At 54.3% G+C, this 57,671-nt stretch carries 52 protein-coding genes, 2 pseudogenes and 1 riboswitch (2 of these 55 cut by a window edge); of the genes and pseudogenes, 32 read left to right on the top strand and 22 right to left on the bottom strand.

The genetic code is table 11. The annotated features are described in order from the left end of the window. Positions 1–840, bottom strand: partial view of an L-arabinose isomerase gene (gene araA, locus ACLJRE_RS10600; RefSeq protein WP_023212446.1) — the 5' portion only. The gene continues 663 nt to the left of window position 1, outside the view; the window shows 840 of its 1,503 coding nt (coding positions 1–840); the start codon lies at positions 838–840; its stop codon lies off the left edge, out of view. Positions 841–850: 10 nt separating this feature from the next. After that, positions 851–2,560 carry a ribulokinase gene (araB, locus tag ACLJRE_RS10595; protein ID WP_023212445.1) on the bottom strand — a complete coding sequence of 570 codons (1,710 nt, stop codon included), beginning with the start codon at positions 2,558–2,560 and terminating at the stop codon, positions 851–853. A 340-nt stretch (positions 2,561–2,900) separates the two neighbouring features. Between araB and araC the strand changes: the two genes are divergently transcribed. After that, positions 2,901–3,746 carry an arabinose operon transcriptional regulator AraC gene (araC, locus tag ACLJRE_RS10590; RefSeq protein ID WP_000852387.1) on the top strand — a complete coding sequence of 282 codons (846 nt, stop codon included), beginning with the start codon at positions 2,901–2,903 and terminating at the stop codon, positions 3,744–3,746. 118 nt (positions 3,747–3,864) lie between these two features. Then, a complete protein-coding gene (locus tag ACLJRE_RS10585; RefSeq protein WP_001148370.1) occupies positions 3,865–4,632 on the top strand; it encodes a DedA family protein in 768 nt (255 codons plus the stop codon). Between the two features lie 38 nt (positions 4,633–4,670). Here the strand turns inward: ACLJRE_RS10585 and thiQ are convergent, their stop codons facing one another. The 4 genes from thiQ to sgrR form a co-directional block, all read right to left on the bottom strand. Next, positions 4,671–5,378, bottom strand: a complete 708-nt coding sequence (gene thiQ, locus ACLJRE_RS10580) for a thiamine ABC transporter ATP-binding protein ThiQ (protein WP_000915974.1) — start codon at positions 5,376–5,378, stop codon at positions 4,671–4,673. Further along, positions 5,362–6,972, bottom strand: coding sequence for a thiamine/thiamine pyrophosphate ABC transporter permease ThiP (thiP, locus tag ACLJRE_RS10575; protein ID WP_000235626.1), 1,611 nt, complete (start codon positions 6,970–6,972; stop codon positions 5,362–5,364). The genes thiQ and thiP overlap by 17 nt, the downstream gene beginning before the upstream one ends. Next, positions 6,948–7,931 (bottom strand): thiamine ABC transporter substrate binding subunit, encoded by a 984-nt coding sequence (gene thiB / locus ACLJRE_RS10570; RefSeq protein ID WP_000915330.1) that lies wholly within the window; start codon positions 7,929–7,931, stop codon positions 6,948–6,950. Before thiB ends, thiP begins: the two co-directional genes overlap by 25 nt. A 31-nt stretch (positions 7,932–7,962) precedes the next feature. Beyond that, positions 7,963–8,062: riboswitch (TPP riboswitch) on the bottom strand. A 47-nt stretch (positions 8,063–8,109) separates the two neighbouring features. Beyond that, positions 8,110–9,768: an HTH-type transcriptional regulator SgrR gene (sgrR, locus tag ACLJRE_RS10565; protein WP_001139030.1), complete on the bottom strand. Its 1,659-nt coding sequence runs from the start codon at positions 9,766–9,768 to the stop codon at positions 8,110–8,112. 92 nt (positions 9,769–9,860) lie between these two features. Here sgrR and sgrT point away from each other — a divergent pair, with 92 nt between their 5' ends. Beyond that, the gene (sgrT, locus tag ACLJRE_RS10560; RefSeq protein ID WP_000553886.1) at positions 9,861–9,983 is read left to right on the top strand and encodes a glucose uptake inhibitor SgrT; all 123 of its coding nucleotides are present in this window, start codon (positions 9,861–9,863) and stop codon (positions 9,981–9,983) included. A gap of 285 nt (positions 9,984–10,268) precedes the next feature. Here sgrT and leuD read toward each other — a convergent pair whose 3' ends face one another. The 5 genes from leuD to leuL all read right to left on the bottom strand — a co-directional run bounded on the left by leuD (position 10,269) and on the right by leuL (position 15,124). Next, a complete protein-coding gene (gene leuD, locus ACLJRE_RS10555) occupies positions 10,269–10,874 on the bottom strand; it encodes a 3-isopropylmalate dehydratase small subunit (RefSeq protein WP_000818267.1) in 606 nt (201 codons plus the stop codon). 10 nt (positions 10,875–10,884) lie between these two features. Beyond that, a complete protein-coding gene (leuC, locus tag ACLJRE_RS10550; protein ID WP_001140632.1) occupies positions 10,885–12,285 on the bottom strand; it encodes a 3-isopropylmalate dehydratase large subunit in 1,401 nt (466 codons plus the stop codon). 2 nt (positions 12,286–12,287) lie between these two features. Further along, positions 12,288–13,379 (bottom strand): 3-isopropylmalate dehydrogenase, encoded by a 1,092-nt coding sequence (gene leuB / locus ACLJRE_RS10545; protein ID WP_000042325.1) that lies wholly within the window; start codon positions 13,377–13,379, stop codon positions 12,288–12,290. Continuing rightward, positions 13,379–14,950, bottom strand: a complete 1,572-nt coding sequence (leuA, locus tag ACLJRE_RS10540) for a 2-isopropylmalate synthase (protein ID WP_000082819.1) — start codon at positions 14,948–14,950, stop codon at positions 13,379–13,381. The genes leuB and leuA overlap by 1 nt, the downstream gene beginning before the upstream one ends. Positions 14,951–15,037: 87 nt before the next feature. Further along, complete coding sequence (leuL, locus tag ACLJRE_RS10535; RefSeq protein WP_001575587.1) at positions 15,038–15,124, bottom strand: leu operon leader peptide; 87 nt, start codon at positions 15,122–15,124, stop codon at positions 15,038–15,040. Between the two features lie 656 nt (positions 15,125–15,780). On the opposite strand from leuL, the gene leuO reads away from it, so the two are divergent. The 23 genes from leuO to mutT all read left to right on the top strand — a co-directional run bounded on the left by leuO (position 15,781) and on the right by mutT (position 43,155). Continuing rightward, the gene (gene leuO, locus ACLJRE_RS10530) at positions 15,781–16,725 is read left to right on the top strand and encodes a transcriptional regulator LeuO (RefSeq protein ID WP_410957385.1); all 945 of its coding nucleotides are present in this window, start codon (positions 15,781–15,783) and stop codon (positions 16,723–16,725) included. A 321-nt stretch (positions 16,726–17,046) separates the two neighbouring features. Beyond that, on the top strand, positions 17,047–18,771 hold the full coding sequence (ilvI, locus tag ACLJRE_RS10525; RefSeq protein WP_000425622.1) for an acetolactate synthase 3 large subunit: 1,725 nt from the start codon (positions 17,047–17,049) through the stop codon (positions 18,769–18,771). Positions 18,772–18,773: 2 nt separating this feature from the next. Next, positions 18,774–19,265 (top strand): acetolactate synthase small subunit, encoded by a 492-nt coding sequence (gene ilvN, locus ACLJRE_RS10520; protein WP_001563086.1) that lies wholly within the window; start codon positions 18,774–18,776, stop codon positions 19,263–19,265. Positions 19,266–19,548: 283 nt separating this feature from the next. Further along, positions 19,549–20,553 carry a catabolite repressor/activator gene (gene cra / locus ACLJRE_RS10515; RefSeq protein ID WP_000762406.1) on the top strand — a complete coding sequence of 335 codons (1,005 nt, stop codon included), beginning with the start codon at positions 19,549–19,551 and terminating at the stop codon, positions 20,551–20,553. A 605-nt stretch (positions 20,554–21,158) separates the two neighbouring features. Continuing rightward, positions 21,159–21,617: a division/cell wall cluster transcriptional repressor MraZ gene (gene mraZ, locus ACLJRE_RS10510; RefSeq protein WP_000488294.1), complete on the top strand. Its 459-nt coding sequence runs from the start codon at positions 21,159–21,161 to the stop codon at positions 21,615–21,617. A gap of 1 nt (position 21,618) precedes the next feature. Then, entirely contained in the window at positions 21,619–22,560 is a 942-nt protein-coding gene (gene rsmH, locus ACLJRE_RS10505) for a 16S rRNA (cytosine(1402)-N(4))-methyltransferase RsmH (RefSeq protein ID WP_000970443.1), read from the top strand. Then, complete coding sequence (gene ftsL, locus ACLJRE_RS10500) at positions 22,557–22,922, top strand: cell division protein FtsL (RefSeq protein ID WP_000625651.1); 366 nt, start codon at positions 22,557–22,559, stop codon at positions 22,920–22,922. Before rsmH ends, ftsL begins: the two co-directional genes overlap by 4 nt. Before the next feature lie 15 nt (positions 22,923–22,937). Further along, positions 22,938–24,704, top strand: a complete 1,767-nt coding sequence (gene ftsI / locus ACLJRE_RS10495; RefSeq protein WP_000642236.1) for a peptidoglycan glycosyltransferase FtsI — start codon at positions 22,938–22,940, stop codon at positions 24,702–24,704. Continuing rightward, a complete protein-coding gene (gene murE / locus ACLJRE_RS10490) occupies positions 24,691–26,178 on the top strand; it encodes a UDP-N-acetylmuramoyl-L-alanyl-D-glutamate--2,6-diaminopimelate ligase (protein WP_000775071.1) in 1,488 nt (495 codons plus the stop codon). Before ftsI ends, murE begins: the two co-directional genes overlap by 14 nt. Beyond that, complete coding sequence (murF, locus tag ACLJRE_RS10485) at positions 26,175–27,533, top strand: UDP-N-acetylmuramoyl-tripeptide--D-alanyl-D-alanine ligase (RefSeq protein WP_000626639.1); 1,359 nt, start codon at positions 26,175–26,177, stop codon at positions 27,531–27,533. Before murE ends, murF begins: the two co-directional genes overlap by 4 nt. Continuing rightward, positions 27,527–28,609: a phospho-N-acetylmuramoyl-pentapeptide-transferase gene (mraY, locus tag ACLJRE_RS10480; RefSeq protein ID WP_000964138.1), complete on the top strand. Its 1,083-nt coding sequence runs from the start codon at positions 27,527–27,529 to the stop codon at positions 28,607–28,609. The genes murF and mraY overlap by 7 nt, the downstream gene beginning before the upstream one ends. 2 nt (positions 28,610–28,611) lie before the next feature. After that, the gene (murD, locus tag ACLJRE_RS10475; RefSeq protein WP_000796438.1) at positions 28,612–29,928 is read left to right on the top strand and encodes a UDP-N-acetylmuramoyl-L-alanine--D-glutamate ligase; all 1,317 of its coding nucleotides are present in this window, start codon (positions 28,612–28,614) and stop codon (positions 29,926–29,928) included. Then, positions 29,928–31,172, top strand: a complete 1,245-nt coding sequence (gene ftsW, locus ACLJRE_RS10470) for a cell division protein FtsW (protein ID WP_001239803.1) — start codon at positions 29,928–29,930, stop codon at positions 31,170–31,172. The genes murD and ftsW overlap by 1 nt, the downstream gene beginning before the upstream one ends. Beyond that, entirely contained in the window at positions 31,169–32,236 is a 1,068-nt protein-coding gene (gene murG, locus ACLJRE_RS10465) for an undecaprenyldiphospho-muramoylpentapeptide beta-N-acetylglucosaminyltransferase (RefSeq protein WP_000016613.1), read from the top strand. Before ftsW ends, murG begins: the two co-directional genes overlap by 4 nt. A gap of 118 nt (positions 32,237–32,354) precedes the next feature. Further along, the gene (murC, locus tag ACLJRE_RS10460) at positions 32,355–33,830 is read left to right on the top strand and encodes a UDP-N-acetylmuramate--L-alanine ligase (protein ID WP_001096070.1); all 1,476 of its coding nucleotides are present in this window, start codon (positions 32,355–32,357) and stop codon (positions 33,828–33,830) included. Then, entirely contained in the window at positions 33,823–34,743 is a 921-nt protein-coding gene (locus ACLJRE_RS10455) for a D-alanine--D-alanine ligase (RefSeq protein ID WP_000763904.1), read from the top strand. Before murC ends, ACLJRE_RS10455 begins: the two co-directional genes overlap by 8 nt. Before the next feature lies 1 nt (position 34,744). Then, the gene (ftsQ, locus tag ACLJRE_RS10450) at positions 34,745–35,575 is read left to right on the top strand and encodes a cell division protein FtsQ (RefSeq protein WP_000075728.1); all 831 of its coding nucleotides are present in this window, start codon (positions 34,745–34,747) and stop codon (positions 35,573–35,575) included. Continuing rightward, the gene (ftsA, locus tag ACLJRE_RS10445; protein WP_000588463.1) at positions 35,572–36,834 is read left to right on the top strand and encodes a cell division protein FtsA; all 1,263 of its coding nucleotides are present in this window, start codon (positions 35,572–35,574) and stop codon (positions 36,832–36,834) included. Before ftsQ ends, ftsA begins: the two co-directional genes overlap by 4 nt. Positions 36,835–36,895: 61 nt before the next feature. Next, positions 36,896–38,047: a cell division protein FtsZ gene (gene ftsZ, locus ACLJRE_RS10440; protein WP_000462785.1), complete on the top strand. Its 1,152-nt coding sequence runs from the start codon at positions 36,896–36,898 to the stop codon at positions 38,045–38,047. Positions 38,048–38,147: 100 nt separating this feature from the next. After that, positions 38,148–39,065 (top strand): UDP-3-O-acyl-N-acetylglucosamine deacetylase, encoded by a 918-nt coding sequence (lpxC, locus tag ACLJRE_RS10435; protein WP_000595487.1) that lies wholly within the window; start codon positions 38,148–38,150, stop codon positions 39,063–39,065. Between the two features lie 278 nt (positions 39,066–39,343). Next, a complete protein-coding gene (gene secM / locus ACLJRE_RS10430) occupies positions 39,344–39,841 on the top strand; it encodes a secA translation cis-regulator SecM (RefSeq protein WP_000014336.1) in 498 nt (165 codons plus the stop codon). A gap of 61 nt (positions 39,842–39,902) precedes the next feature. Further along, positions 39,903–42,608 (top strand): preprotein translocase subunit SecA, encoded by a 2,706-nt coding sequence (gene secA, locus ACLJRE_RS10425; protein ID WP_000905754.1) that lies wholly within the window; start codon positions 39,903–39,905, stop codon positions 42,606–42,608. A 151-nt stretch (positions 42,609–42,759) separates the two neighbouring features. Next, the gene (gene mutT / locus ACLJRE_RS10420; RefSeq protein ID WP_000826474.1) at positions 42,760–43,155 is read left to right on the top strand and encodes an 8-oxo-dGTP diphosphatase MutT; all 396 of its coding nucleotides are present in this window, start codon (positions 42,760–42,762) and stop codon (positions 43,153–43,155) included. 33 nt (positions 43,156–43,188) lie between these two features. Here mutT and ACLJRE_RS10415 read toward each other — a convergent pair. Continuing rightward, positions 43,189–43,329, bottom strand: a pseudogene (locus ACLJRE_RS10415) (aldo/keto reductase); the annotation flags it as partial. Positions 43,330–43,364: 35 nt separating this feature from the next. Here ACLJRE_RS10415 and ACLJRE_RS10410 point away from each other — a divergent pair. Beyond that, positions 43,365–43,472: pseudogene (locus tag ACLJRE_RS10410) on the top strand (LysR family transcriptional regulator); the annotation flags it as partial. On the opposite strand, the gene yacG reads toward ACLJRE_RS10410, so the two are convergent. From yacG to coaE, 3 genes are read right to left on the bottom strand one after another with little or no spacing between them, the layout of a single operon-like run. Continuing rightward, positions 43,469–43,660 (bottom strand): DNA gyrase inhibitor YacG, encoded by a 192-nt coding sequence (gene yacG / locus ACLJRE_RS10405; RefSeq protein WP_001286419.1) that lies wholly within the window; start codon positions 43,658–43,660, stop codon positions 43,469–43,471. The pseudogene ACLJRE_RS10410 and the gene yacG overlap by 4 nt on opposite strands. Positions 43,661–43,669: 9 nt before the next feature. After that, on the bottom strand, positions 43,670–44,413 hold the full coding sequence (gene zapD, locus ACLJRE_RS10400) for a cell division protein ZapD (protein ID WP_000556893.1): 744 nt from the start codon (positions 44,411–44,413) through the stop codon (positions 43,670–43,672). After that, positions 44,413–45,033 (bottom strand): dephospho-CoA kinase, encoded by a 621-nt coding sequence (coaE, locus tag ACLJRE_RS10395; protein WP_001270914.1) that lies wholly within the window; start codon positions 45,031–45,033, stop codon positions 44,413–44,415. Before coaE ends, zapD begins: the two co-directional genes overlap by 1 nt. 225 nt (positions 45,034–45,258) lie before the next feature. On the opposite strand from coaE, the gene ACLJRE_RS10390 reads away from it, so the two are divergent. After that, entirely contained in the window at positions 45,259–46,302 is a 1,044-nt protein-coding gene (locus ACLJRE_RS10390) for a GMP reductase (protein WP_001217361.1), read from the top strand. A 30-nt stretch (positions 46,303–46,332) separates the two neighbouring features. Here ACLJRE_RS10390 and hofC read toward each other — a convergent pair whose 3' ends face one another. The 4 genes from hofC to nadC form a co-directional block, all read right to left on the bottom strand. Next, complete coding sequence (gene hofC / locus ACLJRE_RS10385) at positions 46,333–47,535, bottom strand: protein transport protein HofC (RefSeq protein ID WP_023212444.1); 1,203 nt, start codon at positions 47,533–47,535, stop codon at positions 46,333–46,335. Next, positions 47,525–48,910, bottom strand: a complete 1,386-nt coding sequence (gene gspE, locus ACLJRE_RS10380; protein WP_023212443.1) for a type II secretion system protein GspE — start codon at positions 48,908–48,910, stop codon at positions 47,525–47,527. Before gspE ends, hofC begins: the two co-directional genes overlap by 11 nt. 9 nt (positions 48,911–48,919) lie before the next feature. Then, positions 48,920–49,357 carry a prepilin peptidase-dependent pilin gene (ppdD, locus tag ACLJRE_RS10375; protein ID WP_000414988.1) on the bottom strand — a complete coding sequence of 146 codons (438 nt, stop codon included), beginning with the start codon at positions 49,355–49,357 and terminating at the stop codon, positions 48,920–48,922. 221 nt (positions 49,358–49,578) lie between these two features. Further along, positions 49,579–50,472, bottom strand: a complete 894-nt coding sequence (gene nadC, locus ACLJRE_RS10370) for a carboxylating nicotinate-nucleotide diphosphorylase (protein ID WP_001135139.1) — start codon at positions 50,470–50,472, stop codon at positions 49,579–49,581. Between the two features lie 87 nt (positions 50,473–50,559). On the opposite strand from nadC, the gene ampD reads away from it, so the two are divergent. Both ampD and ampE read left to right on the top strand, forming a co-directional pair. Then, on the top strand, positions 50,560–51,123 hold the full coding sequence (ampD, locus tag ACLJRE_RS10365) for a 1,6-anhydro-N-acetylmuramyl-L-alanine amidase AmpD (RefSeq protein ID WP_000936326.1): 564 nt from the start codon (positions 50,560–50,562) through the stop codon (positions 51,121–51,123). Beyond that, the gene (gene ampE, locus ACLJRE_RS10360; RefSeq protein ID WP_000172039.1) at positions 51,120–51,974 is read left to right on the top strand and encodes a beta-lactamase regulator AmpE; all 855 of its coding nucleotides are present in this window, start codon (positions 51,120–51,122) and stop codon (positions 51,972–51,974) included. Before ampD ends, ampE begins: the two co-directional genes overlap by 4 nt. Positions 51,975–52,065: 91 nt before the next feature. On the opposite strand, the gene ACLJRE_RS10355 is transcribed toward ampE, so the two are convergent. From ACLJRE_RS10355 to aroP, 3 genes are all read right to left on the bottom strand, one after another. Then, on the bottom strand, positions 52,066–53,016 hold the full coding sequence (locus ACLJRE_RS10355) for a family 43 glycosylhydrolase (protein WP_023212442.1): 951 nt from the start codon (positions 53,014–53,016) through the stop codon (positions 52,066–52,068). Further along, positions 53,016–54,422: a glycoside-pentoside-hexuronide (GPH):cation symporter gene (locus tag ACLJRE_RS10350; protein WP_000357545.1), complete on the bottom strand. Its 1,407-nt coding sequence runs from the start codon at positions 54,420–54,422 to the stop codon at positions 53,016–53,018. The genes ACLJRE_RS10355 and ACLJRE_RS10350 overlap by 1 nt, the downstream gene beginning before the upstream one ends. Before the next feature lie 163 nt (positions 54,423–54,585). Next, positions 54,586–55,959 (bottom strand): aromatic amino acid transporter AroP, encoded by a 1,374-nt coding sequence (gene aroP / locus ACLJRE_RS10345; protein WP_001539002.1) that lies wholly within the window; start codon positions 55,957–55,959, stop codon positions 54,586–54,588. A 562-nt stretch (positions 55,960–56,521) separates the two neighbouring features. On the opposite strand from aroP, the gene pdhR reads away from it, so the two are divergent. Next, positions 56,522–57,286: a pyruvate dehydrogenase complex transcriptional repressor PdhR gene (gene pdhR, locus ACLJRE_RS10340; protein WP_000331771.1), complete on the top strand. Its 765-nt coding sequence runs from the start codon at positions 56,522–56,524 to the stop codon at positions 57,284–57,286. Positions 57,287–57,445: 159 nt separating this feature from the next. Beyond that, on the top strand, positions 57,446–57,671 hold the 5' portion of the coding sequence (gene aceE, locus ACLJRE_RS10335; RefSeq protein ID WP_000003841.1) for a pyruvate dehydrogenase (acetyl-transferring), homodimeric type. The gene runs 2,438 nt beyond the window's last position; 226 of the gene's 2,664 nt are visible here — the first part of the coding sequence; the start codon lies at positions 57,446–57,448; its stop codon lies off the right edge, out of view.

The following is a 57,671-nucleotide window of genomic DNA, read 5'->3' as shown; positions in this document are numbered from 1 at the left end:
TTCAAAGGTAGTAGTGAATGCGTGGAAGCCGCCCTGTTCCAGGAAACGCTTCATACCGAGTTCAATACGCGCCGCTTCCCGCACGTTCTGGCGTTTATCGCCGTGGATCCGGGTGGCGGGCGTCAGGGTATAGCTGCTTTCATACTCGTCAATCAGAGCGTTGATATCGCCGTCGCTGATGGAGTTCACCACCTGCACCAGATCGCCGACCGCCCAGGTATTGACCGAGAAGCCAAATTTGATTTGCGCGGCCACTTTATCACCGTCAGTCACTGCGACTTCACGCATATTGTCGCCGAAGCGGCAGACTTTTAGCTGGCGGGTATCCTGTTTAGAGACCGCCTGGCGCATCCAGGCGCCGATACGCGTATGGGCCTCTTTATCCTGCCAGTGGCCAGTGACGACCGCGTGCTGCTGGCGCATCCGCGCACCGATGAAGCCGAACTCGCGGCCGCCGTGCGCAGTCTGGTTCAGGTTCATAAAGTCCATATCGATGCTGTCCCACGGCAGGGCGGCGTTAAATTGGGTATGGAATTGCAGTAGTGGTTTGTTAAGGATACTCAGCCCGTTGATCCACATTTTGGCCGGGGAGAAGGTGTGCAGCCAGACCACCAGCCCCGCGCAGCGATCGTCATAATTGGCGTCACGACAAATGGCGGTAATCTCATCCGGCGAGGTGCCCAGCGGTTTTAATACCAGTTTACATGGCAGTTTGGCTTCGGTATTCAGCGCGTTGACCACATGCTCGGCATGTTGAGTGACCTGACGCAGGGTTTCTGCGCCATACAAATGCTGGCTGCCAATCACAAACCATACTTCATAATTATCAAAAATCGTCATTGTCGTGTCCTTAATGAGTCAGGATTGCCTGATTGGCCGGGGTCGTTGGCGCCGGCGCGGCAGTCGGAAGATAATGTTGTTCTGCACTTAGCGCCCACTGCTGGTAGCGGCGGTAAAGCTGTTCGAAGCGTTGAGCCTGTTCAGGGCGGGGGCGCAGAGTGCGTTCTACCGCGCTCGCCATGCTTTGCTGGGCGGCAGGAATATCGGCATGGACTTTCGCAGCGACGGCGGCAAAGATAGCGGCGCCTAATGCGCAGCACTGGTCGGAAGCGACGATCTGCAACTGACGATTCAGTACGTCGCAGCAGACCTGCATAATGACCTGATTTTTACGGGCGATGCCGCCAAGCGCCATCACGTTATTGACCGCGATACCCTGATCGGTAAAACACTCCTGAATGGCGCGCGCGCCGAAGGCGGTTGAAGCGACCAGACCGCCAAACAGCGCTGGCGCGTCGGTGGCGAGATTGAGATCGGTAATGACGCCTTTCAGACGCTGATTAGCGTTTGGCGTGCGGCGACCGTTAAACCAGTCGAGCACCACCGGCAGGTGATCCAGGGACGGATTTTTCGCCCAGGCGTCGGTGAGCGCTGGCAGTAGCTGCTTCTGGCTGGCGTTAATCTGGGTTTTCAGTTCCGGGTGCTGCGCGGCAAGTTGTTCCAGCGGCCAGCTCAACACGCGGCTAAACCAGGCGTAGATGTCGCCGAAAGCGGACTGGCCCGCTTCCAGACCGATAAAGTTCGGCACCACGCTGCCATCAACCTGACCGCAAATGCCTTTCACGGCGCGATCCCCGACGCTCTGTTTATCCGCAATCAGAATGTCGCAGGTAGACGTGCCGATGACTTTTACCAGCGTATTGGGCTGCGCGCCCGCGCCGACCGCGCCCATGTGACAGTCGAACGCGCCGCCGGAAATCACTACGCTTTCCGGCAAGCCGAGGCGCTGCGCCCATTCGGCGCACAGGGTGCCCACGGGCAGATCGGCGGTGAAGGTTTCGCTAAATAACGGGTAGCGCAGATGACGGTTAATGCACGGATCGAGTTCATCAAAGAAGCTCGCGGGTGGCAGGCCGCCCCAGCTTTCATGCCACAGCGTTTTGTGCCCGGCGCTGCAGCGGCCACGGCGGATATCCTGCGGGCGAGTGGTGCCGGAAAGCAGCGCCGGCACCCAGTCACACAGCTCAATCCACGAGACGGCGGCCTGCGCGACGGCGCTATCCTGACGGGTGACGTGCAGAATCTTCGCCCAGAACCATTCGCTGGAGTAAATGCCGCCAATATAGCGGGAGTAGTCGACCTTACCTGGCTTATGGCACAGACGAGTGATTTCGTCGGCTTCTTCCACCGCGGTGTGATCTTTCCACAGTACAAACATCGCATTCGGGTTCTCGGCGAACTCCGGACGCAGCGCCAGGACGTTACCGTCGGCGTCAATCGGCGCTGGCGTAGAACCGGTGCTGTCAACGCCAATGCCAACGACATTTGCGCGTTGCGCGGCGCTTAGTTGTGCCAGAACGGCTTTCAGCGCGGCCTCCATTGACTCCATGTAGTCGCGCGGATGATGACGGAACTGGTTGTTCGGGCCGTCGCAATAACGGCCTTCTTGCCAGCGCGGATACCACTCTACACTGGTGGCGATCTCGTCGCCGGTGGCGCAGTCCACTGCCAGAGCGCGCACTGAATCACTGCCAAAATCGAGGCCAATTGCAATTGCCATCGTCTTACTCCATCCAGAAAAACAGGTATGGAGAAACAGTAGAGAGTCGCGGCAAAAACCGTCAGGCAGGATTCGCTAATCTTATGGACAAAAATGCTAATGCTTTGCAAAGTGTGACGCTGTGCAAATATTCAATGTGGACATTCCAGCCATAGTTATAGACACTTCTGTTACTTAATTTTATCGCCTGAACTGTACGCTTTTGTTACAAAGCGCTTTTCACAAGCGGGGTTGATACGTGCTTTCATCACGCACAAGGTCTTGCGGAGACGTAAGCACTGTCGTCCTGGTCAATATGGACAATTTGTTTCTTCTCTGAACATCGGGGGGTAGAGAAATCATGGCTGAAACGCAAAATGATCCGCTATTGCCGGGATATTCATTTAATGCCCATCTGGTCGCCGGGCTGACGCCGATTGAAGCGAATGGATATCTGGATTTTTTTATCGATCGTCCGTTGGGCATGAAGGGATATATTCTTAACCTGACCATCCGCGGAGAGGGCGTCATTAATAATAATGGCGAGCAGTTTGTCTGTCGGCCTGGCGATATATTATTGTTTCCGCCGGGCGAGATTCATCACTATGGACGGCATCCGGACGCCAGCGAGTGGTATCACCAGTGGGTTTATTTCCGGCCTCGCGCCTACTGGCAGGAGTGGCTGACCTGGCCGACAATCTTTGCCCAGACAGGATTTTTCCGCCCGGACGAGGCGCGCCAGCCGCATTTCAGCGAACTGTTCGGGCAGATCATCAGCGCCGGGCAAGGGGAAGGTCGCTATTCTGAGCTACTGGCGATCAATCTGCTGGAGCAGTTGTTGCTCAGACGTATGGCGGTAATTAATGAGTCGTTGCATCCGCCGATGGATAGCCGTGTGCGCGATGCCTGCCAGTATATCAGCGACCATCTGGCGGACAGCCATTTTGATATCGCCAGCGTCGCCCAGCATGTCTGCCTGTCGCCCTCCCGGTTATCGCATCTGTTTCGCCAGCAGTTAGGCATTAGCGTATTGAGTTGGCGCGAAGATCAGCGTATCAGCCAGGCGAAACTCCTGCTTAGCACCACGCGAATGCCGATAGCGACCGTTGGGCGCAATGTTGGATTTGACGATCAGCTCTATTTTTCGCGGGTATTTAAAAAATGCACCGGGGCAAGTCCTAGCGAGTTCAGGGCCGGATGTGAATAAAAAGTGAATGATGTGTCCACAAAGATGTCATAAGCCGTAACTATTCGGATAATTGACGGCTTGACGAAGGGGGGCGGGGTAAGCAGAATCCCTGCTTCATCACGCTGACGGACACACTATGCAAGCACTGCTGGAACACTTTATCACCCAATCCACTCTGTATTCGCTTATCGCCGTGTTGCTGGTCGCCTTCCTGGAATCGCTGGCGCTGGTGGGGTTGATTTTACCCGGTACGGTACTGATGGCGGGGCTGGGCGCGCTTATCGGCAGCGGCGAGCTCAATTTTTGGCATGCCTGGCTGGTGGGTATTATCGGCTGTCTGATGGGCGACTGGATTTCGTTCTGGCTGGGGTGGCGCTTTAAAAAGCCGCTACACCGCTGGTCTTTTATGAAAAAGAACAAGTCGCTGCTGGATAAAACCGAACACGCGCTGCATCAGCACAGTATGTTCACGATCCTGGTCGGACGTTTTGTCGGCCCGACGAGGCCGCTGGTGCCGATGGTGGCAGGGATGCTGGATCTTCCCGTGGCGAAATTTATTGGGCCGAACTTGATTGGCTGTTTGCTGTGGCCGCCGTTTTATTTCCTGCCGGGTATTCTGGCGGGAGCGGCAATCGATATTCCTTCCGATATGCAGAGCGGAGATTTCAAATGGCTGCTGCTGGCGACGGCGTTGCTGCTGTGGGTCGGAGGCTGGCTATGCTGGCGGCTGTGGCGCAGCGGCAAAGCGGCAGTCGATCGTTTAACCGCGTATCTCCCCCGCAGCCGTTTGCTGTATCTGGCGCCGTTGACGCTCGGGATCGGCGTGGTCGCGCTGGTGGTGCTGATTCGCCACCCGCTGATGCCGGTATATATCGATATTCTGCGCAAAGTTGTGGGTTACTAACGATTCCTTTGCCGGATGGCGGCTTCGCCTTATCCGGCCTACAAAATATAGGATTTGATGCCCAATAGCGCTGAGGCGCTGGCTTGACCGCTTAGTAGCTCGTCTGTTTTGCCTTGCCACGCAATGCGTCCGTCGGCCACGACGATTGACCGGGGCGCAATTCGCGCCGCATCTTCCACGCTGTGCGAGACCATCAACAGCGTGAGCTGTCGCTCGCGGCAGATATCGCTGACCAACGTCAGCATCTCCTGACGCAGTGCGGGATCGAGCGCGGAGAACGGTTCATCCAGCAGCAGTACTGGCTGTTCACGTACCAGGCAGCGCGCCAGCGCTACCCGCTGACGCTGGCCGCCGGACAGCTCGCCCGGCAAACGCGCCATCAGACTCTCAATGCCCATCTGACGTGCGATAGCGTCCCGTTTTTCCCGCTGGCTGGCGTTGAGCGTTAACCCGGGGTTTAGCCCCAGACCGATATTTTGCTGTACATTCAGGTGGCTGAATAAATTATTCTCCTGAAACAGCATTGAGACCGGACGGCGTGAGGGCGGCGTAAGCGTATGATCTTCGCCGGCAATCAGTAGCGTACCGCTGGCAGGCGCAAGAAAACCGGCAATTAAATTCAACAACGTGCTTTTCCCCGCGCCGCTGGGGCCAAGAATCGCCACCTGCTCGCCGCGTTCTACCGCCAGCGTAAAACGCATCGGCAAATGATGGTAAAGCCAGGTGATATCAATCAGTTTTAGCATGTCGGCCCGGTAGTTTCTCTATGAGGGTAAATAACGTAAAGCAGAGCAGCAGCAGTATCAGCGCGGTCACCGCGCCGTCCTGGCTGCGGTAGGAGCCGATCTGCTGATACAGATAAAACGGCAGCGTGCGGAAATTGTCATTGCCGAAAAGCGCGACGACGCCAAAATCACCGATAGAAAGTACGCAGGCAAACGCCAGCGCCTGCGCCAGCGGACGTTTCAGCGCCCGCAGTTCCACGACCTTTAACCGCGACCAGCCTTCAATTCCTAATGACTGGCACAGCATTCCATAACGGGCGGTAATATCGCGCATTGGGTTTTCCAGGACTTTTAGCGCGTAGGGGATTGCCATCAGCGCATTGGTGAAAATCACGATGCCGTCGGCGGATTCCGGTAAGCCAACGCTGTTATTGAGCAGCAAAAAGAAGCCTGTCGCCAGCACGATCCCCGGCATCGCGAGGATCAACATCCCGCTGAGTTCCAGCGTTTGTCCGGCGAATAGTTGCTGGCGTTGGCGTAGCTCGCGGCTACTCCACAGCAGCATCATGGTCAGCACCACACACAGAACGCCCGCCGCCAGCGCAATGCGTAGCGATGTCCAGACAGCCTGCCACAGAATGGGTTGCGCCAGCACCTCCGGCAGGCTGCGGTTGACGCCATCGATCACCACGGCGACCAGCGGCGGAAGCAGCAGCAGCAGCGCCAGCACGATTAATAAGGCGTCCGTCAGACGGCTGTGGAGACGATCGTCAGGATCGCGCCAACCCTGCGTCAGCGTCATCCCCGGCGCAATCGCTTTGCTCAGCCGTTGGCTTAGCAGTACCAGCGCCAGGCAGCAGACCATCTGGATTAATGCCAGCATCGCCGCGCGGGCGGGATCGTAGTCATAACTAAGCGCCTGAAAGATAGCCAGTTCGATAGTGGTGGCCTGCGGACCGCCGCCGAGCGACAGAACCGTTGCGAAACTGGCGAAGCAGAGCATAAAAATCAGCGCCGCGACGGGCGGAATTTGGCGGCGCAGCCACGGCCATTCGACAAAACGGAAAAAATGCCAGCCGCGCATACCGAGCTGGGCGGCGAGCTGGCGCTGCTCGCCGGGAATGCTTTCCAACGATTGCAGCAACAAACGGCTCGCCATTGGCAGGTTAAAAAAGACGTGCGCCAGTAAAATACCCTGCAAGCCGTAGGGGGAGAATGTCCACTGAAGCCCCAGCATTTGCCACAGCGAGGCCAGCCAGCCCTGACGGCCATACACGCTAAGAATGCCGAACACGGCAACCAGTACCGGCAGAATCAGCGTCATGGCGCACAGACGCAGCAGCGCCAGACGCCCAGGAAAACGGCGTCGATAAAGCGCGCGGGCGAGAAAAACCGCCGGGACCACAGACAGCACTGCGGACAGAAACGCCTGCCAGAATGAGAAGCGCACCACATGCCACAGGTAGCTATCCCGCCAGATTGTCGACCACGCGCCCGCCGGCGCGTTCAGCCAAAGCGCCAGAAAGGCCGCCAGCGCGACGGTTATCATCAGCGCGGCGGCGCACAGCCCCGGAATCAGCCAGCCGGGAATTAACGGCTGACGGCGCGTTGCCATTCGCTAATCCATGCCTGGCGTTGTGCTGCCACTTGTTGCGGCGTGAATTCCAGCGTTGTGGCGGGTTTTGCCAATGATTCAAACCCTGCGGGTAAGGCGACGTCCGCTACCGGGTACATCCAGTTGCCGGTGGGTATGGCGTTCTGAAACGCCGGAGAAACCATAAATTTGAGGAATTTCTCCGCCAGTTCCGGCTGCTTACTGGCGACGGTACGCGCCGCGACTTCTACCTGTAAGTAATGGCCTTCGCTGAAGTTCGCGGCGGCGTAATTGTCCTTCTTCTCTTCAATAATGTGATACGCCGGAGAGGTGGTGTAACTGAGCACCAAATCGCTTTCACCTTTCAGAAATAAACCGTAGGCCTCGCTCCAGCCTTTCGTCACCGTCACCGTTTTGGCCGTCAGTTTTTGCCAGGCCTGCGGCGCGTTATCGCCATAGACTTTGCGCATCCACAGTAACAGCCCCAGCCCTGGCGTACTGGTACGCGGGTCCTGATAAATCACCCGCCATTTTTGATCGCTCTCGACCAGTTCTTTCAGGCTTTTCGGCGGATTTTTCAGTTTGCTTTTATCGTAGACAAAGGCGAAATAGCCGTAATCGAACGGCACAAATGTGTCGTTTTTCCAGCCGCCGGGCACCTTGACCGCCTCATTCGCCACGCCGCTTTTGGCAAAGAGCTTAGTTTGCGTGGCCGCTTCCAGCAGATTGTTGTCCAGCCCCAACACCACATCGGCTTTGCTGTTCTTCCCCTCCATCCGCAGGCGGTTGAGCAGCGAAACGCCATCCTCCAGCGCCACCAGTTTCAGCTCGCAGTTGCAATCGGCTTCAAACGCTTTTTTCACCGCCGGGCCTGGCCCCCAGTCGGCGGCGAACGAGTCGTAGGTATAGACGGTGAGAACGGGTTTGGCGAAAGCAGGCGCCGCGCACAGGAGTAAAAGCGGAAGATATTTTTTTAACACTTTGCACCTCAGTTAAAGAGTGGCAAAGGACTTGAGAGGTAGCCTCAAATCCCTTCGCCGGCATTATCCGGATCAGGTTCGACGGGTATTTTCTCAGCGCGCGCATGAGCGCGGCACCCCGTTGAGTTCGGCGTTAGTGTAGTGATTTTGTTGCCGGGCAGCAATTAAGAGCTGGCTTTTAAGGGTCCGGCGGCGCAAACCACGCCGATTTAAAATCAAACCAGCCGAGGGTATTCATGCGCAGCCCGCGCATACTGCGCTGTCCCTGGATAATCAGCCAGTGGTGGATCAGCGGCACAATCGCTTTGTTGGCCAGCAGTTGCTGGCACCAGTTCGCCAGGTTCATCTTGCCAGCGCGCCACTGCGCGGCGTCGTCCTGCCAGTCGCGCGGAATGCAGTTCTGCAAGAGCGGTACTTCGCACAGGTGCGCGAACAGCGAGAAATCCAGCGGCAGCGTAAAGTTAGCGCTATTGAGCCAGATATCGCTTTCGATCTCGCCGGCGTGCCATTGATCGTAGTCGATCTCCTGAATATGCAAATGCACCTGATGTTCAGCCAGAAGCGCGCTCATGATACGGGCGATAACCCGGTGCTCAATGTGTTCGCGATAGAAGGTCAGCGTGAGGGTTTCCAGACCGGCGGGTTTTTCGCCCGGGCCTGGACGGGCGTGATGCCAGCGCGGTAAAAGCCCATAGGCCGGGAACCAGAGCTGCTGTAGCGGTTCATCGGCATGATAGAGTAAATTGGTGGGGGAGAGGACGTGGCTTACCCATTCTCTGACCTGCGGATGCGCGCCGCGCGGCGTTCTGGCGTCGAATAGCAGGTAATAGCACCCCTCTTCCAGTCGGCTTTCTATCGCTTTTTCACCGCCTTGTATCGGCCCTTCCAGCATCAATCCGCAGGCCGGTTCTTCACTGATATCCGGCAGTACCCAGACGTTCACTTCGTCTATCAACGCCCGATAGCCGAAGTAGTCATCAAAGGCGAGTATCTTGAGCTGGTTCGGCGTATTACGCCGCACGGCATAAGGCCCGGTGCCGATTGGGTGGCTGGCGAAATTAGCCAGCGTTTCCCACTCCCGCGGCAAAATCATCGCCGGGACCTGGCCCAGCAGCCACGGCAACCAGCGATCCGGCTGGGAAAGATGAATATCCAGCGTCCACGCGGTAGGGGAATCTATTTTTGTGATGTGCGAGTAAAGCGGAAGCGTATTGATACGCGTCAGCGAGGCGATGACATCTTCCATCTCCAGCTCGCGGCCATGATGAAAATGAATGCCGGGGCGCAGGTAGAAGCGCCACAGTAAAGGGGAAATTTGCTGCCAGTGGTGCGCAATGTCCGCTTCCAGTTCCCCGTTTTCCTCATTTACCCGCGTGAGCGAACTGAAAATTTGCCGGGCAATATGAGTTTCCGAGCGACGTAATGCGGTTCCCGGCAGGAGATTGTGCATCGGACGATAGTAAAGAACCCGCAGAATATGCCGCCCCTGGCGGAAGCTGCGTCCCAGATGGGAAATCAGCATTTGCCTGACAGCGCTTTTATCGCCGACCAGTTGTACCAGTTGATCGATTCGATCTTGTTCCAGCAGGTCTTCCGCCCGCTGCTGTTGCAGCGCCAGTCCGGTATACAGGAACGTCAGACGCGAACGCTTTCCGCGTCCAACTTCGGCTTCCCATGTTAGCCAACCGCGCGCCTGCATCGTATTTAGCAGCGTACGCATATGGCGACGCGAACAGTTCAGCAGATCCGCCAGCTCATTAAGCGTGGTGTCTTGCGTTTTACCGTCACAACATTGCCAGAGACGGATAAATTGTTGTTGCAGGCGACCTGAGGGCATAAAAGGGGAACTCCGATGAAAAACTCAGCAATTTTATTATCCCTATATTAGGCCAATAATATCTTTCGATGAAGCAAGAGGAAGAGGTCACTATGCACCAGTTCTGGTTGAGATATTTTGCCGCGACGGAAAAAACGTCCTGGCTGGCTTGCCTGAGCGCGCCGCAGCGCTTAAAAATGCTCGCGGAACTGATGCAGTGGGAGGCGACCGATTGAAGCCAATTGCAGACATCATGTGTGACTGAGTATTGGTGTAGGCGATAGCCTAAAATCACCCGCCAGCAGATAATACCTGCTGGCTTTTTTTATTTCGGCTGTTTCTGTGGTCACGCAGGTGGTGACCGGGCGAGTAAAAATCGTATAAAAAATGCCGGAATATCCCCGGCATGAGCGACTGATGAGTAACCCGGAGCTTGATGGCGCTACGCTTATCAGGCCTACAGAATATAATGGCAACCGGGTGATATTGCATAACCTGTAGGCCCGGTAAGGCGTGAAGGGTTACCGCATAAATGCCGGTTGTTTATTTTCGTAGGCGGCAATCGCGTCTTCGTGCTGTAGCGTCAGCCCAATGCTGTCCAGACCGTTCAACATGCAGTGGCGGCGGAAGTCGTCGATTTTAAAGCTGTAGGTCTTATCGCCTGCTTTCACCACCTGTGCTTCCAGATCCACTTCAAATTTAATGCCCGGATTGGCTTTCACCAGGGCAAACAGCTCATCGACCTGTGCGTCGCTCAGGGTTACCGGCAGCAGTTGATTATTGAAACTGTTGCCGTAGAAGATGTCGGCGAAGCTTGGCGCGATCACCACTTTAAAGCCGTAATCGGTCAACGCCCACGGCGCGTGCTCGCGTGACGAGCCGCAGCCAAAGTTTTCCCGCGCCAGCAGTATCGACGCGCCTTGATATTCCGGAAAGTTCAACACGAATTCCGGATTTGGCTGTTGGCCCTTTTCGTCCAGGAAACGCCAGTCGTTAAACAGATGGGCGCCAAAACCGGTGCGCGTAACCTTTTGCAAAAACTGTTTAGGGATAATTGCATCGGTATCGACGTTGGCGGCATCCAGTGGGACAACCAGGCCGGTATGCTGGGTAAATTTCTCTGCCATGGTAGTTTCCTTATTTGATGCTGCGAATGTCGGCGAAGTGGCCGGTAACGGCGGCAGCGGCGGCCATCGCCGGGCTGACTAAATGCGTGCGACCCCCGCGGCCCTGACGGCCTTCAAAGTTACGGTTGCTGGTGGATGCGCAGCGCTCGCCCGGGTTCAGGCGGTCATTATTCATGGCCAGGCACATGGAACAGCCCGGTAAGCGCCATTCAAATCCTGCTTCGATAAAGATCTTGTCCAGACCTTCCGCTTCCGCCTGCGCTTTCACCGGACCTGAACCCGGCACCACCAGCGCCTGCACGCCAGGCGCGACTTTGCGCCCTTTGGCGACTTCCGCCGCCGCGCGCAAATCTTCAATACGCGAATTGGTACAAGAGCCGATAAAGACTTTATCAATAGCAACGTCCGTTAACGGTACGCCCGGCTGTAAGCCCATATAAGCCAGCGCTTTTTCGGCGCTGGCGCGCTCAACCGGATCGCTAAAAGAGGCGGGATCGGGGATGATGTCGGTGACGGAAATCACCTGGCCCGGATTCGTGCCCCAGGTCACCTGCGGCGCGATCTCTTCTGCTCGCAGGGTGACGACAGTATCAAAGGTCGCGCCGTCATCGGTTTTCAGCGTTTTCCAGTACTCGACGGCTTCGTCAAAATCGCGGCCCTTCGGCGCGTGCAAACGCCCTTTTACGTAGTTAAAAGTGGTTTCATCCGGGGCGACCAGACCGGCTTTGGCGCCCATCTCAATCGCCATATTGCACAGCGTCATGCGGCCTTCCATACTCAGCGCGCGGATAGCGTCGCCGCAAAATTCAACCACGTGCCCGGTGCCGCCGGCGCTGCCGGTTTTACCGATGATCGCCAGCACGATGTCTTTGGCGGTAATGCCCGGTGCGGCGTTGCCCGTGACTTCAATCTTCATGGTTTTAGCGCGCCCCTGTTTCAGAGTTTGCGTCGCCAGTACATGTTCTACCTCAGAAGTGCCGATGCCGAAGGCCAGCGCACCAAACGCGCCGTGGGTGGCGGTGTGGGAGTCGCCGCAGACGATGGTCATGCCCGGCAGGGTGACGCCCTGTTCCGGCCCCATCACATGGACGATGCCCTGATACGGGTGATTCAGGTCATACAGCTCGACGCCGAACTCGTTACAGTTCTTAATCAGCTCCTGCATCTGGATACGCGCCATTTCACCAGAAGCATTAATGTCTTTAGTCTGCGTCGAGACGTTGTGATCCATCGTGGCGAAGGTTTTCCCTGGCTGACGTACCGGACGATGGTGCGCGCGCAGACCGTCAAACGCCTGCGGAGAGGTGACTTCATGCACCAGGTGGCGGTCGATGTACAGCAGCGGCGTTTCGTTTGGCGCCTCAAAGACCACGTGGGCATCAAATAATTTTTCGTATAACGTTTTGGCCATGATTACACCCCTTCTGCGACATAGCGGGCGATAATATCGCCCATCTCATCGGTACTGACTGCGGCAGCGCCCCTGGCTAAATCGCCGGTGCGAACACCCTCTTCTAATGCGCGATTGATCGCCTGTTCAATGGCCGTTGCCGCATCGTTGGCATCCAGGCTGTAGCGCAGCAGCAGCGCCAGCGACAGGATCTGCGCAATTGGATTGGCGATATTTTTCCCGGCGATATCCGGCGCGGAGCCGCCAGCCGGTTCATACAGGCCAAACCCTTGCTCGTTCAGGCTGGCGGAGGGCAACATCCCCATTGAGCCGGTGATCATGGCGCATTCGTCGGACAGAATGTCGCCGAACAGGTTAGAGCACAGCAGTACGTCAAACTGCGACGGGTCTTTAATCAACTGCATGGTGGCGTTATCGATATACATGTGCGCGAGTTCCACATCGGGATACGTTTTCGCGACATCATTGACGATTTCACGCCACAGGATAGAGCTTTGCAGTACGTTGGCTTTATCAATAGAGGTGACTTTACGGCGGCGTTTACGCGCCGATTCAAAGGCGATACGGGCAATGCGCTCGATCTCAAAGCGGTGATAAACTTCGGTATCAAAGGCTTTTTCGTACTGACCGCTGCCTTCACGGCCTTTTGGCTGTCCGAAATAGATCCCGCCGGTCAGCTCGCGCACGCACAGGATATCGAAACCGTTAGCGGCGATATCGGCGCGCAACGGGCAAAATGCTTCCAGTCCCTGATACAGTTTCGCCGGACGCAGATTACTGAATAATTTGAAATGTTTGCGCAGCGGCAGCAGGGCGCCGCGCTCCGGCTGGCTTTCCGGGGGCAAATTTTCCCATTTCGGGCCGCCGACGGAGCCAAACAGAATGGCATCCGCCTGCTCGCACCCTTCAACGGTGGCTTTCGGCAGTGGATGACCATGATTGTCGATAGCAATACCGCCGACGTCATAGTGGCTGGTGGTGATACGCATATCAAAACGGCTGCGTACCGCATCCATAACTTTCAGGGCTTGCGCCATGACTTCCGGGCCGATACCGTCGCCCGGCAGTACGGCAATATGATAGTTCTTCGACATTACACGGTTTCCTTGTTGTTCTCTTTATTTTGAGCTTTGCGTTGCAATTCTTTTTCAACTTCGGCTGCGCGCCAGATATTGTTCAGTACGTGCACCATCGCTTTGGCGGAGGATTCGACGATATCCGTCGCCAGCCCGACGCCGTGGAAGCGGCGACCATGATGGTTCACGACGATATCGACCTGACCCAGCGCGTCTTTGCCCTGGCCTTTGGCGTTCAGGTCGTATTTAACCAACTCAACGTCGTAGCCAGTGATGCGGTTAATCGCCTGATAGATGGCGTCGACCGGGCCGTTGCCGTTCGCCGCCTCGGCCTTGATCTCTTCACCACAGGCCAGCTTCACGGAAGCAGTGGCGATATCGCTGGAGCCGGACTGCACGCTGAAGTAATCCAGACGGAAATGCTCTGGTTCTTCTTGCTGTTTATTAATAAACGCCAGCGCTTCCAGGTCATAGTCGAACACCTGGCCTTTTTTGTCCGCCAGCTTCAGGAACGCGTCGTACAGGTGGTCCATGTTGTAGTCTGTGTCCTTGTAACCCATCTCTTCCATGCGATGTTTCACGGCGGCACGGCCAGAGCGGGAGGTCAGGTTCAGCTGTATCTGGTTCAGACCGATGGACTCTGGCGTCATGATTTCATAGTTTTCGCGGTTCTTGAGGACGCCATCCTGGTGGATGCCGGAAGAGTGGGCGAAAGCGCCGCTGCCGACAATCGCTTTGTTGGCCGGGATCGGCATGTTACAGATCTGGCTGACGGTCTGGCTGGTGCGCCAGATTTCGTGGTGATTGATATTGGTGTGTACGTTCATGATGTCTTTGCGCACTTTAATCGCCATGATCACTTCTTCCAGTGCGCAGTTACCGGCACGTTCTCCGATACCGTTCATCGCGCCTTCAACCTGACGCGCGCCCGCATGTACTGCCGCCAGCGAGTTGCCTACTGCTATCCCTAAATCGTCGTGGGTATGAACGGAGATGATAGCTTTGTCGATATTGGGGACACGTTCATACAGGCCGGAAATGATTCCCGCGAACTCAAACGGCATGGTATAGCCCACGGTATCGGGAATATTAATGGTTCTCGCGCCGGCGTTTATAGCGGCTTCCACCACGCGCGCCAGATCGTCAACAGGCGTCCGGCCAGCATCTTCGCAGGAGAACTCCACGTCATCAGTGTAATTACGCGCCCGCTTAACCATGTATACCGCGCGTTCGATGACCTCATCCAGCGTGCTGCGCAGCTTGGTGGCGATGTGCATTGGCGAGGTGGCGATAAAAGTATGGATGCGAAACGCGTCGGCGACCTTCAGCGCCTGTGCCGCGACGTCGATGTCTTTTTCTACACAACGCGCCAGGGCGCAAACGCGGCTGTTTTTAATGGTGCGGGCGATGGTTTGGACAGATTCAAAATCACCCGGAGAAGAGACCGGGAAGCCTACTTCCATGACATCAACACCCATGCGCTCAAGGGCCAGGGCAATCTGCAGCTTCTCTTTCGCGCTCAGGCTGGCCTGTAACGCTTGTTCGCCGTCGCGTAAGGTCGTATCAAAAATAATGACTTGCTGGCTCATGATGTGGTCCTTGTCTCCAGGGGCGCCTTGCGTCAGGCATAAAAAAACCCGCGCAACGGCGCGGGTTTTGTTTGACTTCGAGCTGACTTAATGTTGAATGCCGCCCACCGGTCTACCGCGCACAATAAATGCGTTGAGTAGTAGTAGCCCAGTGAAACGAACGATATGTGACATTAATTCAGCTCCAGCGAATGCGATATGCTTTTAGTGGTACTGGATATGCCGTTTAATGTCAACTCTGATTTCTGTCGCCATTGCATTTTGTTGACCATATCCGGATACGTACTTTAGCTAATTGTGCTGGGCTGCGCGTCCAATAAAGGATAAAAGAACGAGTGGACATTCATACTTTTCATTGTTTGAAATATTTAGGCATTTTTGTTTGCAAATTGGTTAGGGGAATGGCCTGTTAAAGGTATGCTAAAGGTTTGGTTTATCTTTTTGATTTATTTTATATTTTAACAAATAACCTTGTTTACTTAATGGATAAGGATAAAGTTATTGATAAATTAATGTTAACTTTTTAGCTATTAATAATATAAACATTTAATTGAAACTTAAATGATCATTCACTTGGTGTATGATTGTGTATTCGCCATAGTTATGGTTATATTGCTTGCGTAATTTAAACATTATGAATCGCAATGGTGTGACTCAGGACACATTACGCTTGCGCTGGCATTCTATTTGTCTCTGTCAGCGTCTTTATGTTTTCCGAATTTTAACGCTTTCCCTTTTTCTTATTTTATATGCATGGTAAATCATATTTTCAGGAATTATTTCTGCCTTCAGCCAGAAAAAGGGAGTTAAGCGTGACAGTGGAGTTAAATATGCCAGAGGTCAAAACCGAAAAGCCGCATCTTTTAGATATGGGCAAACCACAGCTTCGCATGGTTGATTTGAACCTATTGACCGTGTTCGATGCGGTAATGCAAGAGCAGAATATTACGCGCGCCGCCCACACGCTGGGAATGTCGCAGCCTGCGGTCAGTAACGCCGTAGCGCGTCTGAAGGTTATGTTTAATGACGAACTTTTTGTTCGATATGGACGAGGAATTCAGCCGACTGCCCGTGCATTTCAGTTATTTGGTTCAGTCCGTCAGGCGTTGCAATTGGTGCAAAATGAATTGCCGGGATCGGGGTTTGAGCCGACCAGCAGCGAACGTGTATTCAATCTTTGCGTGTGCAGTCCGCTGGATAATATCCTGACGTCACAGATTTATAATCGTGTAGAAAAAATTGCGCCAAATATTCATGTCGTTTTTAAAGCGTCGTTGAATCAGAATACTGAGCATCAGTTACGCTATCAGGAAACCGAATTCGTTATTAGTTATGAAGAATTCCGTCGTCCTGAGTTTACCAGCGTACCGATATTTAAAGATGAAATGGTTTTAGTCGCCAGCCGAAAACACCCGCGTATTAGCGGCCCGCTACTGGAAGGCGATGTTTATAATGAACAACATGCGGTTGTTTCTCTCGATCGTTATGCGTCATTTAGTCAGCCGTGGTATGACACGGCGGATAAACAGTCGAGCGTGGCTTATCAGGGCATGGCGCTTATCAGCGTTCTGAACGTGGTTTCGCAGACGCATTTGGTCGCTATTGCCCCGCGCTGGCTGGCGGAAGAGTTTGCGGAATCGCTGGATCTGCAAATATTGCCGTTGCCTTTAAAACTGAATAGCCGGACATGCTACCTTTCCTGGCATGAAGCGGCTGGGCGTGATAAAGGGCACCAATGGATGGAAGATTTATTAGTTTCTGTTTGTAAGCGATAAAACCGGGCAGAATAAATCAGAAACAAATTCTGGTTTATTCTGCTTTTTATCGTATATCAAAAATTTTATGCTGAATTAACGGTGAGCGATTCTTTTCGTCGCTGTGAAAAATAGATGAATTGCTGTAAGTCTGCATTTATAAGCGATTATTTATTACCTGGTGTGATTCAGACGGAGTATTTCTCCATTTCTTCTCTTCTTGCCTCCTGATTATTCTAACCTTCCCCATCTTTACGTCATTCCACCCAATTGCCAGGCGTGATAGCGAGCGGTTAAGGTGTCCGTCAAACCGTGATGACAGGTATAAAGTGGAGGCAAGCCGTGGAGATGTTGTCTGGAGCCGAGATGGTCGTCCGATCGCTTATCGATCAAGGCGTAAAGCAGGTGTTCGGCTATCCTGGAGGCGCAGTGCTTGATATTTATGATGCGCTACATACCGTTGGAGGGATCGATCATGTGCTGGTGCGTCATGAGCAGGCTGCGGTGCATATGGCGGATGGCCTGGCGCGAGCCACTGGCGAGGTTGGCGTGGTGCTGGTGACTTCCGGACCGGGAGCGACCAATGCGATTACCGGGATTGCTACGGCCTATATGGATTCCATTCCGCTGGTGATTCTTTCCGGCCAGGTCGCCACCTCATTGATTGGCTATGATGCCTTTCAGGAGTGCGACATGGTGGGGATTTCCCGACCGGTGGTCAAACATAGCTTCCTGGTCAAACAGACGGAAGATATTCCCCAGGTGCTTAAAAAGGCCTTCTGGCTGGCGGCAAGCGGACGTCCTGGGCCGGTGGTCGTGGATTTGCCAAAAGATATTTTGAATCCGGCGAAAAAAATGCCGTATGCTTGGCCGGAGACGGTCAGTATGCGCTCTTACAATCCCACAACATCAGGACATAAAGGACAAATTAAGCGTGCCTTGCAAACGCTGGCGTCGGCAAAAAAGCCGGTGGTCTATGTTGGGGGAGGGGCGATAAGCGCGGCCTGCTATGCGCCGCTGCGCCACATCATTGAAACCTTTAACCTGCCGGTGGTCTCTTCATTAATGGGACTGGGCGCGTTTCCTGCTACTCATCGCCAGTCGTTAGGAATGCTGGGAATGCATGGCACTTATGAAGCCAATATGACCATGCATAACGCCGACGTGATTTTCGCTGTTGGCGTACGATTTGACGACCGCACGACGAATAATCTCGCTAAATATTGTCCGAACGCGACGGTATTACACATCGACATTGACCCGACGTCCATATCCAAAACGGTTAACGCTGATATCCCGGTGGTGGGCGATGCCCGCCTGGTACTGGAACAAATGCTAGAGCTACTGGCGCAGGATGCGCCGTCTCAGCCGCAGGATGATATTCGTGACTGGTGGCAGCAGATAGAGATCTGGCGCGCCCGTCAGTGCCTGAAATATGACGCGGAAAGCGAAAGCATTAAACCCCAGGCGGTGATTGAAACCCTCTGGCGTCTGACGAAGGGCGACGCTTACGTGACGTCCGATGTAGGACAACACCAGATGTTTGCCGCCCTCTACTACCCGTTCGATAAGCCACGTCGCTGGATTAATTCCGGCGGGCTCGGCACGATGGGTTTTGGCCTACCGGCTGCGCTGGGCGTTAAAATGGCCCTGCCGAAAGAAATGGTGGTCTGCGTGACCGGCGATGGCAGCATACAGATGAACATTCAGGAGCTATCGACAGCCTTACAGTATGAACTGCCGGTACTGGTTCTGAATCTGAACAACCGTTATCTGGGGATGGTGAAACAGTGGCAGGATATGATCTATTCCGGTCGCCATTCTCAGTCTTATATGCAGTCGTTACCGGATTTTGTGCGCCTGGCGGAAGCATATGGCCATGTTGGGCTGCAGATTAACCGTCCGGATGAGCTGGAAAGTAAACTCAGCGAAGCCCTTGAGCATGTGCGTAATAACCGACTGGTGTTCGTCGATGTCACCGTTGATGGCAGCGAGCATGTCTATCCGATGCAGATTCGCGGGGGCGGGATGGACGAAATGTGGTTAAGCAAAACGGAGAGGACCTGATGATGCGCCGGATTTTATCGGTATTACTGGAAAACGAATCTGGGGCGTTATCGCGGGTTATCGGCCTCTTTTCGCAACGCGGATATAATATTGAAAGCCTGACCGTCGCGCCGACGGACGATCCGACGTTGTCGCGCATGACTATCCAGACGGTAGGCGATGAAAAAGTGCTTGAGCAAATTGAAAAGCAACTGCACAAGCTGGTTGATGTGCTGCGCGTCAGCGAGCTGGGACAGGGAGCGCACGTTGAGCGGGAAATCATGCTGGTGAAAATCCAGGCCAGCGGCTACGGACGGGAAGAGGTGAAGCGTAATACGGAAATTTTCCGTGGTCAGATTATTGACGTTACGCCAACGCTGTATACCGTTCAACTGGCGGGTACCAGCGATAAACTGGATGCTTTTCTGGCCTCGCTGCGCGACGTGGCGAAAATTGTTGAAGTGGCGCGTTCAGGCGTCGTCGGGCTTTCGCGCGGCGATAAGATTATGCGCTGAGCAGATTTGCCGGATGACGACGCGCGTGCGTTTTATCCGGTCTACAGGCTGATATCTGGCCCAGGTCCGATAAGCGTAACGCCATCAGGCAGGTTTGCCGGATATCAGCCAACAGGAATTATCGCCCAACCCAATATCACCGGTTGGGCTTTTTTTTGCGAAATCCGTGGTAACCCGGAATAAAAGCGGTTGCCGGAGTGATCAAACTGCGCTTAGATGTTAACGATTTTAACCCATGCCGACATAAAGGTTATGGTTTGTACAATTTACACAAGGGGCAATTGTGAAACTGGATGAAATCGCTCGGCTGGCCGGTGTCTCGCGCACAACTGCAAGCTACGTTATAAACGGTAAAGCAAAGCAATACCGCGTGAGCGACAAAACCGTAGAAAAAGTCATGGCGGTAGTGCGTGAGCACAATTACCATCCTAACGCTGTGGCTGCCGGGCTGCGTGCTGGACGCACACGTTCCATTGGTCTGGTGATCCCGGACCTTGAAAACACGAGCTACACCCGTATCGCAAACTATCTTGAGCGCCAGGCACGCCAGCGTGGCTACCAACTGCTGATCGCCTGTTCTGAAGATCAGCCGGATAACGAAATGCGCTGCATTGAGCACCTTTTGCAACGCCAGGTGGATGCAATCATTGTTTCAACTTCGTTACCGCCGGAGCATCCCTTCTATCAGCGCTGGGCCAACGATCCGTTCCCCATCGTCGCGCTCGACCGCGCGCTGGATCGCGAACATTTCACCAGCGTGGTCGGCGCCGATCAGGATGATGCCGAGATGTTGGCGGAAGAGCTGCGTAAATTCCCGGCGGAAACGGTGCTTTATTTGGGCGCGCTGCCGGAGTTGTCCGTCAGTTTCCTGCGCGAGCAGGGGTTCCGCACCGCATGGAAAGACGATCCGCGGGAGGTGAATTTCTTATATGCCAACAGCTATGAGCGCGAAGCCGCCGCGCAGCTGTTTGAGAAATGGCTGGAAACGCATCCTATGCCGCAGGCGCTCTTTACGACATCGTTCGCGCTATTACAGGGCGTGATGGACGTTACGCTGCGGCGCGATGGAAAACTGCCCTCGGATTTGGCGATTGCGACCTTCGGCGATCATGAGCTGCTGGATTTTCTGCAATGCCCGGTACTGGCGGTGGCGCAGCGTCATCGTGATGTCGCGGAACGCGTGCTGGAGATTGTGCTGGCAAGTCTTGATGAACCGCGTAAACCGAAACCTGGCTTAACGCGTATTCGGCGAAACCTGTATCGTCGCGGCATTCTGAGCCGTAGCTAAAGGACCGGCGGTAAAAGACTCTCTCTTCTGCCGCCGTCAAACAAATGCGTATCAGTAAAAATATCCCTTAAATAATTAAGATTATTCCTTAAAATTATCCGAAAATTCTTTTTTATTACCTTTCTTTTGTCCGAAATCGTCCATATTCCACTAATTAAGACGTAACGAGTCTTTTCCTTTGTCTTGTTTTGTTACAAGCAGGCAAGAAATCGTCGAATTAACAGCCACTTTTTGTCTTTGGCGCGACAGTCGCTCGTAGGCGCTGGTATAGCAGGCGCTGCACACGTTAAACAGGCACTGTTAACACGGTGCAATATGTCCTAAAATGCCGCTCGCGTCGCAAACTGACACTTTATATTTTTCTCGGATTATATTGAGTCCGTTTTAAACGGCGGTGGGTCTTTGGTTTTTTTCTTACAAATATTCATAACGTTAATTTGGCTTGCGCGCTGGACGGAAATTAATCAACGCAGATATTCGCCGTAAACATTGGCTTTTTTACTTCGGTAAGCGTTGTGACTTGCTTGACAAGCTTTTCCTCCGCTCCGTAAACTCCTTCGAGTGGGAATTTGTGGGATAAAGTGGTAAGAAGGGGTGAGACTGGCATGTTCCGGGGGGCAACGTTAGTCAATCTCGACAGTAAAGGGCGCCTGACCGTGCCGACCCGTTATCGGGAGCAACTGATCGAGAGCGCTACCGGTCAAATGGTATGTACCATTGACATCCATCACCCATGCCTGCTGCTTTACCCCCTGCCTGAATGGGAAATTATTGAGCAAAAGTTATCTCGTCTGTCGAGCATGAACCCGGTAGAACGTCGCGTACAGCGTTTACTGTTGGGCCATGCCAGCGAATGTCAGATGGATGGTGCAGGTCGATTACTGATCGCGCCAGTTCTGCGGCAACATGCCGGACTGACGAAAGAAGTGATGCTGGTTGGACAGTTCAACAAATTTGAGCTGTGGGATGAAACGACCTGGTATCAACAGGTCAAGGAAGATATCGACGCTGAACAGTCAGCTACCGAAACGTTATCGGAGCGGCTGCAGGACTTGTCTCTATAAGATGATGGAAAATTTTAAACACACTACGGTACTGTTGGATGAAGCCGTTAATGGGCTGAATATTCGTCCGGATGGTATCTATATTGATGGCACATTTGGTCGCGGCGGCCACTCGCGCCTGATCCTCTCGCAACTGGGCGAAGAGGGGCGCTTGCTGGCGATCGATCGCGATCCGCAGGCGATCGCCGTTGCGCAGACCATTAATGATCCTCGCTTCTCCATCATTCATGGACCTTTTTCCGCGTTGGCTGATTATGTAGCCGAGCGCGAGCTTACCGGCAAGATTGACGGGATCCTTCTCGATCTTGGCGTCTCTTCTCCGCAGCTTGACGATGCGGAGCGCGGTTTTTCATTTATGCGCGACGGTCCGCTGGATATGCGAATGGACCCGACGCGCGGCCAGTCTGCCGCCGAGTGGTTACAAACGGCGGAGGAAGCGGATATCGCCTGGGTGCTGAAAACATTCGGCGAGGAGCGTTTTGCCAAACGTATTGCTCGCGCCATTGTTGAGCGCAATCGCGAACAGCCGATGACCCGCACCAAAGAGCTGGCGGAAGTGGTTGCGGCGGCGACCCCGGTAAAAGACAAATTCAAACATCCCGCGACCCGTACCTTCCAGGCGGTGCGCATCTGGGTAAACAGTGAACTGGAGGAGATAGAGCAGGCGCTAAAAAGCTCGCTCAGCGTACTGGCCCCAGGCGGGCGGCTTTCAATCATCAGTTTCCACTCGCTGGAAGACCGTATTGTGAAACGCTTTATGCGTGAGCAAAGCCGCGGTCCGCAGATACCGGCGGGATTACCGATGACGGAAGCGCAGCTCAAAAAACTGGGCGGTCGTGAGTTACGAGCGTTAGGCAAGTTGATGCCGGGTGAAAAAGAGGTAGCTGAAAATCCTCGGGCCCGTAGTTCAGTTCTGCGTATCGCAGAGAGGACGAACGCATGATCAGCAGAGTGACAGAAGCCCTAAGCAAAGTGAAGGGATCGATAGGAAGCAACGAGCGCCATGCCTTGCCTGGCGTGATCGGTGACGATCTTTTGCGGTTCGGGAAGCTGCCACTCTGCTTGTTCATTTGCATCATTTTAACGGCGGTGACGGTGGTCACGACGGCGCACCATACTCGTTTACTCACCGCGCAGCGTGAACAACTGGTTCTGGAGCGCGATGCATTGGACATTGAATGGCGCAACCTGATCCTTGAAGAAAATGCGCTCGGCGATCACAGCCGGGTGGAGCGGATCGCAACGGAAAAGCTGCAAATGCAGCATGTTGATCCGTCCCAAGAAAATATCGTAGTGCAAAAATAAGGATAAACGCGACGCATGAAAGCAGCGGCAAAAACGCAAAAATCGAAGCGCCAGGAAGAACAGACCAACTTCATCAGTTGGCGTTTTGCGTTGCTGTGCGGCTGTATTTTATTGGCGCTGGTTTTTTTACTTGGACGCGCGGCGTGGCTACAGATTATCGCCCCGGATATGCTGGTGCGTCAGGGCGATATGCGTTCGCTGCGTGTTCAGGAAGTCTCCACCTCACGCGGTATGATTACCGACCGTTCCGGGCGTCCACTGGCGGTCAGCGTACCGGTTAAGGCGATCTGGGCCGACCCGAAAGAAGTTCATGACGCCGGCGGCATCAGCGTCGGCGATCGCTGGAAAGCGCTTTCTACTGCGCTCAATATTCCGCTCGATCAGCTCTCTGCCCGTATCAACGCCAACCCGAAAGGGCGTTTTATTTATCTGGCGCGCCAGGTAAATCCTGACATGGCGGACTACATCAAAAAACTCAAACTACCGGGCATTCATTTGCGTGAAGAGTCCCGCCGCTACTACCCGTCAGGAGAAGTAACCGCTCACCTCATCGGTTTTACCAACGTCGACAGTCAGGGGATTGAAGGCGTTGAAAAGAGCTTTGATAAGTGGCTTACCGGTCAGCCTGGCGAGCGAATCGTGCGTAAAGACCGCTATGGTCGCGTGATTGAGGATATCTCCTCCACTGACAGTCAGGCAGCGCACAACCTGGCGTTAAGCATTGATGAACGCTTACAGGCGCTGGTTTACCGCGAACTGAACAACGCGGTGGCGTTTAACAAGGCGGAATCCGGTAGCGCGGTGCTGGTCGATGTCAATACCGGTGAAGTACTGGCGATGGCGAATAGCCCTTCCTATAACCCCAACAACCTTGCCGGTACGCCGAAAGACGCGATGCGTAACCGTACCATCACCGACGTGTTTGAACCGGGTTCTACGGTTAAGCCGATGGTGGTGATGACTGCGCTTCAGCGCGGTATCGTCAACGAAAATACGGTGTTGAATACCGTTCCATACCGAATTAACGGCCACGAAATTAAAGACGTGGCGCGCTACAGCGAATTAACCCTGACCGGGGTTCTGCAGAAGTCGAGTAACGTCGGCGTATCCAAACTGGCGTTAGCGATGCCGTCCTCAGCGTTAGTAGATACTTACTCACGTTTTGGGCTAGGAAAGGCGACCAATTTGGGGTTGGTCGGAGAACGCAGTGGCTTATATCCTCAAAAACAACGGTGGTCCGACATAGAGAGGGCCACCTTCTCTTTCGGCTACGGGCTAATGGTAACGCCGTTACAGTTAGCGCGAGTCTATGCAACGATCGGCAGCTATGGCATTTATCGCCCGCTGTCGATTACCAAAGTTGATCCGCCTGTACCCGGCGAACGCATCTTCCCTGAATCCACCGTACGCACCGTGGTGCATATGATGGAAAGTGTGGCGCTGCCGGGCGGCGGCGGCGTGAAGGCGGCAATTAAAGGCTACCGTATCGCTATCAAAACCGGTACGGCGAAAAAAGTGGGGCCGGACGGTCGCTACATCAACAAATACATTGCTTACACCGCAGGCGTCGCGCCTGCGAGTCAGCCGCGCTTCGCGCTGGTGGTTGTCATCAACGATCCGCAGGCGGGTAAATACTACGGCGGCGCCGTTTCCGCGCCGGTATTTGGTGCCATCATGGGCGGCGTTCTGCGCACCATGAACATCGAACCGGACGCGCTGACAACGGGCGAAAAAAATGAATTCGTAATTAATCAAGGCGAGGGAACAGGTGGCAGATCGTAATTTGCGCGACCTTCTTGCTCCGTGGGTGGCTGGACTACCCGCGCGAGAACTGCGAGAGATGACGCTCGACAGCCGTGTGGCTGCGGCGGGCGATCTCTTTGTGGCAGTGGTGGGTCATCAGGCGGACGGGCGTCGATATATCCCGCAGGCGATAGCGCAAGGCGTAGCTGCCATTATTGCAGAGGCGAAAGACGAGGCGAGCGACGGTGAGATTCGCGAAATGCACGGCGTACCGGTCGTCTATCTCAGCCAGCTCAATGAGCGTTTATCTGCGCTGGCGGGCCGCTTTTACCATGAGCCATCTGAAAACATGCGTCTGGTGGCGGTGACCGGGACCAATGGCAAGACCACCACCACCCAACTACTGGCGCAGTGGAGCCAGTTGCTCGGCGAAACCAGCGCAGTGATGGGGACGGTAGGTAACGGACTGTTGGGTAAAGTGATCCCGACGGAGAACACAACCGGTTCCGCTGTGGATGTTCAGCATGTGCTGGCCAGCCTGGTTGCGCAGGGCGCGACCTTCGGCGCGATGGAAGTCTCTTCTCACGGCCTGGTGCAGCATCGCGTGGCGGCGCTGAAATTTGCCGCCTCCGTGTTTACTAATTTGAGCCGCGACCATCTCGACTATCATGGCGATATGGCGCATTACGAGGCGGCAAAATGGATGCTTTATTCCACCCACCATCACGGTCAGGCAATCGTCAACGCCGATGATGAAGTTGGACGCCGCTGGCTGGCGTCGCTACCCGATGCGGTCGCGGTATCAATGGAAGGGCATATCAACCCTAACTGTCACGGTCGTTGGCTGAAAGCGGAGGCGGTGGAGTACCACGACCGCGGAGCGACGATTCGTTTTGCTTCAAGCTGGGGTGACGGCGAAATCGAAAGCCGCCTGATGGGCGCGTTTAACGTCAGCAACTTACTGCTGGCATTGGCGACGCTGCTGGCGCTGGGCTATCCGTTAACGGATTTGCTGAAAACCGCCGCGCGTTTGCAGCCGGTTTGCGGGCGTATGGAAGTGTTCACTGCGCCAGGCAAACCGACGGTGGTGGTGGATTACGCGCACACGCCGGATGCGCTGGAAAAAGCGTTGCAGGCGGCGCGCCTGCACTGCGCCGGAAAATTGTGGTGCGTCTTTGGCTGTGGCGGGGATCGTGACAAAGGTAAGCGCCCACTCATGGGGGCCATTGCCGAAGAATTCGCGGATATCGTCGTGGTGACTGACGATAACCCGCGTACCGAGGAGCCGCGCGCCATTATCAACGATATTCTGGCCGGAATGCTGGACGCCGGGCAGGTCAGGGTAATGGAAGGCCGCGCTGAGGCGGTAACCAATGCCATTATGCAGGCAAAAGACAATGACGTCGTGCTGATTGCAGGTAAAGGGCACGAGGATTACCAGATTGTCGGCACGCAGCGTCTTGATTATTCAGACCGCGTGACCGCAGCGCGTTTGCTGGGGGTGATCGCATGATTAGCGTAACGCTCAGCAAAATTGCCGATGTCCTTGGCGCCGAACACCGCGGGGCGGATCTCACGCTCGATACGGTCATTACCGACACACGGAAAGTGACGCCGGGATGCCTGTTCGTGGCGCTGAAAGGGGAACGCTTTGATGCGCATGATTTTGCTGATAAAGCAAAAGCGAACGGCGCTGGCGCCCTGCTGGTCAGTCGTCCTCTGGATATCGATCTTCCGCAGGTGATTGTAAAAGACACGCGTCAGGCATTTGGCCAACTGGCCGCCTGGGTACGTATGCAGGTACCGGCGCGGGTGGTTGCGTTAACCGGTTCGTCCGGCAAAACCTCGGTCAAAGAGATGACCGCCGCGATTCTTAGCCAGTGCGGAAATACTTTGTATACCGCAGGCAATTTTAACAACGACATCGGCGTGCCGATAACGCTGCTGCGCTTAAACCATGATTATGACTATGCGGTGATCGAGTTAGGCGCTAATCACCAGGGAGAAATCGCCTGGACCGTTAGCCTGACGCGCCCGGAAGCGGCGCTGGTCAATAACCTGGCGGCGGCGCATCTGGAAGGTTTCGGCTCGCTGGCCGGCGTGGCGAAAGCGAAAGGCGAAATCTATACCGGTTTGCCTGAGAACGGTATCGCGATTATGAATGCCGATAATAATGACTGGCTGAACTGGCAAAGCATTATTGGCGATCGTCAGGTGTGGCGCTTTTCGCCGAATGCGGCAAACAGCGACTTTACCGCTGCGAATATCCACGTGACGTCACACGGTACCGAATTTACCCTGCAAACGCCGATGGGCAGCATTGATGTGCTGCTGCCGTTGCCGGGGCGGCACAATATTGCCAACGCGCTGGCGGCCGCTGCTTTATCAATGGCGGTGGGGGCGACGCTGACGGCGGTTAAAGCAGGGCTGGCGGCGTTAAAAGCTGTACCCGGGCGTCTGTTCCCGATTCAGCTAAGTGAAAACCAACTGGTACTGGATGACGCTTATAACGCCAACGTCGGTTCGATGACCGCCGCAGTGCAGGTCCTTTCTGAAATGCCCGGCTACCGCGTGTTGGTGGTAGGCGATATGGCCGAGCTGGGCGCAGAAAGCGAAGCGTGCCACATCCAGGTTGGCGAGGCCGCAAAAGCGGCGGGTATTGATCGCGTGTTAAGCACCGGAAAACTCAGTCAGGCTATCAGCCACGCCAGCGGCGTCGGCGAACATTTTGCCGATAAAGCCGCGCTCATTGCGCGTTTACACGCTCTGCTTCAGGAGCAACCAATGATGACTATTTTAGTGAAAGGATCACGCAGCGCCGCGATGGAAGATGTGGTTCATGCGTTACAGGAGAAAGGTTCATGTTAGTTTGGCTGGCCGAGCATTTGGTCAAATATTATTCCGGCTTTAACGTCTTTTCTTATCTGACGTTTCGCGCCATCGTCAGCCTGTTGACCGCGCTGTTCATCTCTTTATGGATGGGCCCGCGTATGATCGCTCGTCTGCAAAAACTCTCTTTTGGCCAGGTGGTACGTAACGATGGCCCGGAATCGCACTTCAGTAAACGCGGTACGCCGACGATGGGCGGCATCATGATCCTGACGGCGATTGTGATTTCCGTTCTGTTATGGGCTTACCCGTCTAACCCGTACGTCTGGTGCGTGCTGGTGGTATTGATTGGCTACGGCATTATCGGTTTTGTCGATGACTACCGCAAAGTGGTGCGGAAAGATACCAAAGGGCTGATTGCGCGCTGGAAATATTTCTGGATGTCGGTTATCGCGCTCGGCGTGGCCTTTGCGCTTTATCTCGTCGGGAAAGACACGCCCGCGACCCAACTGGTGGTGCCGTTCTTTAAAGATGTTATGCCGCAATTGGGGCTGTTTTACATTTTGCTGTCCTACTTTGTCATCGTCGGTACGGGTAACGCCGTAAACCTGACCGACGGGCTTGATGGTCTGGCGATTATGCCGACTGTTTTCGTTGCCGCCGGCTTTGCGCTGGTGGCCTGGGCGACCGGGAACATGAACTTCGCCAATTACCTGCATATTCCGTATTTACGCCATGCGGGGGAGCTGGTGATTGTCTGTACGGCGATTGTCGGCGCGGGATTAGGATTCTTGTGGTTTAACACTTATCCGGCGCAGGTTTTTATGGGCGATGTCGGATCGCTGGCGTTGGGCGGCGCGTTGGGCATTATCGCCGTGCTGCTGCGTCAGGAATTTCTGCTGGTGATCATGGGCGGCGTCTTTGTGGTGGAAACTCTGTCGGTCATCCTGCAGGTGGGTTCCTTTAAACTACGCGGACAGCGTATTTTCCGTATGGCGCCTATCCATCACCACTATGAACTGAAAGGCTGGCCGGAACCGCGCGTGATTGTGCGCTTCTGGATTATTTCGCTGATGCTGGTGCTGATTGGCCTGGCAACGCTGAAGGTACGTTAATCATGGCTGATTACCAGGACAAAAACGTCGTCATTATCGGTCTGGGCTTAACCGGACTCTCTTGCGTGGACTTTTTTCTCGCCCGCGGCGTGACGCCGCGGGTGATGGATACTCGCGTGACGCCGCCGGGTCTGGATAAGCTGCCGCAAGATGTTGAGCGTCACGTTGGCGGCCTGAACGACGAGTGGCTCTTAGCGGCGGATTTAATCGTCGCCAGCCCTGGTATTGCTCTGGCGCATCCCTCTCTTAGCGCTGCCGCCAGCGCTGGAGTGGAAATTGTCGGCGATATCGAACTGTTTTGCCGCGAAGCGCAGGCGCCGATTGTGGCTATCACCGGCTCAAACGGCAAAAGCACCGTGACCACCTTAGTGGGCGAGATGGCGAAGGCGGCGGGCGTCAATGTCGGTGTTGGCGGCAATATCGGTCTTCCGGCGCTGATGCTGCTGGATGCCGATCGCGAATTGTACGTGCTGGAATTATCCAGTTTCCAACTGGAAACCACGTCAAGTTTGCAAGCGGCGGCGGCAACGGTGCTCAACGTCACTGAAGATCATATGGACCGGTATCCGTTTGGTTTGCAACAGTACCGGGCGGCGAAACTGCGCGTCTACGAGAAGGCGAAAGTGTGCGTAGTGAATGCCGATGACGCGTTGACGATGCCGGTTCGCGGGGCCGATGAACGATGCGTCAGCTTTGGCGTCAATATGGGTGATTATCACCTTAATCGTCAGCAGGGCGAAACCTGGCTGCGAGTCAAAGGCGAGAAGGTGCTGAACGTGAAAGAGATGAAGCTTTCCGGTCAGCATAACTATACCAATGCGTTAGCGGCGCTGGCGCTGGCGGATGCCGTAGGTCTGCCGCGCGCCAGCAGTTTGAAGGCGTTGACGACATTTACCGGTCTGGCGCATCGCTTCCAGCTGGCGTTGGAGCATAACGGCGTACGTTGGATCAACGACTCGAAAGCGACCAACGTCGGCAGTACCGAAGCGGCGCTAAACGGTTTGCATGTGGACGGTACGCTGCATCTGCTGCTGGGCGGCGACGGTAAGTCGGCAGACTTTTCTCCGCTGGCGCGCTATCTGACCGGCGATCGTATCCGCCTGTATTGCTTTGGGCGCGATGGCGCGCAGCTTGCCGCGCTGCGTCCGGAAATCGCCCAACAGACTGAGACGATGGAAGAGGCGATGCGTTTGCTGGCGCCGCGCGTTCAGCCGGGTGATATGGTGCTGCTGTCGCCCGCCTGCGCCAGCCTCGATCAGTTTAAAAATTTTGAGCAACGGGGCGATGTCTTTACCCGTCTGGCGAAGGAGTTAGGTTGATGCGTTTATCTCTCCCCCGTCTGAGAATGCCGCGCGTACCAGGCTTTGGCCTCCTGGCCTGGCTGTTTGCGGCGCTTAAAGGCTGGGTGATGGCTTCGCGCGATAAAGACGCCGACAGTCTGATCATGTATGACCGTACGCTGCTATGGCTGACCTTCGGGCTGGCGGCGATTGGTTTTGTCATGGTGACGTCGGCCTCCATGCCAGTCGGGCAGCGCCTGGCGAACGATCCGTTTTTGTTTGCCAAACGTGATGCGCTCTATATCTTCCTGGCATTTTGTCTGGCGATGGTCACGCTACGTTTGCCCATGACCTTCTGGCAAAAATACAGCACGACGATGCTGATAGCGTCGATCATTATGCTGCTTATCGTGCTGGTCGTCGGGAGCTCGGTTAACGGGGCGTCGCGCTGGATTGCGCTGGGGCCGCTGCGTATTCAGCCTGCGGAGTTTACCAAGCTGTCGCTGTTCTGCTACCTCGCGAACTATCTGGTGCGTAAGGTTGATGAGGTGCGAAATAACCTGCGCGGCTTTTTAAAACCAATGGGCGTGATTCTGGTGCTGGCGGTGTTACTGCTGGCGCAACCTGACCTCGGGACGGTGGTCGTACTGTTTGTCACCACGCTGGCGATGCTGTTTCTCGCCGGGGCGAAATTATGGCAGTTCATCGCCATTATCGGGATGGGCATCTCGGCGGTGATTCTGTTAATCCTCGCCGAACCGTATCGTATTCGCCGCGTTACCTCGTTCTGGAATCCCTGGGAAGATCCGTTCGGCAGCGGTTATCAGCTGACGCAGTCGCTGATGGCTTTTGGTCGCGGTGAGATATGGGGGCAAGGGCTGGGGAATTCGGTGCAGAAACTGGAGTATTTGCCGGAGGCGCACACCGATTTCATCTTCGCCATTATTGGGGAAGAACTGGGTTATATCGGTGTGGTATTGGCGCTTTTAATGGTATTCTTCGTCGCTTTTCGCGCGATGTCGATTGGCCGTAAGGCATTGGAGATTGACCACCGTTTTTCCGGATTTTTAGCGTGTTCTATCGGTATCTGGTTTAGTTTCCAGGCGCTGGTAAACGTTGGCGCGGCCGCGGGGATGCTGCCGACCAAAGGTCTTACGTTGCCGCTGATCAGTTATGGCGGGTCGAGTCTGTTGATTATGTCGACGGCCATTATGTTTTTATTACGTATTGATTATGAAACGCGTCTGGAAAAAGCGCAGGCGTTTACACGAGGTTCTCGATGAGTGGTCAACCGAAGCGGTTAATGGTGATGGCGGGCGGTACCGGCGGGCACGTGTTCCCGGGACTGGCCGTTGCGCATCATTTAATGGCCCAGGGCTGGCAGGTTCGCTGGCTGGGTACCGCCGATCGTATGGAAGCGGATTTAGTGCCGAAGCATGGCATCGACATTGACTTTATTCGGATCTCCGGTCTGCGCGGTAAAGGCGTAAAAGCGCTTCTGGCGGCGCCGCTGCGGATTTTTAACGCCTGGCGGCAGGCGAGGGCGATCATGAAGCGGTTTAAGCCGGATGTCGTACTGGGAATGGGCGGTTATGTTTCCGGCCCCGGCGGTCTTGCTGCCTGGTCATTGGGTATTCCGGTCGTTTTGCATGAGCAAAACGGTATCGCCGGACTAACCAATCAGTGGCTGGCCAAAATCGCGACCACGGTGATGCAGGCGTTTCCCGGTGCGTTCCCGAACGCGGAAGTGGTGGGTAACCCGGTGCGTACCGACGTACTGGCGTTGCCGTTGCCGCAGGTGCGTCTGGCCGGTCGTGACGGTCCGATTCGCGTGTTGGTGGTCGGCGGTTCTCAGGGGGCGCGAGTCCTGAACCAGACGATGCCGCAGGTTGCCGCCAGACTGGGCGATACGGTTACAATCTGGCATCAAAGCGGAAAAGGCGCGCAGCTCACGGTAGAGCAGGCATATGCCGGGGCGGGACAACCGCAACATAAGGTAACGGAATTTATCGATGACATGGCCGCCGCCTATGCGTGGGCGGATGTGGTGGTATGTCGTTCCGGCGCTTTAACGGTGAGCGAGATCGCCGCCGCCGGATTACCGGCGATATTCGTGCCGTTTCAGCATAAAGACAGGCAGCAGTACTGGAATGCGCTGCCGTTAGAAAACGCCGGCGCAGCTAAGATTTTTGAGCAGCCGCAGTTTACTGTAGAGGCTGTCGCCGACACCCTGGCGGGGTGGTCGCGCGAGGCGTTGTTAACCATGGCGGAGCGTGCCCGCGCGGTATCCATTCCGGATGCTACCGAACGCGTCGCCAGTGAAGTCAGCCGGGTTGCCCGGACATAATTTGTGGCGGTGCCTTTTGCATCGCAGGGTTTTTCTACCCTCAATAATTTGGGTTGCAGGCAAGCCAACGCATCTGCAATTTGAAGTATGGCGGGTATTGGAGTTAATGGCGTAAAGAATGAATACACAACAACTGGCAAAACTGCGTTCCATCGTGCCCGAAATGCGTCGCGTTCGGCACATTCACTTTGTCGGCATCGGTGGTGCTGGTATGGGCGGTATTGCCGAAGTTCTGGCCAATGAAGGGTATCAGATCAGTGGTTCCGATTTAGCGCCGAATCCGGTGACCCAGCAGTTGACGAGCCTGGGGGCGACGATTTTCTTTAATCATCGTCCGGAAAATGTGCGTGATGCCAGCGTGGTCGTCGTTTCCAGCGCAATTTCCGCGGATAACCCGGAAATTGTCGCGGCGCATGAAGCGCGTATTCCGGTTATTCGCCGTGCGGAAATGCTGGCGGAACTGATGCGTTTTCGCCACGGCATCGCCATTGCCGGGACGCACGGAAAAACCACAACGACCGCGATGGTGTCCAGTATTTATGCCGAAGCGGGGCTGGACCCGACTTTCGTGAATGGCGGACTGGTGAAAGCCGCAGGCGTTCATGCGCGTCTGGGCCATAGTCGTTACCTGATTGCCGAGGCAGATGAGAGCGACGCATCCTTCCTGCATTTGCAGCCGATGGTCGCGATCGTCACCAACATCGAAGCCGACCATATGGATACCTATCATGGCGACTTTGAAAATTTAAAGCAGACGTTTATTAACTTCCTGCATAACCTGCCGTTCTACGGTCGCGCGGTAATGTGCGTCGACGATCCGGTCATCCGCGAGCTGCTGCCGCGGGTGGGGCGTCAGACCACGACGTATGGCTTTAGCGAGGATGCTGACGTCCGCGTAGAAGATTATCAGCAGATAGGGCCGCAGGGGCACTTTACGCTGTTGCGCCAGGGAATGCCGGATCTGCATGTCACATTGAATGCGCCGGGTCGCCACAATGCCCTGAATGCCGCTGCGGCAGTGGCGGTAGCGACCGAAGAAGGCATCGCCGATGACGCTATCCTGCGCGCGCTGGAAAGCTTCCAGGGGACCGGGCGTCGTTTTGACTTCCTCGGCGAGTTCCCGCTTGAGCCGGTGAATGGTAAAGCCGGGACGGCGATGCTGGTGGATGACTATGGCCATCATCCGACCGAAGTAGACGCCACCATTAAAGCTGCGCGAGCAGGGTGGCCGGATAAAAACCTGGTGATGCTGTTTCAGCCGCACCGTTACACGCGCACGCGCGATCTGTATGACGATTTCGCCAATGTGCTGACCCAGGTTGATGCGCTGCTGATGCTGGACGTTTACCCGGCGGGCGAAGCGCCGATTCCGGGCGCGGATAGCCGCTCTTTATGTCGCACGATTCGTAATCGGGGAAAAATTGACCCAATTCTGGTTTCCGATCCGGCTCAGGTTGCGACAATGTTAGCGCCGGTGCTGACGGGTAACGACTTGATATTAGTGCAAGGCGCAGGAAATGTTGGCAAAATTGCGCGTTACTTATCTGAAATCAAGCTGAAGCCGCAAATCCAGGAGGAAGAGCAACATGGCTGATAAAATCGCGGTCCTGTTGGGCGGAACCTCTGCGGAGCGGGACGTTTCGTTAAATTCCGGCGCGGCAGTGTTGGCCGGGTTACGTGAAGGCGGCATTAATGCGCATCCCGTCGATCCGCAAGAGGTCGATGTCGCGCAGCTTAAAGCAATGGGCTTTCAGAAGGCCTTTATTGCGTTGCATGGCCGCGGCGGTGAAGATGGCACCTTACAGGGAATGCTTGAGCTGCTCGGCCTGCCTTATACCGGTAGCGGCGTGATGGCCTCGGCGCTTTCAATGGATAAACTGCGCAGTAAATTGCTGTGGCAGGGCGCGGGCTTACCGGTTGCGCCGTGGGTCGCGCTGACGCGCGCTGAGTTTGAAAAAGGCCTTAGCGAAGAACAAAAAGCGCGAATTTCGGCGCTGGGTTTACCGCTGATCGTCAAACCCAGCCGTGAAGGCTCCAGCGTCGGTATGACGAAAGTAGTAGAAGAAAATGCTTTACAGGGTGCGTTATCATTGGCTTTTCAGCATGATGACGAAATACTGATTGAGAAATGGCTGTGCGGTCCGGAATTTACGGTGGCGATAGTTGGCGAAGAAATTTTACCGTCAATTCGTATCCAACCGGCAGGAACCTTCTATGATTATGAGGCGAAGTATCTCTCTGATGAGACTCAGTATTTCTGCCCTGCTGGTTTAGAAGCGTCCCAGGAAGCCGCGCTACAGTCTCTCGTCCTGCAGGCATGGAAAGCTTTAGGCTGCACGGGATGGGGGCGTATTGACGTCATGCTGGACAGCGATGGTCAGTTTTATCTGCTGGAAGCCAATACATCTCCGGGGATGACCAGCCATAGTCTGGTGCCGATGGCGGCGCGTCAGGCGGGAATGAGCTTCTCGCAGTTAGTGGTACGAATTCTGGAGTTGGCGGACTGATATGTCGCAGGCTGCGCTGAACACGCGAAACAGTGATGAAGAGACGCCTTCTTCACGCCGCAATAATGGAACGCGTCTTGCAGGAATTTTATTCCTGCTGACGGTACTGTGCACCGTGTTTGTTAGCGGGTGGGTCGTGTTAGGGTGGATGGAAGATGCGCAGCGTTTACCGTTATCAAAGCTGGTATTAACCGGCGAGCGTCACTACACGCGTAACGATGATATCCGTCAGGCGATACTGGCTCTGGGCGCGCCGGGAACCTTCATGACGCAGGATGTGAACATTATCCAGAGCCAGATTGAGCGTTTGCCGTGGATTAAACAGGCCAGCGTCAGAAAACAGTGGCCTGATGAATTGAAGATTCATCTGGTTGAATATGTGCCGATTGCGCGTTGGAATGATCAACATATGGTCGATGCTGAAGGGAACACCTTCAGCGTGCCGTCAGACCGCATCGGCAAACAGGTTTTACCCATGTTGTATGGCCCGGAAGGCAGCGCGAGTGAAGTGTTGCAGGGATACCGCGAGATGGGGCAGGTGCTGGCTAAGGATAAATTCACTCTAAAGGAAGCGGCGATGACCGCACGTCGCTCCTGGCAATTGACGCTTAATAACGGCATTAAGCTCAATCTCGGCAGGGGCGATACGATGAAAAGGTTGGCTCGCTTTGTAGAACTCTATCCGGTTTTACAGCAGCAGGCGCAAACCGATGGCAAACGGATTAGCTACGTTGATTTGCGTTATGACTCAGGTGCGGCAGTTGGCTGGGCGCCGCTCCCCCCTGAGGAATCTAATCAGCAACAGAATCAGGCACAGGCAGAACAACAATGATCAAGGCGACGGACAGAAAACTGGTAGTAGGACTGGAGATTGGCACCGCGAAGGTTGCCGCTTTAGTAGGGGAAGTTCTGCCCGACGGTATGGTCAATATCATTGGCGTGGGCAGTTGCCCATCGCGGGGTATGGATAAAGGCGGGGTGAATGACCTTGAGTCAGTGGTGAAATGCGTTCAGCGCGCCATTGACCAGGCGGAATTGATGGCTGATTGCCAGATCTCCTCGGTATATCTGGCGCTTTCCGGCAAACATATTAGCTGTCAGAATGAAATTGGTATGGTGCCCATTTCCGAAGAGGAAGTGACGCAGGAAGATGTGGAAAACGTCGTGCATACTGCGAAGTCAGTGCGCGTGCGCGATGAACATCGCGTGCTGCATGTGATTCCTCAGGAGTACGCCATTGACTACCAGGAAGGCATTAAAAATCCGGTCGGTCTTTCCGGCGTGCGTATGCAGGCGAAAGTACATTTGATTACCTGCCACAACGATATGGCAAAAAACATTGTCAAAGCTGTTGAACGTTGTGGTCTGAAAGTTGACCAACTGATATTTGCCGGACTGGCGGCCAGTTATTCCGTGTTAACGGAAGATGAACGTGAACTGGGCGTCTGTGTCGTGGATATCGGCGGTGGTACAATGGATATCGCCGTTTATACTGGCGGCGCGCTGCGTCATACCAAAGTGATCCCTTACGCGGGGAACGTGGTGACCAGCGATATCGCTTATGCCTTTGGTACGCCGCCGAGCGATGCTGAAGCCATTAAAGTCCGCCACGGTTGCGCGCTGGGTTCCATCGTCGGTAAAGACGAGAGCGTTGAAGTACCGAGCGTAGGCGGGCGCCCGCCGCGCAGCCTGCAACGTCAGACGCTGGCGGAAGTGATTGAGCCGCGTTACACCGAGCTGCTCAATCTGGTCAACGAAGAGATATTGCAATTACAGGAACAGCTTCGCCAACAAGGGGTAAAACATCACCTGGCGGCGGGGATTGTGTTAACCGGCGGAGCGGCGCAAATCGAAGGGCTTGCTGCTTGCGCTCAGCGCGTGTTTCATACGCAGGTGCGTATCGGCGCGCCGCTGAATATCACCGGTCTGACGGATTATGCCCAGGAGCCGTATTACTCAACGGCGGTGGGATTGCTTCACTACGGGAAAGAGTCCCACTTAAACGGTGAAGCAGAAGTGGAAAAACGTGTTACGGCATCAGTTGGCTCGTGGATCAAGCGACTTAATAGCTGGCTGCGAAAAGAGTTTTAATTTTTTATGAGGCCGCCAGATATTACGGCCTCAGGCGACAGGCACATGACGGAGAGAGATTATGTTTGAACCTATGGAACTAACCAACGACGCGGTGATTAAAGTCATCGGCGTCGGTGGTGGCGGCGGTAACGCTGTTGAACACATGGTGCGCGAGCGCATCGAAGGTGTTGAATTCTTCGCGGTGAATACCGACGCTCAGGCGTTGCGTAAAACGGCGGTTGGCCAGACCATTCAAATTGGTAGCGGCATTACCAAAGGTCTGGGCGCCGGCGCTAACCCGGAAGTCGGTCGTAACGCGGCGGACGAAGACCGTGAAGCGCTGCGTGCGGCGCTTGAAGGCGCAGACATGGTATTTATCGCGGCAGGCATGGGCGGCGGTACCGGAACCGGCGCGGCGCCAGTGGTTGCTGAAGTGGCAAAAGATTTAGGTATTCTGACCGTTGCCGTGGTGACTAAGCCTTTCAATTTTGAAGGCAAAAAGCGCATGGCATTTGCGGAGCAGGGTATCACCGAGCTGTCCAAGCATGTGGACTCGTTGATCACCATCCCGAACGACAAGCTGCTGAAAGTGCTGGGCCGTGGTATCTCCCTACTCGACGCGTTCGGCGCGGCTAACGACGTGCTGAAAGGCGCGGTTCAGGGTATCGCAGAGCTGATCACCCGCCCGGGCCTGATGAACGTCGATTTTGCTGACGTGCGTACCGTGATGTCTGAAATGGGCTACGCAATGATGGGCTCCGGCGTGGCGAGCGGTGAAGACCGTGCGGAAGAAGCGGCTGAAATGGCTATTTCCTCTCCGCTGCTGGAAGATATCGACTTGTCCGGCGCGCGCGGCGTGTTGGTCAACATTACGGCGGGCTTCGACCTGCGTCTGGACGAGTTTGAAACCGTCGGTAACACCATTCGCGCGTTTGCGTCGGATAACGCCACCGTGGTTATCGGTACCTCTCTGGACCCGGATATGAATGATGAACTGCGCGTGACGGTAGTGGCGACCGGTATTGGTATGGACAAACGTCCGGAAATCACTCTGGTCACCAATAAACAGGTGCAGCAGCCGGTGTTGGATCGTTATCAGCAGCACGGTATGGCGCCGCTGACGCAGGAGCAAAAAACGGTCGCGAAAGTGGTTAACGACAATACGCCACAGGCGGCGAAAGAGCCGGATTATCTGGATATCCCCGCATTCCTGCGTAAGCAAGCTGATTAAGAATTAGCTGGAATTTGGGATTCTGGGCTCTTTGTGCTAAACTGGCCCGCCGAATGTATAGTACACTTCGGTTGGATAGGTAATTTGGCGAGATTATACGATGATCAAACAAAGGACACTTAAACGTATCGTTCAGGCGACTGGCGTCGGTTTACACACCGGCAAAAAAGTCACCCTGACATTACGCCCTGCGCCGGCCAATACCGGGGTCATCTATCGTCGCACCGACTTGAATCCACCGGTAGATTTCCCGGCCGATGCCAAATCTGTGCGTGATACCATGCTCTGTACGTGTCTGGTGAATGAGCATGATGTACGGATTTCAACCGTTGAGCACCTGAACGCTGCTCTGGCGGGCTTAGGTATCGATAACATCGTTATTGAGGTTAATGCCCCGGAAATCCCGATCATGGATGGCAGTGCCGCTCCGTTTGTCTACCTGCTGCTTGATGCCGGTATTGATGAACTGAACTGCGCCAAAAAATTCGTACGCATCAAAGAGACTGTTCGGGTTGAAGATGGCGATAAATGGGCTGAATTCAGACCGTACAATGGTTTTACGTTGGATTTCACTATCGACTTTAACCATCCGGCGATCGATTCCAGCAGCCAGCGCTACGCGATGAACTTCTCTGCGGATGCGTTCATGCGCCAGATCAGCCGTGCGCGTACCTTCGGTTTTATGCGTGATATCGAATATCTGCAGTCCCGCGGCCTGTGCCTGGGCGGCAGCTTCGATTGTGCCATCGTTGTTGACGATTATCGCGTATTGAACGAAGACGGCCTGCGTTTTGAAGATGAATTCGTTCGTCACAAAATGCTCGACGCGATCGGTGACTTGTTCATGTGTGGTCACAATATTATTGGTGCGTTTACCGCGTATAAATCCGGTCACGCATTGAATAACAAATTGTTACAGGCAGTCCTGGCAAAACAGGAAGCCTGGGAATTTGTGACCTTCCAGGACGACGCAGAACTGCCGTTGGCTTTCAAAGCGCCTTCGACGGTACTGGCATAACGACATACGCTGTCGTATAAAATTCGACTGGTTAACCTGGCACTCTCTCCGGCCAGGCGAGCCAGTCGTTTTTTTTACTATTCTTTATCTGCGCTTTCCTTAATACAGCCATTTTGACAGGGTTAAATGGAAACACGGCGCGTTCGCTGTTTTCTTAGCCGATTTTCACCTTAGCTTCTCGTCATTACTGCTGTAGCGCGTACGCTTTAATGATAAGATTTGTGCGCAAATTGTTTTGATTCCGTAAGCCCATGAGGGGCATATCAGGTGGCAATGACGTGAGTGGAATACTGACGCGCTGGCGACAGTTAGGCAGACGATACTTCTGGCCGCATCTCTTATTAGGGATGGTCGCGGCGAGTTTTGGTTTGCCCGCGCTCAGTAACGCCGCCGAAACCAATACGCCTGCAAGGACGACCGCCAGCACCGCGTCTAAAGTTAACTTTAGCCATCTTGCGCTGTTAGAAGCCTCTAACCGTCGTCCCAATTTCACCGTAGATTACTGGCATCAGCACGCTATTCGCACGGTGATTCGCCACCTTTCTTTTGCAATGGCGCCGCAAACGCTGCCCGTTGCCGATGCGCCTTCGCCATTACAGGCGCATCATATCGCCTTACTGAATACGCTCAGCGCGATGCTCACGCAGGAGGGCACGCCGCCGGCGATTGTTCGCCGCCTCTCCCTGGCTTATTTTGCGCCACAAACCGCATTTAGCATCCCGGCCTGGATAAGTCAGGCGCAGGGTATCCGCGCCGGTCCGCAACGTCTCAGCTAACGAAAAAAGACCCTTTTACTTTATTTGTAGCTCCGCGGCGCGGGGCATTTGAGACTTTATTATGCTAATCAAATTATTAACCAAAGTATTCGGTAGCCGTAACGATCGTACGCTGCGTCGTATGCGTAAGGCCGTCAGCCTTATTAATGCGATGGAACCGGAGATGGAAAAACTCTCCGATGACGAACTGAAAGCGAAAACCAACGAATTTCGCGCCCGTATTGAAAAAGGCGAAAGCGTAGAGAGCCTGATTCCGGAAGCGTTTGCGGTGGTGCGTGAAGCCAGTAAACGCGTCTTTGGGATGCGTCACTTCGACGTTCAGCTATTGGGTGGTATGGTGCTCAACGATCGCTGTATCGCCGAAATGCGTACTGGTGAAGGTAAAACGCTGACCGCAACGCTGCCAGCCTACCTGAACGCGCTGTCCGGCAAAGGTGTTCATGTGGTAACCGTGAACGACTATCTGGCGCAGCGTGACGCCGAAAACAACCGTCCGCTATTCGAATTCCTCGGTATGTCCGTTGGTATCAACCTGCCAGGTATGCCTGCGCCAGCCAAACGTGAAGCTTACGCTGCCGACATCACTTACGGCACTAACAACGAATACGGTTTTGACTACCTGCGCGACAACATGGCGTTCAGCCCGGAAGAGCGCGTGCAGCGTAAACTGCATTATGCGCTGGTGGATGAGGTCGACTCCATCCTGATCGATGAAGCGCGTACGCCGCTGATTATTTCCGGCCCGGCGGAAGATAGCTCGGAAATGTACAAAAAAGTGAACAAAATCATTCCGCACCTGATTCGTCAGGAGAAAGAAGATTCTGACACTTTCCAGGGCGAAGGCCACTTCTCCGTTGATGAGAAAGCGCGCCAGGTTAACCTGACCGAACGCGGTCTGGTGTTGATCGAAGAGCTACTGGTGCAAGAAGGCATTATGGATGAAGGCGAGTCGCTCTACTCGCCTGGCAATATTATGCTGATGCATCACGTCACCGCCGCGCTGCGCGCGCACGCGCTGTTTACCCGTGACGTGGATTACATTGTGAAAGACGGTGAAGTCATCATTGTTGATGAACATACCGGTCGTACCATGCAGGGGCGTCGCTGGTCTGACGGTCTGCACCAGGCGGTAGAAGCGAAAGAAGGCGTTGAAATTCAGAATGAAAACCAGACGCTGGCGTCTATCACCTTCCAGAACTACTTCCGTCTGTATGAAAAGCTGGCCGGTATGACCGGTACGGCGGATACTGAAGCCTTCGAATTTAGCTCTATCTATAAGCTGGACACTGTCGTTGTTCCGACCAACCGTCCGATGATCCGTAAAGATTTGCCGGATCTGGTGTACATGACCGAAGCGGAAAAAATCCAGGCCATTATCGAAGATATTAAAGAACGTACCGCGAACGGTCAGCCAGTGCTGGTCGGGACGATTTCTATCGAGAAATCTGAAGTGGTCTCCAGAGAGCTGACCAAAGCGGGCATCAAACATAACGTCCTGAACGCAAAATTCCACGCCAACGAAGCAGGCATCGTTGCGCAGGCTGGTTATCCAGCGGCGGTCACTATCGCTACTAACATGGCGGGTCGTGGTACCGATATTATGCTGGGCGGTAGCTGGCAGGCGGAAGTCGCCGCGCTGGAAGCGCCGACGGAAGAACAGATTGCGCAGATTAAAGCGGACTGGCAGGTACGCCATGACGCGGTTCTGGCTGCCGGCGGTCTGCATATCATTGGCACCGAGCGCCATGAATCCCGCCGTATCGACAACCAGCTGCGAGGCCGTTCCGGTCGCCAGGGCGATCCGGGTTCTTCCCGTTTCTACCTGTCGATGGAAGATGCGCTGATGCGTATTTTCGCCTCCGATCGTGTCTCCGGTATGATGCGTAAACTGGGGATGAAGCCGGGCGAAGCGATTGAGCACCCGTGGGTGACGAAAGCTATCGCTAACGCGCAGCGTAAAGTAGAAAGCCGTAACTTCGATATTCGTAAGCAACTGCTGGAATATGATGATGTGGCGAACGATCAGCGCCGTGCAATTTATACCCAGCGTAACGAACTGCTGGATGTGTCTGATGTGAGCGACACCATTAACAGCATTCGCGAAGATGTCTTTAAGGCGACTATCGACGCCTACATTCCGCCGCAGTCGCTGGAAGAGATGTGGGACATCCCGGGTTTGCAGGAACGCCTGAAAAACGACTTCGACCTGGAGCTGCCGATTGCCGAATGGCTGGATAAAGAGCCGGAGCTGCATGAGGAGACGCTGCGTGAGCGCATCCTGGCGCAGTCCATCGAGGTGTATCAGCGTAAAGAAGAGGTGGTTGGCGCTGAAATGATGCGTCATTTCGAAAAAGGCGTGATGCTGCAAACGCTCGATTCCCTGTGGAAAGAGCACCTGGCGGCGATGGATTACCTGCGTCAGGGTATTCATCTGCGCGGCTATGCGCAAAAAGATCCGAAGCAGGAATACAAGCGCGAATCCTTCGCTATGTTCGCCGCGATGCTGGAATCGCTGAAATATGAAGTGATCAGCACCCTGAGCAAAGTCCAGGTACGTATGCCGGAAGAGGTCGAAGCGATGGAAATGCAGCGTCGCGAAGAGGCGGAGCGCCTGGCGCAGATGCAGCAGCTAAGCCATCAGGATGACGATGCCGCCGTGGCTGCCGATCTGGCCGCCCAAACAGGCGAACGTAAGATTGGACGTAACGATCCTTGCCCTTGCGGTTCCGGTAAGAAATACAAACAGTGTCACGGTCGCCTGAGCTAATGCGGTAAACTTACCGGCCTGATAAGACATAATGTGTTGCCATCAGGTCGGTGCTGGCATTATTGCCGAAGGGCGCTACGCTTATTCGGCCTGACATTGAACACAGATAAAAAGGCGCAGGTGACTGCGCCTTTTTTATGGATGCAACAAGATGAAAAGACTGCAAATCGCGGTTGGGATTATCCGCAACCCGAACGATGAAATTTTTATTACCCGACGCGCCGCGGATGCGCATATGGCGAACAAGCTGGAATTTCCCGGCGGAAAAATTGAAGCCGACGAAACACCAGAGCAGGCGTTGATCCGGGAGCTACAGGAAGAGGTGGGGATTACGCCAACACAGGTGACATTATTCGACACTCTGGAATATCAATTCCCGGACCGACACATTACGCTGTGGTTTTGGCTGGTTGAACGCTGGGAGGGCGAACCGTGGGGGAAAGAAGGACAGCCGGGACGGTGGATCGCGCAAAACGCGTTGAATACGGACGATTTTCCACCGGCCAATGAACCGATTATTCGTAAATTACGCCAATTTGCGCCTTAGTGGGGGATCGCAACACGATCCCCATCGATCTTATTAGCGATTTAATGTCGACATAATTTCCGGCCAGTAGCGGGGGCCGGCCGCGGCGTCGTGAGGAAAAACCGCCTCAATTGCCGTCAGCTCCTGCGGGCTTAGGGTCAGTGATAACGCGCCAGGGTTTTCTGGCGCAGTGGCGGCTACGTTTCTGTTATAGCCTAATCTCGCCGGTTTATTGGTATTATCCCGGCCGCGCGCATATGGCGCCAAAACTACGCGTATTTATTGATTATTTTTGTCATAAGGCGATATTGCCGTCTCAACAGAGCTATCACCGTTAGCGCTCTTCACTCCAGTCGTCGCTATCAGACTGGTCGCCGCTGCTGGCGATTCGTTTCTCTTCGGCGGCCCATTCGCCCAAATCAATTAACTGACAGCGTTTAGAACAAAATGGGCGGAAGGGGCTAATTTCTCCCCAGACGACCGGTTTACCGCAGGTCGGACAGTTTACGACGGTCACGTCAGACATTTTTACTCCTTAGCAACAGGCCAGTTCAAAATCAAGACGCTCCGGCACCAGACCATTTTCACTATCCAGCGGCATAAAGCGAATGGCAAAACGGCTCTTATGGCCGGAAATTTGCGGATAAAGTTGTGAATCGAGCGTCAGCATAAGACGCAGCAAATCGGCGTCGTCCCCGTTATCCTGATAAAAACCGTTCAGGCTGGTTTGCTTACGGAAAGGCGCTGAATTACGGATCAGATCAAGCACCAACGTCAGCGCTTGGGTGAGGGGATTCAGGCTGGCAAGCCAGCTTTCAATCTGGGCGTCGCGCTGCGCCTGTTGTAGGTGCAACCAGATATGCAGAGTGGGTAAATCGAAACTGCAACAGCCGCCAGGAATACTTAGGCGTTGACGCACAAGGGCAATCAAGCGATCTTCGCGTAGCTGCTGGCCAATCCTCGGGGCGGAGATCAGCACGCTGCCCGCGGATTTTAACTGCTGGCGCAGGGCTTCAATACGGTCTTGATCGACGCCGGGAACCTCAACCCAGGCCTGTAATTTACGCTGCTGGCGCTCCAGTTCTTTCAGCAGTTCGGTACGGACTTCGCCCCGTTCGAACACATCCAGTAGATCGCTGATGTTACGGAAAAAATGCAGTGCGCCAGCATGGTCTGCAATTGGCAGGTTGATGGAGAGCTGTTGGATCAAAAACTCTATGCGCAGCCACGTACGCATCTTCTCATTGAGAGGGTGTTCAAATAGGACATGGGTGTGCATTACGGTTTTTCCTGTGAGACAAACTGCGACGCGAGCTTAAGATAACTGGCGTGCAGGCGGGCCACATCTGATGCGATAGCATCCGGTGCGCCGTTATTATCAATAACATCGTCCGCCACGGCAAGGCGCGCTTCACGCGTCGCCTGCGCAGCGAGAATGTGTTCAACATGCTCGCGCGTAACATCATCACGCTGCATTGTGCGCATAAGCTGCGTTTCGGGCGTAACGTCAACCACCAGTACGCGGTTGGCTTTTTGATACAGCCTGTTTTCAACCAGCAGAGGCACAACCCATAACACATAGGGCGACGTAGCCTGTTGAAACTGTCGTTGGGTTTCCTGCTGAATTAAGGGATGAAGCAGAGCGTTAAGCCAGGCTTTTTCTTCCGGATGCGAAAAAATACGCTCACGCAGCGCCCGGCGACGTAACGTGCCGTCGGCGGCGATAAGTTCAGAACCAAAATGTTCCGCTATTGCGTTCAGGGCGGGCTGCCCTGGCTCAACCATCTGGCGCGCGATAATATCCGCGTCGATGACGGTTATTCCGAGGTCAGCGAAGGCATCAGCGACGGTACTTTTACCGCTGCCAATACCGCCGGTTAAGGCTACGGTATACCTCATATCTCCAGCTTCCGGAATTTTAGTTTGATAATCAAAAGGTTAAACTTTAAACATACAAAGACGATGCGCTCTGAGCATTAACCTACTATTCGCCAGGTAAATTTATGGGATTGTAACGTAAAAAAAGAGAATTTCGCAGTCTTGTACGGCCATGATTAGTGCGTATGATAGCGTCACTGGAGTTGTGAGTTTCGATTTTTCGCCATTAACCCCAGGAATCCGCACATGCGTATTGAAGAAGATCTGAAGTTAGGTTTCAAAGACGTTCTTATCCGTCCTAAACGTTCTACCCTCAAAAGCCGTTCCGATGTCGAACTGGAACGTCAATTCACCTTTAAACACTCAGGTCAGACCTGGTCTGGCGTACCGATTATCGCGGCCAATATGGATACCGTCGGGACGTTTGAAATGGCGCAAGCATTGGCCGGGTTTGATATTCTGACTGCTGTACATAAACATTATACCGTTGAAGAGTGGGCAGCTTTTATCAACAAGGCTTCGGCTGATGTTCTCAAGCATGTGATGGTTTCCACCGGGACCTCTGATGCTGATTTCGAAAAGACCGTGCAGATTCTGGCGCTGAATCCTGCGCTGAACTTTGTCTGTATTGATGTGGCCAATGGCTATTCAGAACATTTTGTGCAGTTCGTCGCGAAAGCACGTGAAGCATGGCCGACAAAAACAATCTGCGCAGGCAATGTGGTAACGGGCGAGATGTGCGAAGAGCTTATCCTCTCCGGCGCCGATATCGTGAAAGTGGGAATTGGTCCCGGCTCCGTATGCACGACGCGTGTAAAAACCGGCGTTGGTTATCCGCAACTGTCGGCGGTTATCGAATGTGCTGACGCGGCGCATGGCCTGGGCGGTATGATCGTCAGCGATGGCGGTTGCACCATGCCAGGCGACGTAGCAAAAGCCTTTGGCGGCGGCGCGGATTTCGTTATGTTGGGCGGTATGCTGGCGGGTCACGAAGAGAGCGGCGGCAGCGTGGTAGAAGAGAACGGCGAGAAATTTATGCTGTTCTACGGCATGAGTTCGGAATCTGCGATGAACCGTCATGTCGGCGGCGTCGCGAAATACCGCGCGGCAGAAGGTAAAACGGTTAAATTGCCGCTGCGTGGGCCGGTGGGCAATACTGCCCGCGATATCCTGGGCGGTTTGCGCTCAGCCTGCACTTATGTCGGCGCGTCTCGCCTGAAAGAGTTGACCAAACGCACCACCTTTATTCGGGTGCAGGAACAAGAAAACCGCATTTTCAATAGCCTCTAATATTCTGGCTGGCGTAAATGTGCGCCAGCCTTATCCCATCCCGCTCATCGCGTCTCCCAGATGAAAAATCGGCAAATACATCGCCACCACCAGCGTACCGATAATTAAGCCGGTGATGATCAATAACGCCGGTTCCAACAGCGACGCCAGATTATCGGCCAGCGCCAGCGTAGTTTCACTGTGGTGACGGGCAAGGTTATGCAGCATGATATCGAGTGAACCGGACGCTTCGCCCGTTCTGACCAGTTGCAGGCATAGCGGACTAAATTCCTGGGTATTTTTTAGCGCCAACCAGACCGGATTGCCCGCGGCGATCTCCTGATGTACCTGCGTTAAACGCTGTGACCAGTAAGGGCAGCCGAGACTCTCGATAGCGCTTTCCAGTCCCTGAAGAAAAGGAATGCCTGCGCTTTGGGTCAATGCCAGTACGGTGAATATTTGCGCTAGTTTCTGGCCTCTTATCAGGCGACCCATAACGGGAAGCCGTAGCAGAAGACGCTGCCGCTGCGCTTGCCAGGACGGCTTTTGTTTTACCCTGCGGTGAGCGATAGCAACGAGCATCGTCAGGAACAAGATGAGCCAACCCCATGCCGACCCCCATTGCGCTATCGCAATAATACCGCGCGTCAGAAGAGGGAGCGGGGTATTGAAGCTACGGTAAATGGCGGCAAATTCCGGCAGAACAAAGTGCAGCATGGCGAAAACGACCAGAGCGGCCATTGTCAGAATAATGGCGGGATAGCGCAGCGCCTTTTTCACGCTAACCGTAATCTGCCGCTGCGCTTTTTGCTGACGGGCCAGTTCAAAGCAGCAGTCGGCCAGTTTGCCGGTCAGTTTTCCGGTGCGGATCATCGTCTGGTAGAGCGGCGGAAATACCTGCGGCCAGGAGACTAATGCGCTGGAAAAAGGGACGCCCTGTTCAAGCTCGTGAGCCAGCGTGCGCAACAGCGCTTGCCATTGTCGGTGGGGATGCTGTTTCGCAAGGAGTTCCAGCCCTTCAGAAAGCGTCAGTCCGGCATGAATGAGCGTGGCCAACTGATGAATAATTTCAGCGCTTTGCTCTTCTTTCCACAGTGCGGCGTTAACGCCCATGCGCTTGATGCGAAGCGGCATAATGCGCTGATGTTGCAGGGTGATGATCAGCGCCAGACGATTGTCCACCCATACAACGTCTTGTTCCAGTTGACCTTTATCGTTAACGCCTTGCCAGCGCCAGAGCTGTTTAACGCTCATGGGGCATTCCCAGAACGCGCAGTATCTCTTCAAAGGACGTCATGCCTTGCTCAACGGCGCGACAGCCATTTTCAAAAAGCGTCCCTGTACCGGTCTGTTGGAGGTGGGCTTCTAGTGCTTGCGCCGATGCGCCGCTCGCAATTAACTGACGTAATGCCGGGGTAACGGTTAACACTTCGAATAACGCGGTTCGGCCATAAAAGCCGTGGTAGCAATGCTGACAGCCGCTTGCCTGCCAGCGCGGTAGCGCGCTGGGCCAAAGATTGGGCGATAGCACCACGGGATCGCTCAGGCGCTGTTTGCAGTGCGGGCAAAGCTTCCTTACCAGGCGTTGCGCTACCACCAGCGTAAGCGCCGATGAGATCATCCAGCGTGCTACGCCCATTTGCTGCAAACGTATCAGCGTTTCACTGGTGGAGTTCGTATGGAGCGTTGAAAGTACCAGATGGCCCGTTTGTGCCGCCTTAATGGCGATTTCTGCGGTGTCGCCGTCACGAATTTCACCTACCATGATGATGTCAGGGTCCTGGCGTAAAAGCGCGCGCAGCACATTTTGAAAGGTGAGCCCGGCGCGGGGATGGATCTGCGTCTGGTTAATCCCATCCAGTGGAATTTCTATTGGATCCTCAACGCTACAGAGGTTGATACCCGGCGTATTCCGGGTTTGTAGCGCGCTGTATAGCGTGACCGTTTTTCCGCTACCGGTGGGGCCAGTCACCAGTACCAGCCCCTGAGGTTGCTGTAGGGCTTGTCTAAAAGCGGTAAGTTGTGCCCCGTACATGCCCAGCGTGTCCAGATCCAGCGTTTGTTCAACCTGATGCAACAACCGTAAGACGACTTTTTCGCCTTCTTTACAGGGAAGCGTGGCGATACGAAAAGAGATGCTGTCGCCCGCCAGGTCAACGGTAAATTGCCCGTCCTGCGGCAGCCGATGTTCAGCGATGTCCAAATTTCCCAGGACTTTCAATCTGGCCGTCAGCGCAAGCCCCGTCTCTTTGGCGATGTCCTGCAGAATATGAAGAACGCCGTCGATGCGGAGTCTTATCCGGTAGCGGCTGGCGGCTGGTTCGAGATGGATATCAGAGGCGCGTTTCGCCATCGCCGAGCGTAATGTCTGATTGAGAAGCTGGGCCGCGGTTTCTCCGCCTTTCGCGGCGTTTGCCGAGGGAGCCTGATCCGGCTTATGCCGATGATTTTCCATTTGCTGGCGAGTCCAGCACACAATATCAATCTGTTTTTGCGTGGCGAAATGCAGAGCGTCCAGTAACGCATGAGAGGGCGCGTCGACCACCGCAACAGTGATACTGTTGCTGGCGCTATTGATCAGTACAGCCTGATGACGTTGACACAATGTGTTGAGCTGAGCGTCTTTCATCTTGTCTCCTTAGTTGGCGTCAAAACGGAAGACATCTTCACAAGCCTGTTGTAACGCGCTGTCGCTTTGAATATTGCAGTTACGCGTCCAGCCGGTAATGCCGTTAGCATTGTCCCAGGCGGGCGTCATGATGACGTTAAGCCCGCTCAGACTCTCCTGGCCGGTAAGCGTGATGACGCCTTTTTCCACGCTCATGCCCGAAACATAACGGGTGATGACGGGCGAGGGGATACCGTTGACGCCCGCATCGCATGTGCTCGTCCCACCATGTTCCAGAGCGCAGAGTTCGACGGCGGTACGGTAGGGGACAAACGTTTGCAACATATCCGTCAGCGCCGCTTTACGCAGATAGTTCTGGTAAGCCGGAATGCCGATGGCGCTTAAAATGGCGATGATGCCAATAACGACCATCAGTTCGATAAGCGTGAAACCGCGTTGTTTTTCCATTGTTCGCTCCTTGAGTTAGCTGGCGCTACTGTGGCAAACGCGGGAAGAGCGGGCGAGCGGCAAAAGGTAAAACGGGAAGGCGGATTCTGAAGATTTTCGCTGCGTTACATGACACGGCAACGTTATTGCGAGGCGCTACGAATATTTTACCGAATAATGACGCGGATCTACGGACAGGTGATTTATAGACCCGACGGCACAGCGCCATCGGGTGGAGAGGATCAGCAAAAACGCATGGAGAGATCGAGCGCGCGCACGTGCTTGGTCAGCGCGCCAACGGAGATGAAATCCACCCCGGTTTCAGCAAATTCGCGTAAGGTTTCCGCGGTGACGTTGCCGGATACTTCCAGCCGCGCCTGGCCGTTGACGCGTTTCACCGCCTCGCGCATCTGGTCGGTGTTGAAATTATCCAGCATGATAATATCCGCGCCTGCTTTCAGCGCATCGTCCAGTTCATTCAGATTTTCGACCTCGACTTCTACCGGCACGTCCGGATGTAGCCAGAACGCTTTTTCCACCGCCTGACGAACAGAACCGGAGGCGATGATATGGTTTTCTTTAATCAGGAACGCGTCAGTGAGGCCCAGACGATGATTGGCGCCGCCGCCACATAAAACCGCATATTTGAGCGCAGTGCGCAGACCCGGCAGCGTTTTACGCGTGTCGAGCAACTGGGTTTGGGTGCCAGCCAGCAGTCCAACGTAGCGGCGTACTTCACTGGCGACGCCGGAAAGGGTCTGGACAAAGTTTAGCGCCGTGCGCTCGCCGGTCAGCAATACGCGAGCGGGGCCGTTCAGTTCAAACACTGTTTGGTTGGCATAAATGGCGTCGCCGTCATCGACATGCCAGGTGAGGCGCACATCATCGCCCGCCAGTTGGATGAAGACCTCTTCAACCCAGCGCTTGCCGCAGAAAACGCCGTCTTCACGAGTGATCACCGTGGCATGGGCTTGCGTATCTGCCGGCAAAAGTTGCGCGGTGATATCGTTGCCAGCATCGACTTCTCCACCTAAATCTTCACGCAGCGCCTGAGCAACGGCAGCAGGGATATCGAGATTAATGCGTTCCAGTAGCGCGTCACGTCGGTCGTCTGGGTTATAACGGCGAGGCGGCATGATAAAACTCCAAATTGCTAACGAATCATAAGGTAGAAACATGCTACTCTGAAGCAGCTATAAGCACCACTCAAAAGGAGACTCTGCATGTTGCCAGATAAGGGTTGGTTGGTAGAGGCGCGACGCGTCCCTTCTCCGCATTATGATTGCCGTCCGGATGACGAAAAACCGTCCTTGCTGGTGGTGCATAATATTAGCCTGCCCCCCGGCGAGTTTGGCGGTCCGTGGATCGATGCATTATTCACCGGAACGATAGATCCAGACGCCCATCCTTTTTTTGCAGAAATCGCTCATCTTCGTGTTTCGGCCCATTGTCTGATTCGTCGCGACGGTGAAATTGTCCAGTATGTGCCTTTTGATAAGCGTGCGTGGCATGCGGGCGTGTCAAACTATCAGGGGCGGGAACGTTGTAATGATTTCTCCATTGGTATTGAGCTGGAGGGGACGGATACGCTGGCTTATACCGATGCGCAGTATCAGCAGTTAGCCGCCGTGACGCGCACGCTTATCGCTTGCTATCCGGCGATCGCCGACAATATGACCGGACACTGCAACATTGCGCCTGACCGTAAAACGGACCCTGGCCCTGCCTTTGACTGGCCGCGCTTTCGCGCTTTGGTAGCTCTTTCGTCACACAAGGAGATGACATGACGCTGTTTACGACATTACTGGTGCTGATTGTCGAGCGCCTGTTTAAGCTGGGCGAGCACTGGCAGCTCGATCATCGGCTGGAGGCGCTATTCCGTCGGATTACGCATTTTTCGATGTTGCGCACGATGGGAATGACGGCGATCGCGATGGTGGTGACTTTTCTACTGCTCCAGGCGCTAAAAGGGCTGCTATTTAACGTGCCGACGCTGGTGGTGTGGATTCTCCTGGGCGTGCTGTGTATCGGCGCGGGCAAAGTGCGAGTACATTATCACGCCTGGCTGAAAGCGGCGTCCCGTAACGATCCGCATCCTTGCGAGGCGATGGCCAGCGAGCTTACGCTAATCCACGGCGTGCCGCCGGATTGTAATGAGCGTGAATTTTTGCGTGAGTTGCAAAATGCGTTGTTATGGATAAATTTCCGTTTTTACCTCGCACCGCTATTTTGGTTTATCGTTGGCGGTCCATGGGGGCCGGTAACGCTGGTGGGCTATGCGTTTTTACGGGCCTGGCAGACGTGGCTGGCGCGCTATCAGACGCCGCACCAACGTTTGCAATCCGGCATTGACGCTATTCTTCATGTGCTGGACTGGATTCCGGTACGTCTGGCGGGCGTAGTGTATGCATTACTGGGGCATGGCGAGAAAGCGTTGCCGGCCTGGTTTGCCTCGCTGGCGGATCTGCATACTTCGCAGTATCAGGTGCTCACACGTCTGGCGCAGTTCTCACTGGCGCGCGAACCGCATACTGACAAGGTAGAAACCCCCAAAGCGGCGGTGTCGATGGCGAAGAAGGCCTCGTTTGTGGTGGTGGTGATTATTGCGTTGCTCACCATTTATGGGGCATTAGTGTAGCGTTGTGCCGATGGCGCTAACGATTATGCCGCCTACAATGGAAAAATCTGTAGGCCCGGTAAGCGTTAGCGCCACCGGGCAGTGCAACGGCTTAGATCGTATCGGCTGGCGGCACGCCAAAATCAGGCATCCCGTTTTCGTCCCAGCGTACCCGTTTCAGACGCGTATGGCGGTTGGGATCGTACAACGGATCGCCTTCAATTTCGGTGTAATTTCTCGCGTGGTACACCAGTACATCTTCACCTTCCGGCGTTTGCGTAAAGCTGTTGTGTCCCGGCCCATACTGGCGATTTTCATAGCTGGTGGTAAAGACCGGGCGCGGTGATTTATGCCAGTTGGCCGGATCGCGCGGATCGTCGTTTACGTTAATCCACAGTAATCCCATACAGTAGTTTTCATCGGTGGCGCTGGCCGAATAGCTGATAAACAGCTTGTCGCCATGCACCAGTACAGCCGGACCTTCGTTAACCCAAAAACCCCGGCATTCCCAGTTGTACTCTGGCTTACTGAGTCTTACCGGCTCGCCTTTAATTGTCCACGGATTTTCCAGTTCAGCCAGATAAATATTTGAGTTACCGGCAATATCCGGCGCTTTTTGCGCCCACAGATACCACTGCTTTCCCTGATGATAAAAAGTGGTGGCATCGAGGGCGAAGGTATCAAACGGCGTTTTAATTTGACCTTTCTCCGTCCACTTGCCGGTGAGTGGGTCGGCATCGGCACACTCCAGGGCAAACATGCGGTGCTGGAACATTCCCTGCTTATCAAGCGCTTGAGTATGGGTAGCGGCAAAATAGATGTACCACTTGCCTGCCAGATGATGAAGTTCCGGTGCCCAGATGAGCTGGCTCATCGGGCCGCTTTCCGGTTTACGCCAGACGACAACGGGGTCGGCGGCGCGCAACCCTTCCAGCGAATTAGCCCGGCGGATTTCCAGCCTGTCATATTCTGGTACGGAGGCAATAAAGTAGTAATCGCTGCCGTCGCGTAAAATAAACGGATCGGCACGTTGTTCAATAAACGGGTTTGGCCAGTTTGCCATCAGGCTTTCCTTACGCTTTCAGCGGCTTTGAGCTCCTGCAACTCACTCAATTCGCGGTAATTAGTGCGACGTTTTTCCAAATCGTCCTGGATTTTTTTCATCAGTTCACGGTCAACTTTCAGCAGACGTACCACGCCTGCGGTAATCAGATAGCCAACGCCGGGGATAACGGTAAACAACAGCATAATACCGTTCATCGCCGAGGCGCTTTGCGCTTTGGCGCTGGCGTCATAACCGTACCAGGAGAGCAAAAAGCCGACCATCGCCCCGGCAATCGCCAGGCCCAGTTTCAGGAAGAACAGATTACCGGAGAAGCTAATACCGGTAATGCGTTTGCCGGTTTTCCATTCGCCGTAATCATCGACGTCCGCCATCAGCGACCAGTGCAACGGGGAGGGGATCTGATGCAGAATATTGAGCAGGAAGTAGAGCGCCACTATCATCACGGTAGCTTTCGGATCAAAGAAATAGAACGCGCAGGAGAAAATCGCCAGCGCGATATTGGTCCAGAAAAATACCTTCAATTTACACCAGCGATCGGTTAAGACTTTTGCCAGCATACTGCCGATCATCATACCGACCACGCCAAGGCTAATAAAAAGCGTAGCGAAATGGGTGCTTTGTCCCATCACCCAGGTGACGTAATACATGGTCGCCGCCATACGGATAAACCCTGGGCAGACGTTACATAAGGTCAATAGCAGAATGCGTACCCATTGATCGTTTTTCCACACGTCTTTGAAATCATTCTTCATATCATCGTGCGTCGGAACGGCAGGGCGAACGCGTTCGCGGACGCTGGCAAAGCAGAACAGAAACATACCCATGCCGATAATCGCCAGCACGGTCATCGCCAACTGATAGCCTTTGGCTTTGTCGCCGCCGCCAAACCAGTCCACCATCGGCAATAGCGTTAACGATAGCAACAGCGTCGCGATGCCGACTAACACGAAGCGATAAGCCTGACAGGCCACGCGCTCTTTTGGATCGTTGGTGATCACGCCGCCCAGTGAGCAATAGGGAATATTGATGGCGGTGTAGGTCACGGAAAGCAGAAAATAGGTGACGAAAGCATAGACAACTTTGCTGTTATAGCTCCAGTCCGGCGTTGTGAACATCAGAACGCTGAACAGCGCGTAGGGAAATGCAATCCACAGTAGCCAGGGGCGGAAACGACCATATTTACTTTGGGTACGATCGGCAAGCGCGCCCATCACCGGATCGGTAACGGCATCGATAACGCGTACTGAAAGGAGTAAAACACCGACTAACGCCGGGGCAAGACCAAAAATATCCGTATAAAAATAATTAACAAACAGCATGATAGCGCCAAAAATAATGTTACATCCGGCGTCACCCATGCCATACCCGATTTTCTCTCTTACCGAAAGTCTGCCCTTATCCATTGAGACTTCTCCCCATCAGATGATGGTGGTAATTATTCGCCTGCGAGCTTTTATTTGCGTAGCAGGATCACGCCGCTGATATGGATAAAATGGTTATACGTGGGAAACTGTGAGGCAGATAACACCCTCCCCGGACGGGGAGGGCGGAAAAGTAACGCCACGATCAGTGGGCTTTCACCGTTTTTGCCGTTTTTTCTTTACACAGGTAGCCGACGCCCAGGATGAGCAGCCATACCGGAATCAGCCACACGGAGATCGCCATACCTGGCGTCATCAGCATAATGATCAATACCGCCGCCATAAACAGCAGACAGAGAACGTTGCCGAACGGATAAAACAGGGCCGGGAAGCGGGTTTTCACGCCCTGCTGCTGTTTCGCGCGACGGAACATCATATGGGCAAGGCTAATCATCGCCCAGTTAATGACCAGCGCGGAGACCACCAGCGCCATCAGCAGTCCGAATGCGGACTCTGGAGCCAGGTAGTTGAGCAGCACGCACAACGCAGTCACGACGGCGGAAACCAAAATGGAGCTCACCGGCACGCCGCGTTTGTCGACGTTCAGCAGCGCTTTCGGCGCATTTCCCTGCTGGGCCAGACCGAACAGCATACGGCTGTTGCAGTAAACGCAGCTGTTATAAACCGATAGCGCGGCGGTGAGAACCACGATATTCAGCGCATTGGCGACAAACGTATCGCCCAGCTCATGGAAGATAAGAACAAACGGGCTGGTATCGGCGGTGACGCGAGTCCATGGCAGCAGCGAAAGCAGAACCGCCAGCGAGCCGATATAAAAAATCAGGATGCGATAGATAACCTGATTGGTGGCTTTGGGGATGCTCTGTTCCGGGTTATCGGCTTCAGCGGCGGTGATCCCTACCAGCTCCAGTCCGCCGAACGAAAACATAATAATGGCCATCATCATCACCAGCCCGGTCCAGCCATGCGGCAGAAAGCCGCCCTGTTCCCACAGGTTGCGCACGGTGGCCTGCGGACCAGCGGTATCGCTGAAGAGTAACCACGCGCCGAACAGAATCATAGCGATGACTGCGATCACTTTAATAATGGCGAACCAAAACTCCATCTCACCGAACACTTTAACGTTGGTCAGGTTGATGGCGTTGATAATCACAAAGAAGGCTGCCGCAGAAGCCCAGGTGGGGATCTCCGGATACCAGAACTGGATATATTTACCCACTGCGGTCAGTTCCGCCATGGCAACTAATACGTACAGCACCCAGTAGTTCCAGCCGGAAGCGAATCCGGCAAAGCCGCCCCAGTATTTATAGGCGAAGTGGCTAAAAGAGCCGGCGACCGGTTCTTCAACCACCATCTCCCCCAGCTGGCGCATAATCAGAAAGGCAATAAAGCCTGCAACCGCATAGCCCAGGATAATTCCTGGCCCCGCCGACTGAATAACGGAGGCGCTTCCCAGGAACAAGCCTGTCCCTATCGCGCCGCCCAATGCGATAAGCTGAATATGGCGGTTTTTCAGGCCGCGCTTGAGCTGCTCGCCGTGCTGCTGACTGTCCATCATAAAACCTCGTGTATCGGGCGCGGTTTATTCATAACGCGCTTATTTTGAACGATGCAGTAGTGCGTGTGTAAGTTTGCAATTCCGCTTTTTGTATTAATTTATTTACAGATTCGTTTTTTTAAATGTCACTTCAACTCTTTCGTCTTGATCAGAATAATGGTATGTGGCCACGAATGCACCTGCTTTGTGCAGGGGTGATGACGAGTTGCGTAAAAAGAAAGCACTTGTAAATACCTCCTTTTATTTTTCCTTACAAAGGTTGATTTGTTTTTATTCATTATTTATGCATAAAAACGCATTTAATCTGCTGTTGAATCGGTTCAAATGAGATTTTTTATCGTTTCAAATACGTTAAATCTACCTCCTGGTGGGTAAATTTAACATTTGTGTACAGTTACAGTTTTGAAACATGATTTCTGTAAAATTGTTAAAATGTGCCTCCTTTACTGATTTCAATCAAAACCTGTATGGACAGAAGGTGAATACTTTGTTACTTTAGCGTCACAGACATGAAATTGGTAAGACCAATTGACTCCGGGCAAATGGCTTAAGACAGGAAATCATGGCCTACAGCAAAATCCGCCAACCAAAACTCTCCGATGTGATCGAGCAGCAGCTGGAGTTTTTAATCCTTGAGGGAACATTGCGTCCCGGAGAAAAACTCCCACCGGAACGTGAACTGGCAAAACAGTTCGACGTCTCCCGTCCCTCCTTGCGCGAGGCGATTCAACGTCTCGAAGCGAAGGGATTGTTGCTTCGTCGCCAGGGCGGCGGAACCTTCGTGCAGAGCAGCCTGTGGCAGAGCTTTAGCGACCCGCTGGTGGAACTGCTCTCCGATCACCCTGAATCCCAGTTTGACCTGCTCGAAACGCGCCATGCGCTGGAAGGCATTGCGGCTTATTACGCGGCACTGCGCAGCACCGACGAAGATAAAGACCGTATTCGCGAGCTGCACCACGCTATTGAGCTGGCGCAAGAGTCCGGCGATCTGGATGCCGAGTCTGAAGCCGTGCTCCAGTATCAAATCGCCGTCACCGAAGCGGCGCACAACGTGGTATTGCTTCATCTGCTAAGGTGTATGGAGCCGATGCTGGCGCAAAACGTGCGGCAGAACTTCGAATTGCTGTATGCGCGTCGGGAGATGCTGCCGCTGGTGAGTACGCATCGCACCCGTATATTTGAAGCCATTATGGCCGGAAAACCAGAAGAAGCGCGTGAAGCGTCACACCGCCATCTGGCGTTTATCGAAGAGATTATGCTGGACAGAAGCCGTGAGGAGAGCCGTCGTGAACGCGCCTTACGCCGTCTGGAGCAGCGCAAGAATTAGTTTTTTCTGGCAGAACGTTAACCAGAAGATGTTGTGAATAACGCGTAAAAATGTGCGCGGCAACTAAACGCAGAACCTGTCTTATTAAGCTTTCTGACGAAAGTTTAATGGGACAGGTTCCAGATAACTCAACGTATTAGATAGATAAGGAATACCCCCATGTCAGAACGTTTCCCAAATGACGTGGATCCGATCGAAACTCGCGACTGGCTACAGGCGATCGAATCGGTCATCCGTGAAGAAGGTGTTGAGCGCGCTCAGTATCTGATTGACCAACTGCTTTCTGAAGCTCGCAAAGGCGGCGTGAAAGTCGCGGCAGGCGCAGGGGCCAGTAATTACATCAACACTATTGCCGTTGAAGACGAACCGGAATACCCGGGCAATC

It is taken from the genome of Salmonella sp. SAL04157 (assembly GCF_046551635.1).
Taxonomy (GTDB): domain Bacteria; phylum Pseudomonadota; class Gammaproteobacteria; order Enterobacterales; family Enterobacteriaceae; genus Salmonella; species Salmonella enterica.
This window is presented reverse-complemented; position numbering and strand designations above follow the sequence as displayed.

Excerpts from the sequence above, each read along its gene's own strand:
- araB (WP_023212445.1), bottom strand. The coding sequence starts at position 2,560 with ATGGCAATTGCAATTGGCCTCGATTTTGGCAGTGATTCAGTGCGCGCT.
- araC (WP_000852387.1), top strand. The coding sequence starts at position 2,901 with ATGGCTGAAACGCAAAATGATCCGCTATTGCCGGGATATTCATTTAAT.
- ACLJRE_RS10585 (WP_001148370.1), top strand. The coding sequence starts at position 3,865 with ATGCAAGCACTGCTGGAACACTTTATCACCCAATCCACTCTGTATTCG.
- thiQ (WP_000915974.1), bottom strand. The coding sequence starts at position 5,378 with ATGCTAAAACTGATTGATATCACCTGGCTTTACCATCATTTGCCGATG.
- thiP (WP_000235626.1), bottom strand. The coding sequence starts at position 6,972 with ATGGCAACGCGCCGTCAGCCGTTAATTCCCGGCTGGCTGATTCCGGGG.
- sgrR (WP_001139030.1), bottom strand. The coding sequence starts at position 9,768 with ATGCCCTCAGGTCGCCTGCAACAACAATTTATCCGTCTCTGGCAATGT.
- sgrT (WP_000553886.1), top strand. The coding sequence starts at position 9,861 with ATGCACCAGTTCTGGTTGAGATATTTTGCCGCGACGGAAAAAACGTCC.
- leuD (WP_000818267.1), bottom strand. The coding sequence starts at position 10,874 with ATGGCAGAGAAATTTACCCAGCATACCGGCCTGGTTGTCCCACTGGAT.
- leuC (WP_001140632.1), bottom strand. The coding sequence starts at position 12,285 with ATGGCCAAAACGTTATACGAAAAATTATTTGATGCCCACGTGGTCTTT.
- leuB (WP_000042325.1), bottom strand. The coding sequence starts at position 13,379 with ATGTCGAAGAACTATCATATTGCCGTACTGCCGGGCGACGGTATCGGC.
- leuA (WP_000082819.1), bottom strand. The coding sequence starts at position 14,950 with ATGAGCCAGCAAGTCATTATTTTTGATACGACCTTACGCGACGGCGAA.
- leuL (WP_001575587.1), bottom strand. The coding sequence starts at position 15,124 with ATGTCACATATCGTTCGTTTCACTGGGCTACTACTACTCAACGCATTT.
- leuO (WP_410957385.1), top strand. The coding sequence starts at position 15,781 with ATGCCAGAGGTCAAAACCGAAAAGCCGCATCTTTTAGATATGGGCAAA.
- ilvN (WP_001563086.1), top strand. The coding sequence starts at position 18,774 with ATGCGCCGGATTTTATCGGTATTACTGGAAAACGAATCTGGGGCGTTA.
- mraZ (WP_000488294.1), top strand. The coding sequence starts at position 21,159 with ATGTTCCGGGGGGCAACGTTAGTCAATCTCGACAGTAAAGGGCGCCTG.
- rsmH (WP_000970443.1), top strand. The coding sequence starts at position 21,619 with ATGATGGAAAATTTTAAACACACTACGGTACTGTTGGATGAAGCCGTT.
- ftsL (WP_000625651.1), top strand. The coding sequence starts at position 22,557 with ATGATCAGCAGAGTGACAGAAGCCCTAAGCAAAGTGAAGGGATCGATA.
- ftsI (WP_000642236.1), top strand. The coding sequence starts at position 22,938 with ATGAAAGCAGCGGCAAAAACGCAAAAATCGAAGCGCCAGGAAGAACAG.
- murF (WP_000626639.1), top strand. The coding sequence starts at position 26,175 with ATGATTAGCGTAACGCTCAGCAAAATTGCCGATGTCCTTGGCGCCGAA.
- mraY (WP_000964138.1), top strand. The coding sequence starts at position 27,527 with ATGTTAGTTTGGCTGGCCGAGCATTTGGTCAAATATTATTCCGGCTTT.
- murD (WP_000796438.1), top strand. The coding sequence starts at position 28,612 with ATGGCTGATTACCAGGACAAAAACGTCGTCATTATCGGTCTGGGCTTA.
- ftsW (WP_001239803.1), top strand. The coding sequence starts at position 29,928 with ATGCGTTTATCTCTCCCCCGTCTGAGAATGCCGCGCGTACCAGGCTTT.
- murG (WP_000016613.1), top strand. The coding sequence starts at position 31,169 with ATGAGTGGTCAACCGAAGCGGTTAATGGTGATGGCGGGCGGTACCGGC.
- murC (WP_001096070.1), top strand. The coding sequence starts at position 32,355 with ATGAATACACAACAACTGGCAAAACTGCGTTCCATCGTGCCCGAAATG.
- ACLJRE_RS10455 (WP_000763904.1), top strand. The coding sequence starts at position 33,823 with ATGGCTGATAAAATCGCGGTCCTGTTGGGCGGAACCTCTGCGGAGCGG.
- ftsQ (WP_000075728.1), top strand. The coding sequence starts at position 34,745 with ATGTCGCAGGCTGCGCTGAACACGCGAAACAGTGATGAAGAGACGCCT.
- ftsA (WP_000588463.1), top strand. The coding sequence starts at position 35,572 with ATGATCAAGGCGACGGACAGAAAACTGGTAGTAGGACTGGAGATTGGC.
- ftsZ (WP_000462785.1), top strand. The coding sequence starts at position 36,896 with ATGTTTGAACCTATGGAACTAACCAACGACGCGGTGATTAAAGTCATC.
- lpxC (WP_000595487.1), top strand. The coding sequence starts at position 38,148 with ATGATCAAACAAAGGACACTTAAACGTATCGTTCAGGCGACTGGCGTC.
- secA (WP_000905754.1), top strand. The coding sequence starts at position 39,903 with ATGCTAATCAAATTATTAACCAAAGTATTCGGTAGCCGTAACGATCGT.
- mutT (WP_000826474.1), top strand. The coding sequence starts at position 42,760 with ATGAAAAGACTGCAAATCGCGGTTGGGATTATCCGCAACCCGAACGAT.
- yacG (WP_001286419.1), bottom strand. The coding sequence starts at position 43,660 with ATGTCTGACGTGACCGTCGTAAACTGTCCGACCTGCGGTAAACCGGTC.
- zapD (WP_000556893.1), bottom strand. The coding sequence starts at position 44,413 with ATGCACACCCATGTCCTATTTGAACACCCTCTCAATGAGAAGATGCGT.
- coaE (WP_001270914.1), bottom strand. The coding sequence starts at position 45,033 with ATGAGGTATACCGTAGCCTTAACCGGCGGTATTGGCAGCGGTAAAAGT.
- ACLJRE_RS10390 (WP_001217361.1), top strand. The coding sequence starts at position 45,259 with ATGCGTATTGAAGAAGATCTGAAGTTAGGTTTCAAAGACGTTCTTATC.
- hofC (WP_023212444.1), bottom strand. The coding sequence starts at position 47,535 with ATGAGCGTTAAACAGCTCTGGCGCTGGCAAGGCGTTAACGATAAAGGT.
- gspE (WP_023212443.1), bottom strand. The coding sequence starts at position 48,910 with ATGAAAGACGCTCAGCTCAACACATTGTGTCAACGTCATCAGGCTGTA.
- ppdD (WP_000414988.1), bottom strand. The coding sequence starts at position 49,357 with ATGGAAAAACAACGCGGTTTCACGCTTATCGAACTGATGGTCGTTATT.
- nadC (WP_001135139.1), bottom strand. The coding sequence starts at position 50,472 with ATGCCGCCTCGCCGTTATAACCCAGACGACCGACGTGACGCGCTACTG.
- ampD (WP_000936326.1), top strand. The coding sequence starts at position 50,560 with ATGTTGCCAGATAAGGGTTGGTTGGTAGAGGCGCGACGCGTCCCTTCT.
- ampE (WP_000172039.1), top strand. The coding sequence starts at position 51,120 with ATGACGCTGTTTACGACATTACTGGTGCTGATTGTCGAGCGCCTGTTT.
- ACLJRE_RS10355 (WP_023212442.1), bottom strand. The coding sequence starts at position 53,016 with ATGGCAAACTGGCCAAACCCGTTTATTGAACAACGTGCCGATCCGTTT.
- ACLJRE_RS10350 (WP_000357545.1), bottom strand. The coding sequence starts at position 54,422 with ATGGATAAGGGCAGACTTTCGGTAAGAGAGAAAATCGGGTATGGCATG.
- aroP (WP_001539002.1), bottom strand. The coding sequence starts at position 55,959 with ATGATGGACAGTCAGCAGCACGGCGAGCAGCTCAAGCGCGGCCTGAAA.
- pdhR (WP_000331771.1), top strand. The coding sequence starts at position 56,522 with ATGGCCTACAGCAAAATCCGCCAACCAAAACTCTCCGATGTGATCGAG.